General features: G+C 61.7%; 33 protein-coding genes and 1 pseudogene. 28 read left to right on the top strand and 6 right to left on the bottom strand.

Annotated elements, in window-relative coordinates:
- Positions 1-4,970 (bottom strand): annotated as a pseudogene (locus AO268_RS33845) (retention module-containing protein); the annotation flags it as partial.
- A 337-nt stretch (positions 4,971-5,307) separates the two neighbouring features.
- Here AO268_RS33845 and AO268_RS22145 point away from each other — a divergent pair.
- From AO268_RS22145 to AO268_RS22080, 14 genes are all read left to right on the top strand, one after another.
- Positions 5,308-6,669, top strand: a complete 1,362-nt coding sequence (locus AO268_RS22145) for a TolC family outer membrane protein (RefSeq protein WP_076961971.1) — start codon at positions 5,308-5,310, stop codon at positions 6,667-6,669.
- A 41-nt stretch (positions 6,670-6,710) separates the two neighbouring features.
- Positions 6,711-8,867 carry a type I secretion system permease/ATPase gene (locus AO268_RS22140; protein ID WP_076961972.1) on the top strand — a complete coding sequence of 719 codons (2,157 nt, stop codon included), beginning with the start codon at positions 6,711-6,713 and terminating at the stop codon, positions 8,865-8,867.
- Positions 8,857-10,218, top strand: coding sequence for an HlyD family type I secretion periplasmic adaptor subunit (locus AO268_RS22135; protein WP_076961973.1), 1,362 nt, complete (start codon positions 8,857-8,859; stop codon positions 10,216-10,218). Before AO268_RS22140 ends, AO268_RS22135 begins: the two co-directional genes overlap by 11 nt.
- A 224-nt stretch (positions 10,219-10,442) precedes the next feature.
- Positions 10,443-11,327, top strand: coding sequence for a TauD/TfdA dioxygenase family protein (locus tag AO268_RS22130; RefSeq protein WP_099169861.1), 885 nt, complete (start codon positions 10,443-10,445; stop codon positions 11,325-11,327).
- 14 nt (positions 11,328-11,341) lie between these two features.
- Complete coding sequence (locus AO268_RS22125; protein ID WP_099169860.1) at positions 11,342-12,367, top strand: ABC transporter substrate-binding protein; 1,026 nt, start codon at positions 11,342-11,344, stop codon at positions 12,365-12,367.
- Between the two features lies 1 nt (position 12,368).
- Complete coding sequence (locus AO268_RS22120) at positions 12,369-13,220, top strand: ABC transporter ATP-binding protein (RefSeq protein WP_099169859.1); 852 nt, start codon at positions 12,369-12,371, stop codon at positions 13,218-13,220.
- 12 nt (positions 13,221-13,232) lie between these two features.
- On the top strand, positions 13,233-14,081 hold the full coding sequence (locus AO268_RS22115) for an ABC transporter permease (RefSeq protein WP_099169858.1): 849 nt from the start codon (positions 13,233-13,235) through the stop codon (positions 14,079-14,081).
- Positions 14,082-14,135: 54 nt separating this feature from the next.
- Positions 14,136-15,056: a LysR family transcriptional regulator gene (locus AO268_RS22110; RefSeq protein ID WP_099169857.1), complete on the top strand. Its 921-nt coding sequence runs from the start codon at positions 14,136-14,138 to the stop codon at positions 15,054-15,056.
- Positions 15,057-15,288: 232 nt separating this feature from the next.
- Positions 15,289-16,824: an MFS transporter gene (locus AO268_RS22105; RefSeq protein WP_099169856.1), complete on the top strand. Its 1,536-nt coding sequence runs from the start codon at positions 15,289-15,291 to the stop codon at positions 16,822-16,824.
- Positions 16,825-16,849: 25 nt separating this feature from the next.
- Positions 16,850-17,908, top strand: coding sequence for an HlyD family secretion protein (locus AO268_RS22100; RefSeq protein WP_099169855.1), 1,059 nt, complete (start codon positions 16,850-16,852; stop codon positions 17,906-17,908).
- A complete protein-coding gene (locus AO268_RS22095) occupies positions 17,905-19,350 on the top strand; it encodes an efflux transporter outer membrane subunit (protein WP_099169854.1) in 1,446 nt (481 codons plus the stop codon). The genes AO268_RS22100 and AO268_RS22095 overlap by 4 nt, the downstream gene beginning before the upstream one ends.
- Positions 19,351-19,423: 73 nt before the next feature.
- Positions 19,424-19,933 carry a sigma-70 family RNA polymerase sigma factor gene (locus tag AO268_RS22090; protein ID WP_099169853.1) on the top strand — a complete coding sequence of 170 codons (510 nt, stop codon included), beginning with the start codon at positions 19,424-19,426 and terminating at the stop codon, positions 19,931-19,933.
- On the top strand, positions 19,930-20,886 hold the full coding sequence (locus tag AO268_RS22085; RefSeq protein ID WP_076961979.1) for a FecR domain-containing protein: 957 nt from the start codon (positions 19,930-19,932) through the stop codon (positions 20,884-20,886). The genes AO268_RS22090 and AO268_RS22085 overlap by 4 nt, the downstream gene beginning before the upstream one ends.
- Positions 20,887-21,113: 227 nt before the next feature.
- Positions 21,114-23,567: a TonB-dependent siderophore receptor gene (locus AO268_RS22080; RefSeq protein ID WP_099169852.1), complete on the top strand. Its 2,454-nt coding sequence runs from the start codon at positions 21,114-21,116 to the stop codon at positions 23,565-23,567.
- Between the two features lie 50 nt (positions 23,568-23,617).
- Here the strand turns inward: AO268_RS22080 and AO268_RS22075 are convergent, their stop codons facing one another.
- From AO268_RS22075 to AO268_RS22055, 5 genes are all read right to left on the bottom strand, one after another.
- Positions 23,618-24,289 (bottom strand): protein phosphatase 2C domain-containing protein, encoded by a 672-nt coding sequence (locus tag AO268_RS22075; protein ID WP_076961981.1) that lies wholly within the window; start codon positions 24,287-24,289, stop codon positions 23,618-23,620.
- Positions 24,286-24,972, bottom strand: a complete 687-nt coding sequence (locus AO268_RS22070) for a hypothetical protein (protein ID WP_076961982.1) — start codon at positions 24,970-24,972, stop codon at positions 24,286-24,288. The genes AO268_RS22075 and AO268_RS22070 overlap by 4 nt, the downstream gene beginning before the upstream one ends.
- Before the next feature lie 14 nt (positions 24,973-24,986).
- Positions 24,987-25,712, bottom strand: a complete 726-nt coding sequence (locus tag AO268_RS22065) for a hypothetical protein (RefSeq protein ID WP_076961983.1) — start codon at positions 25,710-25,712, stop codon at positions 24,987-24,989.
- Between the two features lie 70 nt (positions 25,713-25,782).
- The gene (locus AO268_RS22060; protein ID WP_099169851.1) at positions 25,783-26,496 is read right to left on the bottom strand and encodes a DUF3142 domain-containing protein; all 714 of its coding nucleotides are present in this window, start codon (positions 26,494-26,496) and stop codon (positions 25,783-25,785) included.
- The gene (locus tag AO268_RS22055) at positions 26,493-28,649 is read right to left on the bottom strand and encodes an outer membrane assembly lipoprotein YfiO (protein ID WP_099169850.1); all 2,157 of its coding nucleotides are present in this window, start codon (positions 28,647-28,649) and stop codon (positions 26,493-26,495) included. The genes AO268_RS22060 and AO268_RS22055 overlap by 4 nt, the downstream gene beginning before the upstream one ends.
- Positions 28,650-28,798: 149 nt before the next feature.
- On the opposite strand from AO268_RS22055, the gene AO268_RS22050 reads away from it, so the two are divergent.
- The 14 genes from AO268_RS22050 to AO268_RS21985 form a co-directional block, all read left to right on the top strand.
- Complete coding sequence (locus AO268_RS22050) at positions 28,799-29,041, top strand: DUF2789 domain-containing protein (RefSeq protein ID WP_099169849.1); 243 nt, start codon at positions 28,799-28,801, stop codon at positions 29,039-29,041.
- A gap of 290 nt (positions 29,042-29,331) precedes the next feature.
- Positions 29,332-29,763: a MarR family winged helix-turn-helix transcriptional regulator gene (locus AO268_RS22045; RefSeq protein WP_076961987.1), complete on the top strand. Its 432-nt coding sequence runs from the start codon at positions 29,332-29,334 to the stop codon at positions 29,761-29,763.
- Complete coding sequence (locus AO268_RS22040; protein ID WP_076961988.1) at positions 29,760-31,838, top strand: FUSC family protein; 2,079 nt, start codon at positions 29,760-29,762, stop codon at positions 31,836-31,838. Before AO268_RS22045 ends, AO268_RS22040 begins: the two co-directional genes overlap by 4 nt.
- A complete protein-coding gene (locus AO268_RS22035) occupies positions 31,835-32,044 on the top strand; it encodes a DUF1656 domain-containing protein (protein ID WP_057438946.1) in 210 nt (69 codons plus the stop codon). The genes AO268_RS22040 and AO268_RS22035 overlap by 4 nt, the downstream gene beginning before the upstream one ends.
- Complete coding sequence (locus tag AO268_RS22030) at positions 32,041-32,931, top strand: efflux RND transporter periplasmic adaptor subunit (RefSeq protein WP_099169848.1); 891 nt, start codon at positions 32,041-32,043, stop codon at positions 32,929-32,931. Before AO268_RS22035 ends, AO268_RS22030 begins: the two co-directional genes overlap by 4 nt.
- On the top strand, positions 32,928-34,370 hold the full coding sequence (locus AO268_RS22025) for an efflux transporter outer membrane subunit (protein ID WP_099169847.1): 1,443 nt from the start codon (positions 32,928-32,930) through the stop codon (positions 34,368-34,370). Before AO268_RS22030 ends, AO268_RS22025 begins: the two co-directional genes overlap by 4 nt.
- Before the next feature lie 81 nt (positions 34,371-34,451).
- Complete coding sequence (locus tag AO268_RS22020; protein WP_076961991.1) at positions 34,452-35,084, top strand: NADH:ubiquinone oxidoreductase subunit N; 633 nt, start codon at positions 34,452-34,454, stop codon at positions 35,082-35,084.
- A 151-nt stretch (positions 35,085-35,235) separates the two neighbouring features.
- Positions 35,236-36,732, top strand: a complete 1,497-nt coding sequence (locus AO268_RS22015) for a YdgA family protein (protein ID WP_099169846.1) — start codon at positions 35,236-35,238, stop codon at positions 36,730-36,732.
- Between the two features lie 237 nt (positions 36,733-36,969).
- On the top strand, positions 36,970-39,420 hold the full coding sequence (gene pgaA, locus AO268_RS22010) for a poly-beta-1,6 N-acetyl-D-glucosamine export porin PgaA (RefSeq protein WP_099169845.1): 2,451 nt from the start codon (positions 36,970-36,972) through the stop codon (positions 39,418-39,420).
- A 12-nt stretch (positions 39,421-39,432) separates the two neighbouring features.
- On the top strand, positions 39,433-41,433 hold the full coding sequence (gene pgaB / locus AO268_RS22005; RefSeq protein WP_076961994.1) for a poly-beta-1,6-N-acetyl-D-glucosamine N-deacetylase PgaB: 2,001 nt from the start codon (positions 39,433-39,435) through the stop codon (positions 41,431-41,433).
- 3 nt (positions 41,434-41,436) lie between these two features.
- Positions 41,437-42,783 (top strand): poly-beta-1,6-N-acetyl-D-glucosamine synthase, encoded by a 1,347-nt coding sequence (gene pgaC / locus AO268_RS22000; protein ID WP_076961995.1) that lies wholly within the window; start codon positions 41,437-41,439, stop codon positions 42,781-42,783.
- Positions 42,780-43,247 (top strand): poly-beta-1,6-N-acetyl-D-glucosamine biosynthesis protein PgaD, encoded by a 468-nt coding sequence (pgaD, locus tag AO268_RS21995; RefSeq protein ID WP_076961996.1) that lies wholly within the window; start codon positions 42,780-42,782, stop codon positions 43,245-43,247. Before pgaC ends, pgaD begins: the two co-directional genes overlap by 4 nt.
- Positions 43,248-43,426: 179 nt before the next feature.
- Positions 43,427-45,148, top strand: a complete 1,722-nt coding sequence (locus AO268_RS21990; protein ID WP_099169844.1) for a ShlB/FhaC/HecB family hemolysin secretion/activation protein — start codon at positions 43,427-43,429, stop codon at positions 45,146-45,148.
- 30 nt (positions 45,149-45,178) lie between these two features.
- On the top strand, positions 45,179-57,007 hold an 11,829-nt coding region (locus AO268_RS21985; RefSeq protein WP_099169843.1), incomplete at its 3' end, for a two-partner secretion domain-containing protein.

Below are 57,007 nucleotides of genomic sequence, written 5' to 3'. Positions count from 1 at the left end.
GTGATCTTGCCGCCTTCGTTGACGGCGCTTGGCGCGGTCAGGGTGACGGTGGTGGTGTTATCGGTGCCCGGTGTATCCGTCACAACGGTAGTGACTTTATCGGTACCTGGGACCAGGTTTTCAAAGTGCTCGCCGCCAGTTACTTCCTTGATGCCGGTAGTAACAGTCTGGTCGCCTTTGTACACNGCTACAACCGAAACAGTACCGCTCGATTGGTCCACACCGATGGTGATGACTTGTTTGTTATCCAGGGTGATAGTCAACGGGCCAGTGGTGTTCAGCACCGGTACGCCGTTCTTATCCACAAGCGTGGCGGTGTAGACAATTGCGCCGCCTTCGCCCACGGTTTTAGTGGCCGTCAGCACCACATCGACCTTGTCGATAGTGTCGTTGATGGTGGTAGTCGCACCATTGCCAGCCACCACGAGCTTCTCGAAGTTGCCGCCGGCGGTGTCGGTGATCTTGACGGTCTGGGTGCTCTTGTCGATGAACACGTCATCGCCTGGGGCGTCAACTGTCACGGTACCGACAGTTTCGCCGGCCTTGATGGTGATGGTTTGTTTGTTATCGAGGGTCAAGGTGACGTCGGTGTCAGCCTTGTTGCTCAAGGTGGCGGTGTAGGTGATCTTGCCGCCTTCGTTGACGGCGCTTGGCGCGGTCAGGGTGACGGGGGTGGTGTTATCGGTGCTCGGGGTATCCGTCACGACGGTGGGGACTTTATCGGTACCCGGAACCAGGTTTTCAAAGTGCTCGCCGCCGGTGACTTCCTTGATGCCGGTAGTAACAGTCTGGTCGCCTTTGTACACGTCATCCGGGGCCACAACCGAAACAGTGCCGCTCGATTGGTCTACACCGATGGTGATGACTTGTTTGTTATCCAGAGTGATCGTCAGCGGGCCGGTGGTGTTCAGCACCGGTGTGCCGTTTTTATCCACAAGCGTGGCGGTGTAGACGATCTGGCCGCCTTCGCCCACGGTTTTGGTTGCGGTCAGCACCACATCGACTTTGTCGATGGTGTCGTTGATCGTGGTAGTCGCACCATTGCCAGCCACCACGAGCTTCTCGAAGTTACCGCCGGCGGTGTCTGCGGTGTCGGTGATCTGGACAGTCTGGGTGCTCTTGTCGATGAATACGTCATCGCCTGGAGCGTCCACCGTCACGGTACCGACGGTTTCACCGGCCTTGATGGTGATGGTTTGCTTGTTATCGAGTGTCAGGGTGACGTCGGTATCCGCTTTATTAGAAAGTCACGGTACCGACGGTTTCACCGGCCTTGATGGTGATGGTTTGCTTGTTATCGAGTGTCAGGGTGACGTCGGTATCCGCTTTATTAGAAAGCGTAGCGGTGTAGGTGATTTTTCCACCCTCACTCACTTCAGACGGAGCCGTCAAAGTCACAGTCGTGGTGTTATCGGTACCTGGGGTATCAGTAACAGTCGTGGTGACCTTGTCAGTACCCGGAACCAGGTTTTCAAAGTGCTCGCCACCGGTAACTTCTTTAATACCGGTAGTAACGGTTTGATCGCCTTTGTACACATCATCCGGGGCCACAACCGAAACAGTGCCGCTCGATTGGTCCACACCGATGGTGATGACTCCGGTAGTAACGGTTTGATCGCCTTTGTACACATCATCCGGGGCCACAACCGAAACAGTGCCGCTCGATTGGTCCACACCGATGGTGATGACCTGCTTGTTATCCAGAGTGATAGTCAACGGGCCAGTGGTGTTCAGCACCGGTGTGCCGTTTTTATCCACAAGCGTGGCGGTGTAGACGATCTGGCCGCCTTCGCCCACGGTTTTTTTCAGCACCGGTGTGCCGTTTTTATCCACAAGCGTGGCGGTGTAGACGATCTGGCCGCCTTCGCCCACGGTTTTGGTCGCGGTCAGGACCACATCAACCTTGTCGATGGTGTCGTTGATCGTGGTAGTCGCGCCATTGCCAGCCACCACGAGCTTCTCGAAGTTACCGCCGGCGGTGTCGGTGATCTGGACGGTTTGGTGTCGTTGATCGTGGTAGTCGCGCCATTGCCAGCCACCACGAGCTTCTCGAAGTTACCGCCGGCGGTGTCGGTGATCTGGACGGTTTGCGAAGACTTGTCGATGAACACGTCATCGCCAGGGGCATCCACCGTCACGGTACCGACAGTTTCGCCAGCTTTGATGGTGATGGTTTGCTTGTTATCGAGCGTCAGGGTGACGTCGGTATCCGCTTTATTAGAAAGCGTAGCGGTGTAGGTGATCTTGCCGCCTTCACTCACTTCCGACGGAGCCGTCAAAGTCACAGTGGTGGTGTTATCGGTACCCGGTGTATCCGTCACAACGGTAGTGACTTTATCGGTACCCGGAACCAGGTTTTCAAAGTGCTCGCCGCCAGTTACTTCCTTGATGCCGGTAGTAACAGTCTGGTCGCCTTTGTACACGTCATCCGGCGCCACAACCGAAACAGTACCGCTCGACTGGTTCACGCCGATGGTGATGACCTGGTTGTTATCCAGCGTCACAGTCACAGGGCCGGTGGTGTTCAGCACCGGTGCGCCGTTTTTATCCACAAGCGTGGCGGTGTAGACAATCTCGCCGCCTTCACCCACGGTTTTGGTCGCCGTCAGAACCACATCAACCTTGTCGATGGTGTCGTTGATCTGCGTTGTCGCCCCACCCGGTGCGATATCCAGCTTCTCGAAACCACCGCCCACGAAGTCTGGATTGATCGTGACGTTGATCGGACCTGCGTCTTTGAAGACGTCGTCGCCCGGTGCCTTGGAGGTCACCTGGCCGGTTGTCTCGCCCTTGGCGATGGTGATGACGTCACCGTTGCTCAGGGTCAGGGTCAGGTCGCTGCCGGCCTTGTTGCTCAAGGTCGCGGTGTAGGTAATGGTCCCGCCTTCGTTGGCCTCGCCTGGCGCGGTCAGGGTGACGGTGGTGGTGTCGGTGGTGCCGGGGGTGTCGGTTACGGTGGTGTTGACCGGCGTAGTGCCTGGCACCAGGTTCTCGAAATGCGCGCCGCCGGTCACCTGGGTGATGGCGGTGGTGACGGTCTGGTTGCCTTCATACACATCGTTCGGCGCAACCGTGGTGGTGGTGCCGGCGGATTGGCCGACGCCGATAGTAATGGTCTGGCCATTGTCCAGCGTCACGGTCAGCGGATTGGTGGCATTGGTCACGGGGTTGCCAGCCTTGTCCACCAGCGACGCGGTGTAGACGATAGTACCGCCTTCGCCCACGGTGGTCGTCGCGGTCAGGACCACATCGACCTTGTCGAGCGTGTCGTTGACGGTGGTGGTTGCCCCATCGCCCGCCACTTCCAGTTTTTCGAAGTTGCCGCCGGTTGTCTCGGTGATCTTGACGGTTTGCGTGCTCTTATCGACAAACACGTCATCGCCCGGAGCATCGACCGTGACCGAACCAATGGTTTCGCCCGCCTTGATAATGATGGTCGAACCGTTATCCAGCTTCAGCGTAACGTCAGTCTCCGCCTTATTGGAGAGCGTGGCGGTGTAGGTGATCTGGCCGCCTTCGCTGACATCGCCCGGTGCGGTCAGCGTCACGGTGGTGGTGTCGACCGAGTCGGTGATGGTGGTGACGGCTGGCGCCGGGTTGGGCACCAGGTTTTCAAAATTGCCGCCGGTGGTCCCGGTGATGGTCGTGGTGACCGTGCTGCCGTTGACGTAGACGTCATTGGCCGGGGTGTCGACCACCACGGTGCCCACGGATTCGCCGGCCTTGATGGTGATCACCGAACCGTTGGACAGGGTGACCGTCAGCGGGGTTTGCGCCGGGTTGGTCAAGGTCGCGGTGTAGGTGATCTGGCCGCCCTCGGTCACCGTGTTGGTGGCGGTGAGGGTCAGGCCGGTGTCGTCGAGCGAGTCGGTAATCGTGGTGACGGCTGGCGTGGTGTCGGGCACCAGGTTTTCAAAGTTGCCCCCGGTTGCCCCGGTAATCGTGGTGCTGACCGTGCTGCCATTGTTGTAGACGTCGTTGGCCGGGGTTTCGACCACCACGGTGCCCGTGGACTTGCCCGGTTCGATAGTGATCACCGAGCCGTTGCTCAAGGTGATGGTGACCGGGGTCTGCGCCGGGTTGGTCAAGGTGGCGGTGTAGGTGATCGGACCGCCTTCGGTCACCGTTTCGCCTGCTGTCAGGGTTACCGTGGTGGTGTCGATGGTGTCGGTGATCTGGGTCACGGCCGGTGTTGGGTCGGTGGTCACGATCAGGTTGGCGCCGCCAGTGGTGCCGGTGATGGTGACGGTGATCTGGCCCGGGTCGATGTACGGGCTGTCGTTGGGCGCCAAGGGTACATTGACGGAGCCGGTCAACTGGCCGGCGGGGATGGTGATCACTGAACCGTTGGACAGGGTCACATTCAGGTCGCCGCTCGATGCCTGGGTCACGGTGGCGGTATAGGTCAGCACGCCACCGGCTTCGGTGATCGTCGGGGTTGCGCTCAGCGTCAGGGTGGCCGCCTGTTGGACCAGGCCTGCATTGGTGCCCAGCCCTCCGATGTCTTGGGTCAGGGGCGAAGTGGCAAAGCCCAGGCCGCCAGTCGGGAAGCCAATCTGCGGCGCAACGCTGCCCGCAGTCGCATCCAGCAGGACAAAGCTGTGACCGCCCCCCGCAGCGCCCGTACCGGGAGCATTTGCGCCGGCGGCGGTGGCTTCCAGGTCGGTTGTCGGGTCAGCGCCGGCCGCAATGGCTTGTTGCAGCTCGGCAACTGACGGCGCGGCCTGGGCGGTCGCTGCGGCCAGGTCGGTGCTGGAGTCCGGTGTCGCGGCGCTCCACTGGGTATCGCGGCCCAGGTCCAGAATGCGACCATCGGCCAGCTCCAGGCTGATGGCGCCCGACATACCGGTGTCGACTTGGTCGCCCGCGAACAGGCGGTCACCTTCAACGAGTACACGCCGCGCCCCTTCCGGAGAAATAACAAAAACCTGGCCAACAATGCTTTTGACGATGGCAACAACACTGCTCATGAAGATTTCTCCGGCGATCCGTTCGGGTGACTTCCATAGGCCTGGCCACTAGTTAGACGCCAGGTTGGAGGTGCTTTGAAATTTGACGATTGTTTCGTCAATATTTTGGCTTCTTTATTTCGCAATTAACTTTATGCCAAACTATTGACCTTCTTGGCGCCATCCTAAACAATCGCTCCACTAATGTCACATTGATATTTGCGCGGCGAACCGTCCTACATGTGTGAACCAGTTCCGCTTTTGAACTTTCCGACGTACGGTCATTACGGTTGCCATTTTCCGACACAGCGGCCTGATCTGCTGTGACTTGAGACAAGAAGTCCTGGGGAATTCCTAAATGCGTCTGCACCTGCTCAAGGCAATACCGTTCGTCCTCGCTACCAGCTTTGTACAAGCTCAAACCTTGCCGCAAGCAATGCAGCAAGCGTTGGATGTGCATCCGGAAATCCAGGCCGGGGTGAATAGCCGCCTGTCTGCCGACTACCAATTGAAGGCGGCCCAGGGCGGTTACCTGCCGCGGGTGGATGCTTTGGCGGGTTATGGCCGTGAAGGCACTGATAATTCCACGACCCGTGCCAACAATGCTTCCCGTGGCAGCTCCAAGGATTGGGATACTCTGAGCCGTGGTGAGTCTAGCCTGCGTTTGCAGCAAATGATTTTTGACGGTTTTGCCACCTCCAACGAAGTCGGGCGTCAACAAGCCACCGTCAATTCCCGTGCCTACTCGTTGCTCGGCACTTCCGAGCGCACGGCATTGACCGTCGCCCAGGTTTACCTGGATGTGCTGACCCGTCGCGAGTTTGTACGCCTGGCCGAAGACAATCTGCGTAACCACGAGCGTATCTACGACCAGATCAAGCTGCGCGCCCAGCGTGGCGTGGGCAGCGGCGCTGACCTGGACCAGGCCGAAGCCCGTCTGGCCCAGGCCCGCAACAACCTGATTACCGAGCAGACCAACCTGGCCGACGCCCAGACCAATTACTTCAGCGCCGTTGGCCAGATGCCCGACCAACTGGAGCGTCCGGGTGGCCTTGCCATGCTGCCCGCCGACCTGAACGAAGCGCGCCGCCAGATGCTCGACAACAGCCCGATCCTGCGTTCGGCCGAGTCCGATATCGTCGCCGCCGAAAAGCAGTATGAAGCCGCCAAATCTGCCTTCTACCCACGTTTCGATGCCGAACTGGGCACGAATGCCGACAATAATATCAGTGGTCAGCCTTCCCACAGCAACGGTTGGGAAGCCATGGTCCGCATGCGTTTCAACCTGTTCGCCGGTGGCAGCAACAAGGCCGATCTGGAGTCCAAGTCCTATCAGTCCAATCAGGCCTTGGATATCCGCAACAATGCTCTGCGCGTGCTGAACGAAGAGCTGGGCCTGGCCTGGAACGCCTTGAACAACGCCAACGCCCAGGTGCCGATCGCTCAGCAATACGTCGATCACAGCACCAGTGTGCGCACGGCCTATCAGAAGCAATTCACCCTGGGCGAGCGGACCCTGCTCGACTTGCTCGACAGTGAAAACGAGTTGTTCACCGCTTCGCGTCGTCTGGAAGATATAAAAAACGTTCAGTTATTTACTCAGTACCGAATCAAGGCGACCATGGGCGAGTTGCTCAAGAGCCAGGGAGTGGTCGCACCGATGGCCTCCGTCGTACAGAACGACGTGAAGCCGAAAGTTCAACTGCCGGGGATGAATTGAGCTATTCCTTATAGACCTATCCGTTAGTTGAGAGAGCCCGCGTGGAATCAGAAGTTAGTCGAGTCCATCTCAGTCATGATCCACGCACATTGCACGACGACCCGTTACTCGACGGGTTGTTGGCGCTCTGCGCCCTGCACCAGAAGCCCGCCAGTGCGGCGATGCTGACCACCGGTCTGCCATTGCCATCGCAGCAACTGACTGCCGATTTGCTGGCCCGGGCCGCCGCCCGCGCCGGTTTGCAAGGGCGTCTGCTGCAACGCAAGCTCGATTCGATTCCCGCGATTGCCATGCCGGCGCTGCTGTTGCTCAAGGACGGCCGCAGTGCCGTGCTGCTTGGCTGGCAGGGTGAAGACGAGGCCCAGGTGCTGCTCAGCGAAAGCGATGGCGGTGAAACCATCGTCAAGCGTGAAGCCTTGGCCGATGACTACATCGGTAAAGTGTTCTTCGCCCAGCCCCAGCACAAATTCGATGTCAGCCACGGCACCCTGATCCCCCGGGCCCGCTCGTGGTTTCGCGACACCCTCAAGCGTTCGCGCTGGCTCTACGCCGATGCCATCGCCGCCAGTTTCCTGATCAACCTGATTGCCATGGCCGCGCCGTTGTTCGTGATGAACGTCTACGACCGCGTGGTGCCGAACCAGGCCATCGCCACCTTGTGGGTGCTGGCCACCGGTATTTTCATCGCCTATGTCTTCGACCTGGTCCTCAAGAGCCTGCGCAGCCTGTGCCTGGACCTGGCCGGCAAGAAAACCGACCTGATCATCTCGGCCACGTTGTTCGAGCGGATTGTCGGCATGTCGATGAAGTACCGCCCGGCGCGGGTTGGCAGCTTCGCCCAGAACATCCACGAGTTTCAGAGCCTGCGCGACTTCCTCGCGTCCCTGACCCTCACCAGCCTGATCGACTTGCCGTTCACCCTGCTGATCTTCCTGGTGATCGCCATCCTCGGCGGGCACCTGGTGTGGATCCCCATGCTGGCCTTCCCGATTGCCCTGGGCATCGGCTACCTGCTGCAAAAGCCACTGGTCGCCACCATGGAACGCACCATGGCCCTGGCCTCCGAGCGCCAGTCGAGCCTGATCGAAACCCTGGCCGGGCTGGACGCAGTCAAGGTCAACAACGCCGAAAGCGAGCGCCAGTACCAGTGGGAACAGACCATTGGCACCCTCAGCCGCCTTGAGCTGCGGGTGAAAATGCTCTCTGGGCTGTCGATGAACATCACCCTGCTGATCCAGCAACTGGCGGGTGTGATCATGATTGTCTTCGGCGTCTACCAGATCATCGCCGGCAACCTCAGCATGGGCGGCCTGATTGCCTGCTACATGCTCAGTGGCCGCGCCCTCAGCCCCCTGGCGTCGCTGTCGGGCCTGATGACCCGCTACCAGCAGGCCAAAGTCACCATGGTCTCCACCGACCAGATGATGGAGCTGCCCCAGGAGCGCAACTTTGAAGAGCGCCCCTTGAGCCGCCGCACCCTGCAAGGCGCCATCGAGTGCCGGGGCCTGAACTTCACCTACCCCAACCAGCAGAACATGGCGCTCAAGAACATCAACCTGGTGATCAAGCCCGGCGAGAAGATCGGCATCATCGGGCGCAGCGGCTCGGGTAAAAGCTCCCTGGCCAAACTGATCGTGGGCCTCTACCAACCCGACTCCGGCGCCTTGCTGGTAGACGGTGTAGACATTCGCCAGATCGACGTCAGCGAACTGCGCCACAACGTCGGCTACGTGCCCCAGGATATCCAACTGCTGGCCGGCACCCTGCGCGACAACCTGGTCTCCGGCGCCCGCTACGTTGAAGATGAAGTGGTGCTGCAAGCCGCCGAACTGGCGGGTGTCCACGAATTTGCCCGTCTGCACCCGCAAGGCTACGAGCTGCAAGTGGGCGAGCGTGGCCAGAACCTCTCTGGCGGCCAGCGACAAAACGTCGCCCTGGCGCGTGCCCTGCTGCTCAACCCGCCGATCCTGCTGCTGGACGAACCAACCAGCGCCATGGACAACACCGGTGAGGAGCGCCTTAAACAGCGTCTGCAATCCGTTGTGGCCAACAAGACCGTGGTGCTGGTGACGCACCGTGCGTCGTTGCTGTCCCTGGTGGACCGTTTGTTGGTCATCGACCGTGGGCAGATCCTCGCGGATGGCCCGAAAGCCATCGTGATGGAAGCGTTGAAGAAGGGGCAGATCAGTGTTGCGTAAATTCAAGGACGCGGTCCGTCGTTACTTTATTGGTTCCGATTCACTGGATGGCCAGCCACTGCCCGAGGTCAAGAAGGCCCTGATCGAAGATGCCCCGCGCGTGGTGCGGCTGACCATCTGGGGGATCATCGGGTTTTTCCTGTGCATGTTGCTGTGGGCCGGCTTTGCCCAGGTCGACGAAGTGACGCGTGGGGACGGCAAGGCCATTCCATCCTCCAAGCTGCAGAAGATCCAGAACCTGGAAGGCGGCATCGTCGCCGAGTTGTACGTCAAGGAAGGGCAGATCGTCGAAGCCGGCGCGCCGCTGATTCGCCTGGACGACACGCGTTTTGTCTCCAACGCCGGGGAAACCGAGGCCCAGCGCCTGTCCCTGCTGCTGCGCATCGAACGCTTGAACGCCCAGGTCGAAGACCGGCCATTGAACATCCCTGAAGACGTGCGGGCCGCGGCGCCCACCCAGGCCATCAACGAGCAGTCGCTGTACGAAAGCCGGCGCCAGCAGTTCAAGGACGAAATCGGCGGCTTGCAAGAGCAACTGACCCAGCGCCAGCAGGAGATGCGCGAATACACCTCCAAGCAGGGCCAGTACCGTAGCCAGCTGTCGTTGCAGCGCCAGGAAATCAACATGTCCGAGCCCCTGGTCGCCCAGGGTGCGGTGTCGCCAGTGGAAGTGCTGCGCCTCAAGCGTGCAGAAATGGAAACCCGTGGCCAACTGGACGCCACCACCCTGGCCATCCCCCGCGCCGACTCGGCGATCAAGGAAGTGCAGCGCAAGATCGACGAAACCCGCGGTAAATACCGCAGCGAAGCCCTGACCGAACTCAACGAAGCCCGCACCGACTTGAACAAGGCCCAGGCCACCGGCAAAGCCCTCGAAGACCGAGTGAGCCGGACCCTGGTCACCTCGCCGGTGCGTGGGATCGTCAAGCAACTGCTGGTCAACACCATTGGCGGGGTCATCCAGCCGGGCAGCGACATGGTGGAAATCGTACCGTTGGACGACACCCTGCTGGTGGAAGCCAAGATCCGCCCGCAAGACATTGCCTTCCTGCACCCGGGGCAAGAGGCCGTGGTCAAGTTCACCGCCTATGACTACACCATCTACGGCGGCCTCAAGGCCAAGCTGGAGCGTATCGGTGCCGACACCATCACCGATGAAGACAAGAAAACCACCTACTACATGATCACCCTGCGCACCGATCGTAGCCACCTGGGCACTGATGAGAAGCCGCTGATCATCATCCCTGGCATGGTCGCCTCGGTCGATATCATCACCGGCAAGAAAACCATCCTCAGCTACCTGCTCAAGCCCATTATCAAGGCCCGGGCGGAGTCGTTGCAGGAGCGTTGATCTCGATTGCCCGGCCTGGCCTCATCGCAGGCAAGCCAGCTCCCACATTGGATCGGTGTACACGGTCAAAATGTGGGAGCGGGCTTGCCCGCGAAGGGGCCCTCAACCCCACCCCATTCCCCATCCCCTACCGCAAAAAGGCCATATAGTTATTCTCTAACGGTATTTAAATTCAAATTCTTATATCTATAAAGTCACTCTCCTGACTGCCAGGGAGTGATCTCATGTCCACCGCCACAGCCGCCTTGCCCACCGCCCAAACCTTCGACATCCGCCCATTTCCCGGCAGCGTAGGCGCCGAGATCATCGGCCTGGACCTGTCGCGCCCGGTCAACGACCAGGACTTCGCCCGCATCCACCGTGCGCACTTGGACCACCATGTGGTGGTGTTCCGCGACCAGCGCATCACCCCCGAGCAACAGATCGCCTTCAGCCGCCGTTTCGGCGTGTTGCAGATCCATGTGCTCAAACAGTTCCTGCTGGCCAACCACCCGGAAATCCTCATCGTCTCCAACATCATCGAGAACGGCCAATCCATCGGCCTGGGCGATGCGGGCAAGTTCTGGCACTCGGACCTGTCCTACAAGGACCTGCCGAGCCTGGGCTCGATGCTCCATGCCCAGGAACTGCCGGCCGAAGGCGGTGACACCCTGTTTGCCGACATGCACAAAGCCTGGGACCAGTTGCCCGGGCACCTGCGCCGCGCCGTGGCAGGCCGCAGCGCTGCGCATTCCTACACCGCGCGCTACAGCGAAACCAAATTCGAAGGCAACTGGCGCCCAACCCTGACCCCCGAACAACTGGCCCAGGTCGCCGAGGTGGTGCACCCGGTGGTGCGCACCCACCCGGAAAACGGCCGCAAGGCACTGTTCGTCAGTGAAGGTTTCACCACCCGTATCGTCGGCCTGCCCGAAGACGAAAGCCGCGACCTGCTGGCCCAGCTCTTCGCCCACAGCATCCACCCGCACAACATCTACCGCCATAGCTGGCAGCCCCACGACCTGGTGTTCTGGGACAACCGCTCGCTGATCCACCTGGCCGCCGGTTGCCCCAGCCACCTGCGCCGCAAGCTGTTTCGCACCACCATCCAGGGCGACGCCCCCTTCTGATTAGGAGCATGACCATGTCCAGCAAAACCCCCTTTGCACGATTGGCCGCGACCGTGGGCCTTGGCGTCAGCCTGTTGGCCGGCAGTCTGGTTGCTCCGACTGTCGCCCAGGCCGAAGGCGAGATCCGCATTGCCGAGCAGTTCGGCATCGTTTACCTGCTGCTCAACGTGGTGCGCGACCAGAACCTGATCGAGAAATACGGCAAGCAGCAAGGTATCGACATCAAGGTCGACTGGACCCAGTTGTCCGGCGGCGCGGCGGTCAATGACGCGCTGCTCTCCGGCTCCATCGACATTGCCGGCGCCGGTGTCGGCCCGCTGCTGACCATCTGGGACCGCACCCACGGCAAGCAGAACGTCAAGGCCGTGGCCTCCCTGGGCAACTTCCCGTACTACCTGGTCAGCAACAACCCCAAGGTCAAGACCATCGCCGACTTCACCGAAAAAGACCGCATCGCCGTGCCGGCCGTGGGGGTTTCCGTGCAGTCGCGGTTTTTGCAATACGCGGCGGCCAAGCAATGGGGCGACAAGGAATTCAATCGCCTGGATAAATACACCATCGCCATTCCGCACCCGGACGCCACGGCCGCCTTGATTGCCGGCGGCACCGAGCTGACTGGGCACTTCTCCAACCCGCCGTTCCAGGATCAGGCCCTGGCCAACCCGAACGTACATGTGGTGCTCAACACCTATGACCTGCTGGGGCCGAACTCGCCGACCGTGTTGTTCGCCACCGAGAAGTTTCGCAACGACAACCCGAAAACCTACAAGGCCTTCATCGATGCCCTGACCGAGGCCGCGCAGTTTGCGCAGAACGACAAGGGCGCCGCTGCCGACACCTACATCCGGGTGACCAAGGCCAAGATCGACCGTGCCGCGCTGCTGAAAACCATCGACAACCCGCAATTTGAATTCAGCGTCACCCCGAAAAACACCTACCCGCTGGCCGAGTTCCTCTACCGCGTGGGCGCGATCAAGCACAAACCCGAGTCGTGGCAGGATTACTTCTTCCAGGATGCCCAGCCGCTGCAAGGGAGCTGAAATGAACGCGCCCTTGCAAGGCCACACGGCCAGCAGTCTGAGTACCGCCCAAGCCTTGCTCGCGGTGGATCACGTCAGCCTGGAATACCGCACCCCCGAACGGGTGGTGCGGGCCACTCACCAGGTCAGTTTCGAGGTCGACCCGGCCGACCGCTTTGTGCTGCTGGGGCCTTCGGGCTGCGGCAAATCCACGTTGCTCAAGGCGGTGGCCGGCTTTATCAAACCCTGCGAAGGCGAGATCCGCCTGTTGGGGCAAAAGGTCGAGCAACCGGGCCCGGATCGCATCGTGGTGTTCCAGGAGTTCGACCAACTGCCGCCCTGGAAAACCGTGAAGCAGAACGTGATGTTCCCGTTGCTGGCGTCCAGGACCCTCAAGCGCCGCGAAGCTGAGGAGCGGGCGTTGTACTACCTCGACAAGGTCGGCTTGAGCGCCTTTGCCGACGCCTATCCGCACACCCTGTCCGGTGGCATGAAGGCGCGGGTGGCGATTGCCCGGGCGCTGGCCATGCAGCCGAAAATCCTGCTGATGGACGAGCCCTTCGCCGCCCTCGATGCCCTGACCCGGCGCAAGATGCAGGAGGAGTTGCTGCTGCTGTGGGAAGAGGTGCGCTTCACCCTGCTGTTTGTCACCCACTCCATCGAAGAAGCCCTGGTGGTGGGCAATCGCATCCTGTTGCTGTCGCCCCATCCAGGGCGGGTGCGCGCCGAAATCCACAGCCATCAATACGACCTGCACAGCCTCGGTGGTGTGGCGTTCCAGGCGTCGGCGCGGCGTATTCATCGCCTGTTGTTCGATGAGTCGCCCGAGGCAGAAACCGAACTGGATTTCGCCGATATCCGCATCGCTTACTGAAGGACTGTGCCCATGCGCCAGGAATATGAAATCACCCTGCAACCACTGCCCGGCGTGGCCGTGGAGCGCGCCTTACCCCTGCGCCAACGCCTGTGGCAACAAGGCTGGCTGCGCAAGGGCCTGATCCTGATCGTGCTGGCGATCCTCTGGGAAGCGACGGCGCGCTATCAGAACAACGACCTGCTGCTGCCCAGCTTCTTACAGACCTTCCACGCCTTCTACGATGGCATTGCCAGTGGCGAGTTGCTGGGCAAAGTCAGCATCTCGCTGGTGGTGCTGCTCAAGGGCTACCTGATCGGCATTGTCCTGGCCTTTGCCCTGACTACCCTGGCGGTCTCGACCCAGATGGGCCGTGACCTGCTGAGCACCCTGACCTCGATGTTCAACCCGCTGCCGGCGATTGCCCTGCTGCCCCTGGCCTTGCTGTGGTTTGGCCTGGGGCAGAACAGCCTGATTTTTGTGCTGGTGCACTCGGTGCTCTGGGCCTTGGCGCTCAACACGTACTCGGGGTTTATGGGGGTGTCGGAAACCCTGCGCATGGCCGGGCGCAACTACGGCCTCAAGGGCATGCGCTTTGTGCTGTTTATCCTGATCCCGGCGGCGCTGCCGTCGATTCTCGCCGGCCTGAAGATCGGCTGGGCCTTTGCCTGGCGCACGCTGATCGCCGCCGAACTGGTATTCGGCGCCACCAGCGGCAAGGGTGGCCTGGGCTGGTACATCTTCCAGAACCGCAACGAGCTGTACACCGACAAGGTATTCGCCGGGCTGGCAGTGGTGATCCTGATCGGCCTACTCGTGGAAAACCTGGTGTTCGACACCCTGGAGCGCGTCACCGTGAAGCGCTGGGGCATGCAGCGCTAAAAAGCCTGCTACGATTGCGTGCGCTGTACTCCAAACCCATCACGAGTGCTTGGCATGCAATTACCGGATATGAACCTGCTGGTGGCCCTCGACGCCTTGCTCGACGAGGGCAGTGTGGTGGGCGCCGCGCGGCGGATGAACCTCAGCCCGGCGGCGATGAGCCGCACCCTGACGCGCATTCGCGAAGCGGTGGGCGATCCGATCCTGGTGCGCGCCGGTCGCGGCCTGGTGCCGACGCCCAAGGCCCTGGAGTTGCAGGGCCAGGTGCGCAATGTGGTGGAGCAGGCGGCGTTGTTGTTCCGCTCGGCGGACGAGGTTGACCTGAGCACCTTGCGCCGGCGGTTCAGCGTGCGCGCCAATGACTTTTTTGTCGGCGTGTATGGCGGTCGTTTGTTCGATGCCATGGAACGGGTGGCACCCCACTGCGAGCTGCGTTTTGTCCCGGAAGGCGACAGTGACGACGAAGCCTTGCGCGAAGGGCGCCTGGACCTGCGCGTCGGCAATACCATGCCGATCACCCCGGAAGTGAAAGTGCAGAACCTGTTCTCCACCACCTTCGTCGGCCTGGCCCGCGAAGGCCACCCGCTGTTTGACGAAGAAATCACCGCCGCGCGCTTTGCCAGCTATTCCCATATCAGCATCTCGCGGCGCGGTATCGCCCGTGGGCCGATCGACACCGCCCTCAATGCCCAGGGCCTGGAACGCCGGGTGGCGATGATCGCGCCGGGGTTTCACGGTGCGATGTTCATGTTGCCCGACTCCGACCTGATCCTGCCGGTGTCCAAGGAAGCGCTGTACAGCGCCAATCGCCTGAAACTGCCACTGCGCGCATTTACCCTGCCGATTTCCCTGCCGACCCTGGTCCTGACCCAGGCCTGGCACCCGCGCTTCGACAAAGACCCGGCGCACCGATGGCTGCGCGAAACCATGCGCGAAAGCTGCGCGGCCACCTGGCGCGAAGCCCAGCCCACCTGACGACTCCCATCCAACTGTGTGGAGCTAGCCTGGCTTGTGTGGGAGCTGGCTTGCCTGCGATAGCGGTGTATCAGTGACAGATGCCTTAGCTGACACACCGCTATCGCAGGCAAGCCAGCTCCCACATTCAATCATTGCGTCTAGCGCAGTTATAACCTTCCGATAAGTTAGTTTTCGTCATGTCTAAGCCTTATTAAACTGCTCGGGTATTCTATTGCCGAGTTGTACTTTCATGACCTCCCTCGCTGCCCCCGCGCCTTTGGCCGCCGCCAAACCCGCCGCCGTCAGCCCCCCTGTGTTCGGCCCACGGATCATTATCGGCCTGGTCGGCGTGCTGCTGGCGGTGCTGGTCTCGGGCCTGAACGAAATGGTGACCAAGGTTGCCCTCGCCGATATCCGCGGTGCGCTGTACATCGGGTTTGACGAAGGCACCTGGCTGGTCGCCGCCTACACCGCCACCTCCGTCTCGGCCATGGCCTTTGCGCCGTGGTGTTCGGTGACGTTTTCGCTGCGCCGCTTCACCCTGTGGGCCATCGGCCTGTTCACCTTGCTGGGGGTGCTGTGCCCGCTGGCACCGAACTACGAAAGCCTGCTGCTGCTGCGCACCCTGCAAGGCCTGGCCGGTGGCGCTCTACCGCCGATGCTGATGACCGTGGCCCTGCGTTTTCTGCCGGCCCACGTCAAACTCTACGGCTTGGCCGGCTACGCCCTGACCGCCACCTTCGGCCCCAGCCTCGGTACGCCGCTGGCGGCACTCTGGACCGAATACGTCGGCTGGCAGTGGGCGTTCTGGCAGATCGTCGCGCCGTGCCTGCTGGCCATGGCCGCCGTGGCCTACGGCTTGCCCCAGGACCCGCTGCGCCTGGAGCGCCTCAAGCAGTTCAACTGGCGCGGCCTGCTGCTGGGCTTCCCGGCGATCTGCATGCTGGTGATTGGCATCTTGCAGGGCAACCGCCTGGACTGGTTCGAGTCGCCGCTGATCAGCACGCTGCTGGTGGGCGGGGCGCTGTTGCTGGTGCTGTTCATGCTCAATGAATGGTCGCACCCGCTGCCGTTCTTCAAGTTGCAGATGCTCGGCCTGCGCAACCTGTCGTTCGCCTTGCTCGTACTGGCCGGGGTGTTGGTGGTATTGCAGGCGGTGATTATCCTGCCCTCCAGCTACCTGGCGCAGGTGCAGGGCTACCGGCCGCTGCAAACCGCGCCGGTGATGCTGATCATGGCGCTGCCGCAGTTGCTCGCGCTGCCTCTGGTGGCCGCCCTGTGCAACTTGCGCTGGGTGGATTGCCGCTGGGTGCTGGGGATTGGCCTGGGCATGCTGACCCTGTCCTGCCTTGGCGGTGCGCAACTGACCTCGGCGTGGATCCGGGATGAGTTCTACGTGCTGCAACTGCTGCAAATCTTCGGCCAGCCGATGGCGGTGTTGCCGCTGTTGATGCTGTCTACCGGCAGCATCGTGCCCACCGACGGGCCGTTTGCCTCGGCCTGGTTCAACACGGTCAAGGGCCTGGCGGCGGTGGTCGCCACCGGGGTGATCGACGTGCTGACCACCCACCGCCTGCATTTTCACTCGAGCATGCTGGTGGACGCCCTGGGCAACTCGCCCCTGGCCGACAGCACGGCCCCGGGCCTGGCCCATCGTCTGCACCAGCAGGCCGTGGTGCTGACGTCTTCGGATCTCTATTACGTCATGGCCGCTGTCGCGGTGGCGTTGATCCTCCTGATTTTCTGGATGCCGACGCGGATTTTCCCGCCGCGTGCACCCGCTTGATTGCTGACACCGATAAAGGATTTTTATGAAACGCAAAGACCAGATTGCCGTGACTGTTATCAGCGTATTCGCCGTGGGCGTGCTGGTTTACCTGTTGGCCCCGGGCATGTTTGGCAGCAAGCGCCAGACCACCAACGATGCCTTCGTTGCTGCCGACTACACCCTGGTGGCGCCTCGGGTCGCCGGTTTTATCAAAGAGGTGTTGGTGGAGGACAACCAGCAGGTCAAGGCCGGACAGTTGCTGGCGCTGATCGATGACCGCGACTTGCGCGCCGCCGCCCAGGCCGCCGATGCCGAAACCCTGATGGCCCAGGCCCAGCTGAAAAACGCAGTGGCCACCCTTGAGCGGCAAAGCTCGGTGATCGCCCAGGCCCAAGCCACGGTGGCCGCCGACCGCGCCGAAGTGGCCTTTGCCGAACACGAATTGAACCGCTACAACCACCTCGCCGGGGTCGGCGCCGGCACGGTGCAGAACGCCCAGCAAGCCAGGACCCGCATCGACCAGGCCACCGCGCGCCTGGCCAACGCCACGGCGGTGTTAGCCGCCGAACGCAAGCAGGTGGAAATCCTCAGCGCCCAGCGCGATGCCGCCGAAGGTGGCTTGAAACGCGCCCAGGCGGCGCTGGAAATGGCCAGCTATCAACTGTCGTACACGCGCATTGTCGCGCCGGTGGACGGCATGGTCGGCGAGCGGGCGGTGCGGGTCGGTGCCTTTGTCACCCCGGGCAGCAAGATCCTCGCCGTGGTGCCGCTGGCCGACGCGTATGTGGTGGCCAATTTCCAGGAAAACCAACTGTCCCATATGCATGCCGGGCAAGCGGTTGAAGTGCGGGTCGACAGCCTCGACGGTGAAGTGCTCAACGGCCACTTGGAAAGCCTGGCGCCGGCCACGGGGGTGACCTTTGCTTCGGTCAAACCGGACAACGCCACCGGCAACTTCACCAAGGTGGTGCAGCGCATTCCGGTGAAAATCATCCTGGAGCCGGGCCAGGCGCAGGTGCATCGCCTGCGGGTCGGGATGTCGGTGGAGGCCAGCGTCAACACCCAGCCCCGTGCGCAGCAGCGTGAGGTGGCGCAGCAATGAGAAAAGTTGCACTGCTTACCCTTAGCCTGCTCAGCCTGGGTGCCTGCACCGTCGGCCCGGATTTCAAACGGCCCGACGCCCAGCCGGTGGCGCACTGGGCCGAGCCCCAGGGCCGCCAGGCCGCCAGCCGCGCGGTCAGCGACCCATTGCAAGAACAGTGGTGGGACGTGTTCCACGACCCGCAACTGTCGGCGCTGGTGCGCCGGGCACTGAGTGACAACCTCGACTTGAAACTGGCCAGCAGCCGCCTGCAACAAAGCCGCGCGGTGCGCCAGGTGACGACCGCCGAGCGCTCTCCACAGCTCAGTGCCGACGGCAACTACGGGCGCAAACGCAATAGCGCCAACGGTCTGAGCGATCCCTCCGGCAATAACGGCCGTTCGGCCTTCAACCTGTGGGACGCCGGTTTCGCCGCCTCTTGGGAGCTGGACTTCTGGGGCCGGGTACGGCGCGAAACCGAAGCCGCCGACGCCACCCTGCAAGTGGCTGAGAACGACCGCCGCAGTGTGCTGCTGTCGGTGTTGGCCGAGACCGCCCAGGACTACATCCAGCTACGCGGCGTGCAAAGCACCCGTGCGGTCACCGAGCAAAACCTCGACGTCGCACGGCGTAGCCTGAAGCTCTCGCAACTGCGTTTGGCCGATGGCGTGGCCACCCACCTGGATGTCGCCGAAGCCGCCGCGCAAGTGGCCACCATCGAAGCGCGCCTGCCGGATTTGCAGCAGCGCCAGGAGCAACTGATCAACGCCCTGAGCCTGTTGATGGGCCAGGCGCCGCAAGCCTTGCATGCGCAACTGTCGCCGGACGCCGCGCTGCCCCAGACCCAGCGCCAGGTTGCGATTGGCCTGCCGTCGCAACTGGCACAGCGCCGCCCGGATATCCGCCAGGCCGAGGCGCGCCTGCATGCGGCGACCGCGAGCATCGGCGTGGCCAAGGGCGACTTCTACCCACGGATCACTCTGTCGGGCAGCCTCGGCTCCCAGGCCATGCAACTGTCGGATCTGGGCTCCTGGGGCTCACGCACCTTTGCTTTCGGCCCGTCGCTGAGCCTGCCGCTGTTCAACGGCGGCCGCTTGCAGGGCATGCTTGACCTGCGCGAAGCCCAGCAGCAGGAAGCGGCCCTGGCTTACCAGCAGACCGTGCTGCGTGCCTGGCATGAAATCGATGACCAGTTGACCCGCTACAACGCCAGCCAACTGCGCCGTGACAGCCTGACCGAAGCGGTGCGCCAGAACCAGATTGCCCTGGACACTGCCCAGCACCAGTACGTCGAAGGGGTGGTGGATTTCGTCAACGTGCTCACGGTGCAGAGCGCCTTGCTGGCGACCCAGGAGCAATGGGTGGAAAGCTCCACCGGCGTGTCCCTGGCCATGGTCGGCCTGTATAAGGCGCTGGGCGGAGGCTGGGAGTCGGTGTATCCGTTGCAGACCGCCGGGCGGTAACGGATAAAGTTTTTTGCCAGTCGCGATACAAGCTGTAATGATAATTGCTCTCAATAGTGTATCCGGGCAATTCATGGACTCCGCGACTGACGGCCAGCAACAGCTTCATCTCCTGTACCGCGACCATCATGGCTGGCTGCAAGGCTGGCTGCGCAAGCGCCTGGGCGACCGCGAGCACGCCGCCGACGTGGCGCAGGACACCTTCCTGCGCCTGCTGGTGTCGGGGCGTTTTCCCGGGGCCCAGGAAAGCCGCAGCTACCTGACGCAGATCGCCCGCAACCTGGTGATCGACCAATGGCGCCGCCTGCGCATCGAGCGCGCCTACCTGGAGAGCATCGCCCATCTGCCGGAACCGGAGTCGCCGTGCCTGGAAACCCGCGCGCTGATTCTCGAAACCCTGATGCAGATCGACGCCATGCTCGACCGTATGCCCGAGAAGGTGCGGCGAGCGTTCCTGTTGTCGCAGTTCGAGGGCCTGACCTATGCGCAGATCGCCGAGCGCCTGGGGGTGACGATCAGTTCGGTACAGAAGTACATGACCCGCGCGATCATCGCCTGCTACCAGGTGGCCTACGAAGAATGAGAACCCGCCATGACGCGCCGATTGCCCAGGCCGTGGTCGAACAGGCCAGCGAGTGGCTGATGCTGCAATGGGGTGGCGAATTCGACGGGGCCCAGCGCCAGGCTTTCGCCCATTGGCAGGCGGCCGACCCGGAGCATCGTCGCGCCTGGCAGCGTTTGCAGCAGTTGCAGCAGACCTTGGGCGGCGTACCCGCCGACAGCGCCCGCGCAGTGTTGCGCGACGCGCCGGACCCCCAGCGTCGGGCGGCGTTGAAACTGCTTGGGCTGTTGCTGGTGGCCGGTGGCAGCGGCTACCTGGTGCAGGGCAGCCAGCCGTGGCAGGCGGCGTTTGCCGAGCAGCGCACCGCCACCGGCGAAATTCGCCACCTGACCTTGAGCGACGGCACCCAGCTGGACCTCAACAGCGACAGTGCCATCGACCTGCGCTTCAGTACCACACAGCGGCGTATCCGCCTGATCCGCGGTGAGATCCTGCTGACCAGCGGCCACGATCCGTCGCGCCCGCTGATCGTCGAAACCGCTGCGGGTGATATCCAGGCCCTGGGCACCCGCTTTGCCGTACGCGAACTGCACGACGGCAGCCGCGTCGATCTGTATGAAGGGCGCGTGCAGGTGCGCCCGGCGCAGGGGGTGCCGGTGCTGATGAAAGCGGGCGAGAGCCTGTGGTTCAGCGCAACGCAGGCCTCGGCAGTGACCGCGCTGGATGCCAACGCCAGCAGTTGGACCCAGCACCGCCTGATTGCCGAGCGCCAGCCGCTGGGGCGGTTTGTGGCTGAACTGAGCCGCTATCGGCCAGGGTTGTTGCGCTGTGACGAGACCGTGTCCGGGCTGTTGCTGACCGGCGTGTTTCCGCTCAATGACACCGACGCGATCCTCGCCGCCCTTGAGCGTTCATTGCCGGTGCGGGTGCAGGCGGTGACCCGTTACTGGGTCACCATCAAACCCAGGGTTTGACTCGATCAACTGTAGGAGCTGGCTTGCCTGCGATAGCGGTGTATCAGTGACAGATGGGCCAACTGACCCACCGCTATCGCAGGCAAGCCAGCTCCCACATTGATGGTGTTTTAGTTTGGAAAATCTGTGGCCACCGTTTTTTTTGATTTTCTTTTGTCGGTTTTCCAATCCCGTCCGGGATACCTCTTGAAAGCCAATCAAGAAGCGTTCTCACGGGGAGTCCTGCAATGCCGCACCACCCAATCCAACCCCTGGCCCGCGCCCTGCGCCGTGGCCTGTTTGCCTGTGTGCTGGCGACTGTGCCGCTCGTCCCGAGCCTGGTGCAGGCCCAGGAGAGCGCCGGCGCAGCCTTGCGCCAATACAACATCCCTGCCGGCAGCCTGGACCAGGCGTTGAACCGCTTCGCCAGCGCCTCGGGGATTTTGCTCTCGGTGGATGCGTCACTGACTGCCGGCAAACGCAGCCCTGGCTTGCAGGGCCGCTATGCCACCGGCCCGGGCTTGGAGCATTTGTTGGCCGGCAGCGGCCTGGTGGCGATGCAGGCCGGGAACGGCTGGTCGGTGCAGGCCCTTGCAGGGGACGGTTCGGTGCAGTTGGGTGCAACTCAGATCAGCGCCCAGCAGACTCCGGAAAACGCCTGGGGCCCGGTCGATGGCATCGTCGCCACCCGCAGCGCCACGGGCAGCAAGACCGATGCGGCACTGGTGGAAATCCCTCAGACCATCAACGTGATCACCGCCGCCGAAATCAAGGCGCGTGGCGCGCAAAGCGTGACCCAGGCGCTGCTCTACACCCCTGGCATGAGTGCCGGGGGCTTCTCCGACCGGGTAAAGCTGTTCGACGAGCCGACCTCCCGTGGCTTCTCGCCCACCCCCTTGTACCTCGACGGCTTGCACCTGCCTTATGGCGGCGGCAGTACCGGCGGTGCGTTGCAGATCGAGCCCTATTCCCTGGAGCGCATCGAAGTGCTCAAGGGCCCGGCATCGGTGCTGTACGGCCACAACCAGCCGGGCGGCATCGTCAATATGGTCAGCAAGCGCCCCAGCGAGACCCCGGTGCGCCAGGTGGTGCTCGAAGCCGGCACCTACGAGCACAAAAGCGCGGCCATCGACCTCAGCGGCCCGCTGGATGATCAAGGGCAATTCTTCTATCGCCTCACCGGGCGCCTCAAGGACGAGCAGGGCGAGATCGACTACTTCGAGAACCGCCGCCAATTCATTGCGCCCAGCCTGACCTGGCGGCCCAACGACGACACCAGCCTGACCCTGTTTGCCCAGTACCAGAAAGACAAGGGCGTGCCCGAGGCCCAGGGCCTGCCGGCGTCCGGCACGGTCTGGCGCAACCCCAACGGCAAGATCGACCGTGATGTGTTTATCGGCGAGCCAGGCGTCAACCAGTACAACCGCGAACAATTTGCCTTCGGCTACGAGTTGTCCCATCGCCTGAACGACACCTGGACCCTCAAGCAAAACGCGCGCTATGCCGAAGTGGACGATCGCTATGTGGCGCCGTTGCACGGCTACCGTTTTGTCGCCAACCCGACCACTGGCGCCATGGATCAACGTTACCTGCAACGTTTCGGCGTGGACTGGAGGCAGAACAACAAAGTGATTGGCGTGGATAACATCGCCCAGGCCGAATTCACCACCGGCGAGTTCTCCCACACCCTGATCGTGGGCCTGGATTACTACCACTCCAACTCCAGGTTCCTCGGCCTCTATGACCGCAACCCGCCGATCATCGATCTGTTCAACCCGGTGTATGGCCAGCCACTGAACTTCGGCCAGCCCTACCGCTGGGACAACACCATCACCCAAACCGGCCTGTACGTGCAGGACCAGATCAAGTGGGACCAATGGGCGCTGGTGCTCGGCGGGCGCTATGACTGGGCCAATGTGGTCAACAAGGCGCCGCTGAGCGACGACCGCACCAGCAGCAAGGACCAGGCCTTCACCGGCCGTGCGGGCCTGGTGTACCTGTTCGATAACGGCCTGGCGCCGTTTATCAGCTACTCGGAATCCTTCCTGCCGCTGTCCGGCACCGATGCCAACCAAAAGCCCTTCGACCCGTCCACCGGCAACCAGTACGAAGTCGGCGTGAAGTACCAGCCGCCGGGCCAGGAAAGTTTTGTGCAGGTCTCGGTCTATCAACTGGACCAGGAAAATATCCTGACGGCCATTCCGCTCACCAACTTCAGCAGTCAGAGCGGCGCCATGCGTTCGCGCGGCGTCGAGTTTGAAGCCAAGGCAGTGTTGAACGATGCCTGGGATGTGGTCGCTTCGGCGGCGCGCAACGACATCAAGTACACCAAGGACAACGAAGGTCGCGAAGGCCGCCACCCGGCCGGTATCTCACCCCTGACGGCAGCGCTGTGGGTCAACTACAGCGTGATCGGCGACACCCCGTTGGCCGGCCTCGGCGCCGGCCTGGGTGCCCGCTACTCGCGCAGCAGTATGGGTGACTACGTTGCCGGCGCGTTCACGGTGCCGTCCTACACCGTCTACGATGCCAGCCTGAGCTACGACCTGGGCGCCTCGCCCCTCAAGCTCAAAGGCGTGAAGCTGGCGATGAACGTGCAGAACCTTGCCAATAAAACCTACGTGTCGCAGTGCACCAGCGACCTGGATTGCTACTACGGCGAAGGGCGTACGGTGGTGTCGAGCCTGACTTACGACTGGTAAGGCACTGTCATGGTAGGGGCCGGCAAGCTGGCGATAGCGACGTGTCGCCCCTAAGGCATTAGCAACATAAAGGTGCAATCGTCCTCACCTGGGCAGCCTTCAAGACTGGACTCTTCTATCGCCTTGAACTGGTCTTCGATGGAGAGTTCGGCCCAAAAACCGTCGGTGGCCAAAATCCATCTTGTGTCAGGTACAACGTCCAGGGATTGAACCTGTGGTTCATGTGGTCTGCGATGGCTCATGCAATTGAGCAGCGTTTTGCGGGCCGGGTTGTTGGCGATGGCGGTGTGGCTCAAGTTGCCCTTCCAATTGGGGCCGCAGTGGGGAGCGGTCAGCCATTTCAGGTTTTTTTCTTTATCGAGCAATCCCAGGCAGCAGTCCCCTGCATGTATTGAAAGAGCAGTATCGCCAAGCACCAGTAACGCGAGGTAACTGGCTGATGCAAAGGGGTAGTCAGGGCAGAATGTTGAACGTATTGCGCTGAGCGAGGACAGCGTCAACTCAAGAGCTGTGTCGAGGCAAGAAATGCTTGCTGGCCTTGCGTTGGAAAAAGACTTCAGCAGGCCGCCAGTCAGAGCGGTTGCCAGCTTTTCACTGCCGGGCCTGGAGGTGCCGTCTGCTATCACGTAGAGGTATATGCCGCTGTTGTCCGCAGAGCCTGTGACATCGCGGTTTTCTGTTCTTCCGGTTCCTTGTCGGGTGACGCTCGAATGTAGGATCAAGCGTGTATCCCATGGGCAATCAGCGTATTGATGCGCTCGTGAATCAGCGACTCGCGCTCGGCGTTTTGGGCAGTGCTCTGGATGACATCATGGAAGGCTGTGAGGCTCTGCAATGCGCCAAGTTGTTCGCTGACGAAATGTCGTAATGCAGCAGGCGCCTGTTTTGTTTCCTCAAGCAGTTCTTCCCGGCCATCCAGTAGGGCAACGATGTCTTCAATATCGTTGGACATCAGCACATCGCCATGACCCCGGCCCTGATAAGCCTGCAGCTTCGCCGCAAGAAACCAGGGTGCCGCAAACACCTTGATCCAAGTGCCATTTGGCAGTTGGTGATTGATGGCATTCGCCAGGCCTCCCACGAACCAGGCATTGGAAAAGCCCAGTACCTTTTCGTCAGTCGGCATGAAGTCGACCTTCAGGGCGCCTAACCGCAGGCGACAGGTGACAGTGTCCTGGCCGGTGTTCTTGAAGCCTTTGGATTTGAGTTGTTCTTCCAGTCGATACCACTGGGCAGTACTGCTCAGATGAATGACCAGATCCACATCGTCGGTGCCGCGAATCGATTCTTGGGTGTATTGATCGGTGATCAGCAGGACGGTTGTGCATCCCCCGACAAAGGCCACCTGGTCCCTCAGTTCTTCGCCCAGGGCTTGGGCGACCTCTTCGAGCATCAGCAGCATCATTGCTTTGGTTGAGTTCAAAGGATCCACTCCCGCAGCATGGCGTCTGCGACCTTGGTTTCTCGCGGGCCTCCAATACGAATGGCGTCTACGAGAGCCAGAAAATGATAAAGCAGTTCGTCTTTTTTCACGGCTCCAGGAACGGTTTTGTACAAGGGGGCGATTGCCTGACCCTTGTTCTTTCCATAAGCGTCTGGCCACACAGGAATGAGGTCGCCGCCAGTCAGGACTTTGCCGGCCATAATCGGCGCGGCAAATGCTGTGGGGATACCTCGCACGATCGCGCCTGGTTTGGCAGGGAACACATAGCGCACCCCATATTTCACGAAATCCAGAAGCGCTTGGGCCCTGACAATCGGTAGACCGCTCAGGCGGTCGGTATGAATAAGGCCGATGTCACGGCAGCGATTCAGCGAATTGGATACCTCACTTTTACTTAATGCCAGTGAAGCCGCGAGTGCTCGGACGGAGTAACTCTCCATATTCGGTGGGGTCGCGTCCTCCTCAATATCTTCCCATCCCTCCCAGCGCTGGCCCTGTGAGAGGTCGACTTTCTCGATATTTCCCGTCATGCGCAGGTCAAGGAAGCGATCCAGATAATCCTGGGAATCAATCGGCACCCGATCCATGGCCTCGTCATGGTCAAGGGAGACAGTGAAATTGCGTTTTTTGACCCGCTCCCCTCTGGTTTGGAGGTTCAGGCTGATCAACTTGAAGAGGATTACGATATCTTGACTTTTCATTTGCAACCGGCCTGATCCGTCCACTGTCCATGGACTGTGGACAATGTATTGCACGGACGTTGCAATGGTGTCAAGGTCTTGGCGGATTCTGCAAAAACACCACATACCCCCCAAACCACTCACTCCCCTGCAAATACTCGGGCTCCTGCCATTCCCCGCCCTGGATCAGGCCGATCTTGAACGGCATTCCCAGCCGGTTCATCCGGGGCAGGTACGCCGCGTAATCGGGGATGCTGTGGCGGCCCTGATAGGTCTGCACCACCACTTCATCCACTACGCCCTTGAGCTGGGCGATGGCGGCCGGGTCGGCGTTGCTGCTCCAGTCCATCAGGCCGGTGATGCTCAGGCGCAAACCCTTTGGCAGGCGCTGGCGCAGGTCTTTGAGGAAGGCGGCGTATTCGTGCAGGTATTGGGTGCGGGCGTCGAAGTCGATCTGGATGCCCACCACCGGGTTGCCCGCTGCGCGCCAGCGTTGCACCTGCCCGAGCAGTTTCGTGTAGACCGGCTCTGGCCAGCGCAAGGTGTGGGCGCGATAGACGACCCACACCTCGCCCTGGCGGATGCGCGGCACGCTCATGCCCTGGGCGATGAACTGCACGCCGCGTTCGGGCTGGCGGCGGGTGGAGTTGATCTGGCCCTGGAGGATATACAGGGTCTTGGCCTGCTTGAGCACCGGCTGTGGCGCGACGCCGCTCCACAGCCAGAAAGCGTCATAGTCGTGGGCGTCGACGGTGGCGAAGGCCGGGCTCGCCAACAGCAGCAAGCCTAGCCACAAGTGTTTCACCAGTAGTACTGCAGCGACTTGCCCCACTGGGTGTCGGCAAACCCGGTTTTCAACTGGCGGAACCAGCCCTTGCGCACCGCCTTGTCGACATCTTCGCCACCGCAGCTGTTATAGCCCGAAGGCGCATAGCAGTTGATCGCCCGGAACAGTGCGTAGGCCTTGTCGTCACGGGGCGCCTTGGGGTTGGCGATCACCTGTTGGTAACCATCGAGCCGCGAGAAGGTTTCGCCTTTGAAGCCCGATGCGGTGCTGCCCAGGCTACCGGCCGAGCGCGCTTCTTCCAGGGGCATGCCGTCCAGGCCGTTGCGTAGGATGAACTCACCCAGGCAGTTGAGGCCGTGCGGGTTTTTTGCGTCGTCCTGCAAGGTGCTGGCGGTTTGCGCGATGGTTGGGCAGGTGTAGCCGGAGGCGGCCTTGTCGCCGCTCCAGCGGAACAACGTCAGCGCCTGGCCACCGTCGTACACATAGCCCAGGCTGGTGCCGAGCTTGTCAGCCGCCGGGGAGGCCGGAAGTTGTTGCAAGTCCTCGGCAAAGGTTGCGAACTGGCCACGCAGCAGGTCTTTGTAGAGCAAGACAAATTGCGCGGTACTGCGCTCCAGCGGGTCGCTGGCCTGGCTGATCTGCTGGCGCAGCAACTCGGGGCCGGCCACGCTGCGCAACAGGCTATAGCGCACTTGCGGGGTCTGGATCGGTGAGTCGGCGGCGAACACCTTGGCCACTTGACCGCTGCGTTCGTAGTTCATCGCCAGCGCCAGTTCCAGTTGGTCGCGTTGCAGGGGCTGCTTGGCCAGGGGCAGCAGTTGCAGCCACAGCGCCTGGGCAGCATTCCAGTCCTGCTTGGCTTCCAGGGCCAGGCCGCGCAGGGTCTGTTGGCTGAAGGTGAAGTAATCCAGGCTCGAGGGTACGTCTTGCGGCAGACGCTTTAAGGCCTGGTCGGGTTGGTGCTCGACATACAGGGCGAACGCCGCCTGTAGGTAGTCGTACAGCGCCGGTTCATTGGCAAACGCGGCCTTTTGCCCGTCGAGAATGGCGCGGGTCAGCTTGGGCGGGTTGTTGGCGCGCATCCACATCAGGTCGTTGATCACCAGCAGCAACGGGTTGCGGATGGTCTCGGCGTAGTGGGTCAGCAGTTTGTTGTCGGTTTCTTCCACCAGTTCATCGATGGAGCCGTTGCGCTCGGCATCGCTGGCCTCGGTCAGTTGCCAGGCGTAGTCGTCCGCCAGGCGGGTTGCATCGCCGGCCAACCAGTGCACCCGGCGCAGCAGGCCGCGCGCGGAAGCGGCATATTCACCCTGTGGATAAGTTTTCAGGTAGCTGAGGAAGCTGTGCTCGGCTTCTTCCAGGGCAGACTTATCCACAGCCTCGCGCTGGGGCATGCCGTATTCATCGAAGGCGTTTTCCTGGGCATGGTTGAGCGACGCGCGGGCGATCATGTACACCGCCGTTTCCTTCAGCCACGGCAACGCGGTGACGGTAACGGCGGCAAACCCGCGCTCGGCATAGACAAAGCGCCCGCTGTAAAAGTCAGAGGCGGCGAGCAGGTAAGTGGTCAGCTCGCGGCCCTGGGTGGAAGCGATCAACTGCGGCTCCAGCAACACTTCGCCCTGCCAGTCGCAGGTGCCGAGCAACTTCAGGCGTGCATTGGCCAGCAGCACCCGCTCATTCGCCGGCACATCGGCCTTGATCACTTGGCGCACAAAGTCGGTGGCACTCTGCACATTGTTGCTGCGGCAGCGACTGCCTTCGCCCCACAAAAACTGGTCGCCCGCCGCCGCCGTGGCCTCGCGCTGGATGCCCAGCGAGGCCAGCAGCTGCGCAAGTTCCGCGCCTTGTTCCTCGCGTGTCGGCCCCTCGGGCGGGTGGGGCACCAGGCGATACACCGGGAACGGCACCGGGCCAAAGCCCTGGGCCAGGTCGTCTTCACCCAGTGCATTGGGGGTCAGGGGCGCATGCTTTTTTGCCGCGAGCAACAGGCGCAGGTTGGTCCGGCTGTCATTGCCGGGGCTCAGGAACGGCATGTTGCTGCAGGCGGTCAGCGAATCCCGGGACACGCGCCAGTCGGGGTAGCACGAGTCGTCGCCACTGGCCTGGGCCTGCAGGGAAACGCCGGCACACAGTGCCAGGGTCAGGGATGACAGAAGACCGATGCGCATGAATTGTCCTTATTCCGGGAGTCCGTGAATGCCGCTGGGCTAAAGATGGGGATGATAGCGTGAACATTGCAAAATGTTGCACGGGTGGCCGCCAATCTGTGGGTTTTATCGGTCTAGACTGTGGGCAATCACTTATTTTTGGAGTTGCCATGCAATCGCCTGTTCACCGCCTGCCGTCCTTGTTCAAACAGCTCGGGTTGCCCGATGACGCCACCAGCATCGAGCGTTTTATTGCGGTGCATTCACCGCTCAAGCCGGAGTTGAAACTTGAAGATGCGTTTTTCTGGACGGAGAGCCAGAAGGCGTTTTTGCGCGAAGAAATTCTGGAGGATGCGGATTGGGCGGAAGTGGTGGATGAGTTGAATGTGCTGCTGCGCAGCGGCCGTGCTTAAGTGAACTCATTGTTCAAGATAGCGGCAATTGAATGTGGGAGCTGTCGAGCCCCAGCGAGGCTGCGATAGCGGTGGATCAGCCAACATCAATGCAAGCAGTACCGCCGCCATCGCAGCCTCGCTGGGGCTCGACAGCTCCCACAGGGTGGGCGCTTTATTTGGGCGGTCCCACCGCCTATCTGTGAATTTGTATCAAAACTTGACGAGATTCCATTCCTCCACCATATTGATAGTTAGCAAACTAACTGTATGCGAATGATCCCGTGCCTCAAACCCTCGAAACCCTACATATGAGTCTCAGCAGCAGCATGGTGGCGGGCGCCCGTAACTGGCGCAGAATCTGCCAGGCCACGCTGGTGAGCTACGGTATTTCCGAAGCCTGTGCCGTGCCTTTATTGATGATCGGCCGTCTCGGCGACGGTGTGCATCAGGTCAAGGTGGCCCAGGCCTCGGGGATGGAAAGCCCGTCCCTGGTACGCCTGCTCGACCAACTGTGCAGCGCAGGGCTGGTGTGCCGTGCCGAAGACCAGCACGACCGCCGCGCCAAGGCCTTGAGCCTGACCGAGCGTGGCCGGGCGTTGGTGCAGGCGGTGGAAGTGCAATTGGTACGCCTGCGTCATGAAGTGCTGGCGGACCTGACGCCTGCCGATCTGGCCGTGGCGTTGCGTGTGCTGCGCGCGTTTGAAGACGCCAGCCTGCCGCCCGTGGTCGTGGCTTCTTGAACGGATTTTTTACCGGCGTGCCGCCGGCCCGGGACTGGTTCTACGGCGTGCGCACCTTTGCCGCCTCGATGATCGCCTTGTATATCGCCATGCTCATGCAAATGCCACGTCCGTATTGGGCGATGGCCACGGTGTATATCGTGTCCAGCCCGTTTGTCGGGCCCACCAGCTCCAAAGCCTTGTACCGTGCCGCTGGCACCCTGCTGGGGGCGATGGCGGCGGTGTTTTTCGTGCCGCTGTTTGTGCAGACGCCGTTCCTGCTGGTGGTGGTGATTGCGTTGTGGACCGGCATCTTGCTGTTCCTGTCCCTGCATTTGCGCACCGCCAACAGTTACGCCCTGATGCTGGCGGGCTACACCTTGCCGCTGATCGCCTTGCCGGTGGTGGATAACCCCCTGGCGGTGTGGGATGTGGCCGAGGCGCGCACCGAAGAAATCTTCCTCGGCATCGCCGTGGCAGCAGTGGTCGGCGCGATGTTCTGGCCACGGCGCCTGGCACCGGTGTTCGATGACTCGGTGCGCAAATGGTTTGCCGACGCGACGGTCTACAGCCAGCGCTTCCTCAAGCGCAACGTGCAGCCCGAGGAAGTCAGCAGCCTGCGCGGCGGCATGGTGGCGACCTTCAACACCCTGGAATTGATGATCGGCCAACTGCCCCACGAAGGCGCACGGCCGCAAACGGTGCGCAACACCAAGGAGCTGCGCGGGCGCATGATCCATCTGCTGCCGGTGGTGGATGCCCTGGATGACGCGCTGTATGCCCTGGAACGCCGCACCCCGGAGCTGGTCGGCAAGTTCGCGCCGCTGCTGGCGGCCACCACCGAGTGGCTGCAAAGCACCACCCGTGAGGCGCCGGTGGAGCGCTGGCGCGCCCTGCGAGACCAGCTCGAAGCCCTGCAACCCGCCGCCGAGGCCCTGGACGACCGTCATCAGCTGCTGTTTTCCAACGCGCTGTATCGCCTCGGCGAGTGGATCGACCTGTGGCAAGACTGCCGCAGCCTGCAAGCCGCCATCCACAGTGAAAACCAGGCGCCGTGGCGCGCGGTCTACCGCCATTGGCGCCTGGGCCGGCTGACGCCATTCCTTGACCGTGGCCTGATGCTCTACTCGGCGTTCTCCACGGTCAGCGCGATTATCGTTGCCTCGGTATTGTGGATTCTGCTGGGCTGGACCGACGGTGGCAGCGCGGTGATCCTCGCGGCCGTGGCGTGCAGTTTCTTCGCCTCGATGGACGACCCGGCGCCGCAGATCTACCGGTTCTTTTTCTGGACCGCGATGTCGGTGCTGTTCGCCAGCCTCTACCTGTTTTTGATCCTGCCCAACCTGCATGATTTCCCGATGCTGGTGCTGGCCTTCGCCGTGCCCTTTATCTGGGTCGGCACCCTGACGGTACAACCGCGCTTCTACCTGGGCATGCTGCTGACCATCGTCAACACATCGTCCTTTATCAGCATCCAGGGCGCCTACGACGCGGACTTTTTAAGCTTCGCCAACGCCAACCTCGCCGGCCCCGTAGGCCTGTTGTTTGCCTTTGTCTGGACCCTGATCGCCCGGCCCTTTGGCGCCGAACTGGCAGCCAAGCGCCTGACCCGTTTCAGCTGGCGCGATATCGTCGGCCTTACGCAACCGGCCACCCTCGCCGAGCACCGACGGCTGGGGGTGCAGATACTCGATCGGCTGATGCAGCACCTGCCGCGCCTGGCCATGACCGGCCAGGACACCGGCATCGCCCTGCGCGAGGTGCGCGTGGCGCTGAACCTGCTCGACCTGCTGGCCTACGCCCCCCGCATCCTGGGCGTGCCACGGGTGTTGCTCGACCAGGTGGTGGCCGAGGTCGGCGTGTATTTCGAGGCGTGCCTGAAGGCCGGCGAGCGCCTGCCGGCCCCCGGCGCTCTGCTGATGACCCTGGACCGCACCCGCCGCGCCCTCAATGGCCAGGGCCTGCAAGGCGAGGGCGAAACCCGCCTGCATCTGTTGCATGCCCTCAGTGGTTTGCGCCTGGCGCTGTTGCCCGGCGTGGAGTTTGTCAGCACCGGCGAGATGGACGCGCCGTTACCCGATGGAGCGCCTCTATGATCGGTGACCTGGATATCAGCGGGGTGTTCCTGCCCACGCTGCTGGTGCTGATGGGCATTACGTATGGCTTTTACCTGGTGGTGCACGGGCTGTTGACCCGCGTCCACTTCTACCGCCTGGTCTGGCACCGGGCATTATTCAATGTGGCCCTCTACGCGCTGTTGCTGGGCGCGGTGGACTCACTCAGTCGATACCTGATGACATGAAAAAACCTTTTTTGACGATCGGCCGTGTGGTCCTGACGCTACTGGTAGTGACCTTTGCCTGCGTCGTGGTCTGGCGCATGGTGATGTACTACATGTTCGCGCCCTGGACCCGCGACGGGCATATCCGCGCCGACATCGTGCAGATCGCCCCGGACGTGTCCGGGCTGATCCAGCAAGTGGACGTGCGCGACAACCAGTTGGTGACCCGGGGCCAGGTGCTGTTCTCGGTGGACCAGGACCGCTTCAAGCTTGCCCTGCGCCAGGCCCAGGCCGCCGTGGCCGACCGCCAGGAAACCCTGGCCCAGGCCCAGCGCGAAGCCAGGCGCAACCGTGGCCTGGGCAACCTGGTGGCCAGCGAGCAACTGGAAGAAAGCCAGTCCCGCGTGGCCCGCGCCCAGTCGGCCCTGGCCGAAGCGCAGGTAACGGTGGACAGCGCCCAGCTCAACCTCGACCGCTCGGTGATCCGCAGCCCGGTGGACGGCTACGTCAACGACCGTGCGCCCCGGGCCCAGGAGTTCGTGACCGCCGGGCGCCCGGTGTTGTCGGTGGTGGACAGCAACTCCTTCCATATCGATGGCTATTTTGAAGAGACCAAACTGGACGGCATCCATGTCGGCCAAAGCGTGGATATCCGCGTGATCGGCGACAACGCGCGCTTGCGCGGGCATGTGCAGAGCATCGTCGCCGGCATTGAAGACCGCGACCGCACCAGCGGTGCCAACCTGCTGCCCAACGTCAACCCGGCGTTCAGCTGGGTGCGCCTGGCTCAACGGATCCCGGTGCGTATTGCCTTTGACGATGTGCCGGCGGATTTCCGCATGATTGCCGGGCGTACCGCCACCGTCTCGATCATCGATGACCAGCCCCGGCCCGGAGACCAGCCATGAAGCGACTGCTGGCGAGCGCCGGGCTGGGGCTGCTGCTGTCCGCCTGCCAGGTGGTGGGCCCGGACTACCACGTGCCGGACGAGGCGGCAGTCCAGCGTGGCGACCTGCAAGGCCAACTGGCCGGGCAGGGCAATCACGTCGTTTCGGCCCCGGTGCCCGCCGATTGGTGGAAGTTGTACCAGGACCCGCGCCTGGATGAACTGGTGCGCCAGGCCATGGCTTCCAACACCGATTTGCGCGTGGCGGCGGCCAATCTGCAACGGGCGCGCTTCCAGGTGCAGGAGGCGCAATCAGCGGGCGGCTGGAGCGGCGGGGTCAAGCTTGGCGCCCAGCGTTTGCAGGAGTCCGGCGAGGCTTTCTTGCAGGCGGACAAGGTGCCGGTGGCCAATGTCGGTGATATCGGCCTCACCACCTCCTATCAGTTCGACCTGTTCGGCACCCTGCAGCGCGGTATCGAAGGCGCCCAGGCCAATGCCGACGCGACCCAGGCCGCCGTGGATATCGCGCGCATCACCCTGGTGGCGGACGTGGTGCGCTCCTACACCCAGGTGTGTGCGGCCAACGAAGAGCTGCACATCGCCCGCCAGTCCCTCGACCTGCAAGCGCAAAGCACGCGCCTGACCCAGCGCCTGCGCGATGCCGGGCGTGGCGATGAAACCCAGGTCACCCGCTCGCAAACCCAATTCAAGTCTTTGCGCGCCGAACTGCCGCGCTTTGAGGCGGCGCGCCAGGCCGGGTTGTTCCGCCTGTCGATGCTGCTGGCCAAGCCCCTGGACCAATTGCCCACCGGCACCGGCGATTGCGCCGAACTGCCGCATATCGCCCAGTTGCTGCCGGTGGGCGATGGCGCCACCCTGCTCAAGCGCCGCCCCGATGTGCGCCAGGCCGAACGCCAGCTGGCCGGCGCAACGGCGGGCATTGGCGTGGCCACTGGCGAGCTGTACCCCGATATCAGCATCGGCGCCTCCATCGGCACCGTGGGCATTATCGACAACCTCGGCAAACCGGCCACCAACCGCTGGGGCTTCGGCCCGCTGTTGAGCTGGACGGTGCCGTCCAACGGCTCGCGTGCGCGCATCCATGAAGCCGAAGCCGCAACCCAGGGCGCCCTGGCGCATTTCGACGGGGTGGTGCTCAACGCCATCCGCGAGACCCAGACGGGCCTGGCGCAATACACCGCGCAATTGCAGCGCCGCGATGCCCTGGCCGAGGCCGAGCAGTCGGCGCAACAGGCCGCCGACCAGACGCACCGCTTCTTCCAGGCCGGCCGCGAGTCGTTTCTCGCCGACCTGCAAGCCACGCGCACCTACACCGATATGCGCGCGCAACTGGCCCAGGCCAATACCCAGGTAGCCATGAGTCAGATCGACCTGTTCCTGGCCCTGGGCGGTGGCTGGGAAAGCGGACGAACGCAAGGCACAGAACCCGGCAAACCCTGAGGCGATTGCTATGCTTTGATCAGTCGGGCTTGCGTGATGGCCCGCTGATCACTGCCTGCGTTGCTCATGGGGATTCCAATAATGAAAAACCCTTATGCTCCCGCGTTCTGGTGCGTGCTCTTCGCACTGGTGTTGTTATCGGCGACTTACTTTTACGGCGTCATGCTGGCCCATCAACTGGATAAGGCCATGGTGTTCCTCGACAGCGCCTGCGCGCTGATCGCCGCATTGTCTGTCGGCATGGTGGCCTGGGCGTCCTACCAGGGCCAGCGCACCCAGAAAAAAATCCTCGAACAAGGCAAGACGCGGGTGGCGATCTGGGACACCAAGGTTGCCCTGCGCCGGGTTGAAACCGTGTTCGACCGCTATTTCTGGGGCAGCTACTGGCAGCCGGGGCGCACGTTCCAGGAAGTCATGGGCGAGTTGACCGGCACCCCCCTGGAAAAAAGCCTCGAAGCCTTGAAGCAACAATGCGTGGTACTCGACCGGCAAGTGGCCGAAGGGCGGCATTGGCTGAACAACGCCCGGGAGCTGTCCGACGTCGCCACGGCCATGGCCCGCGAGCGTTACCAACTGGACTTCTACGACCCCAAGGCCGATACCCCGGGCAATGCGGTGATTCACCGCGAGTTTGAAGTGCTGGTGTACACCTGGACCGCACGACTGAAGAGTTTTGATCATCAACTTGATGAGATCGAGATGGAATATTCCTGACCCCCCACCGCGCCTTGTCGGTGCCGGGCCTTGCGACAAGCCCCCTCGCCAGTGCTAACCTTGCCCCGGTTTCGGCGGGCTTGAGCCGACGCCCCACTTCGGGGCTCAGGGAAGACAGCCCACTTCGCACAGGATTGGATCAGGACACTTCATGAATAAATCAGCCGTTGTACTCTTGGGTTTTGTTGCCGCCGTCGGCGTGGTCAGTGCCGGTGGCGCCTGGTACACCGGCACTCAGCTGGAAGGGGTGTTGAAAACCTCGATTGAAGACGTCAACAAGGAAATGGAACGTTCCATGGCCGGCATCGATGGCCAAGTGACCTTGGAAATGGTCTCGCTGGATCGCGGCTGGTTCAGCAGCACCGGTCACTTCCGCCTCAAGGCCCAGGGCGCGGTGTTCGGCGAAGAGCACAAAGACAGTGAACTGCTGTTTGTCGACCGTATCGAACACGGCCCGCTGCCAGTCTCGCGCCTGGTCACCCTGAAGTGGTGGCCGGTATTGGCCACCAGCCACCTGGCGCTGGAGAAGAACCCGACCACCGAAAAATGGTTCGCCGCCACCCAAGACGTTTCGCCGATCAAGGGCGTGGCCAACATCGCCTTCAACCGTTCGGTGAGCGGCAACCTGGAACTGCTGCCCCTGGAGTTCAAGGACGCCACCACCAGCGTTAATTTTTCGGGCCTGAAACTTGATTACTTCAACACCGCCAAGGGTGAAGAGATCAAGGTCAACGGCTACATGGATGCTCTCAAGGTCGCCCTGGTCGACCCGGATGGCGCACCGTTCCAGGCGCACCTCAACGGCCTGACCGTGGCCAGCAACCTGTCCAAGAGCAGTTTCGGCTTCTACGTCGGCCAGAACACCATCGAGCTGAGCAACACCCAGTTCACCTTCGGCCCGCAACAAGCGGTGCTGACCGTCAAAGGCTTCGAGCAGAAAGACAGCAGCGAGACCCGGGACAACAACCTCAGCGGCCGTGTCGACTACAAAATCGCCGAGATCGGTTACCAGGGCAAACCCGTGGGTTCGGCGGCCATGGCCGTGAGCATGAAGAACATCGACGTGCCGGCGACCATGGTGCTGACCAAGCTGTATCAAGACAAAATGCAACCGGTGCAGGCCGCTCAAGCGGCCGGCCAACCGATCCCCGAGCTGCAACTGAGCGAAGCCGAACAAGTGCTGGCCCAGGCCAATGTGGAGCAGCTGTTGGCCGCCAAACCACAAGTGGCCCTGGAAAACCTGTCCCTCAAGACCGCCAATGGCGAAAGCCGCTTCAACCTGGTGGTGGACCTGACCAAGCCGTCCACCATGGAGTTGCCGCCGGTTGAACTGGGTAAGCAGATGATCACCCTGCTGGATGCCAACCTGACCCTGTCCAAGCCAATGATCGCTGACGTGGCCGGCCTGCAAGCGCAGATCGGTGGCGTGACCGACCCGAAAGCCATCGAGCAGCAATCGCAGATGGCCAGCGAGATGCTCAGCAACATGGCCGTGGGCACGCAACTGGCGACCCTGGAAGGCAATGACATCCTGGCCAAGCTGCACTACGCCAACAATGAAGTGACCTTCAATGGCCAGAAAATGACCGTCGAGCAGTTTATCGGCGGCGTACTCGGCAAGCTGGGGGCAGTCAGCGGCGCGCAGTAAGGCTCTGTAGGCCAACACCGAACCAAAATGTGGGAGCTCCCACCCAAGCCCCACATTTGATCTTCACTGGCTTGTAGGACGATTCTGAACAATTGTACTGATTTGTCCTATTCCTTACCCCGCTCAGGGATATTACATCCCAGGAAAGCTTGGCCGGGTCATCAGACACCGGCGGCCTGATGCGTGTTGTACAGGCGAACCTATCGCTACAGCTTTCCGAGTAAGGAAGCTGACGACATGCTGCGTAATTTCTGCCCCTCCGGCCCTGGCCGACTGCGTCTACTGATCGGTGCCGCCTTGTTGCTGCCGACCCTGGCCGTGGCCGATCCTGCCTACGACTCCCTGATTCGCCAGGCCCGTACCGGTCACTACACCCCGGCGCTCAACCTGCTGCGCCAATTGCCTGCCGAGCGCCAGACCTCTGGCCAGGTCAGCGATCACCTGCTGATTGCCAGCTGGGCACGCCAGGATGACGAAGTACTCAAGGTTTATGAAACTCAGGGACGCCAACGCCAACTGACCCCCCAAGCGCTGACCGTCGTGGCCCGCACCTACCGCAATCAACAGCGCTGGGCGCCCGCCGAGGCTGTGTATCGCCAGGCCTTGCTGCGCGAACCGAACAACCCGGACCTGCAACTGGGCCTGGCCCTGACCCTGGCCGATGGCGGCAAAACCGCCGAAGCCGTACAGCGTGCCCGCACCCTGGTGACGGCCAAGCCCGAGGATGTCGAGCGGCGCATGACCCTGGGCTATGCATTGGCCCGGGCCGGGGAACCGTTTGCTTCACTGTTCGAGTTCGACCAGGCGTTTATCCGCGCCGGCAACCGGCCCGAGGTGGTGCGCGAATACATCATTGCCCTGCAACGTGCCCGTATGCCTGAGCCGGCCCTGCGCCTGAGCGCCCGCCACCCGGGCCTGCTGGACCCGGTGATCCAGCGCCGCCTGGAAGGCGACCTGGCTGCCGAGCGCGTGCGCCTGGCTGAATTCCCGACGCGCAGTGAAAGCGAACGCTTTGTGATCGCCGACCGTGCCCTCAAGGATTACGACCAACTGCTCGCCACCTGGGGCCCGGACGCCAGTGCCCATGACGATGTGGTGCGCTGGCGCATCGACCGCCTGGGCGCGCTCAAGGCCCGTGCGCGCACCGCCGAGCTGATCCACGACTACGAAGCCCTGGACGCCCAGGGCGTGCAACTGCCCAACTACGCCCTGCGCTGGGTGGCGGCGGCCTATCTCGACCAACGTTTGCCCGAGAAGGCCGCGCCGCTGTATCGCCAGGCGGTGGCCGCGCCGGATGCCGACCCCAGCAACCAGGTTGTAGACGGCACTGCCCTTTACTACTCCTTGCTGGAAAACGACCAGACCAGCGAAGCCCGTGCCTTCGCAAACCACCTGGCGAGCACGCAAAACCCTCGGGTTGAGCTCAAGGGGCTGACCCTCGGGAACCCCAATAACGCCTGGCTGGACGCCCAGCAACTGGCAGCCCAGGCCGCGACCTACGGCGCCGATCTGCCGACCAGTGAAAAAAACCTGGAGACCCTGGTGCGCACCTCGCCCGGCAATGTCGGCATGCGTGTGGCCCAGGCGGATATGTTCCGCGCCCGCGCCTGGCCCCGGCGTGCCGAGAGGGCCCTCAAGGACGCCGAAAACCAGACCCCGCGCCACATTGACCTGGAAGTCTCCCAAGGCTACAACGCCCTGGAGTTGCAGGAGTGGCGCCAGCTCGATGTGCTGGCCGATGACGTAGTCGTCCGCGCCCCGGATAATCGCCAGGTCCAACGCCTTGAGCGCCTGCGCAAGGTGCATGAGATGGCCGAGCTGCGCATCGAAGCCGAGACCGGCAAAAGTAATGGCGGCGGGGCGGTTGCCGGTAGCCGCGACTGGGGGATCGAAACCCTGCTCTACAGCCCGCCCATCGATGAAGACTGGCGGATATTCGGCGGTATCGGCTACGCCACCGCCGACTTTGAGGAAGGCACGGGCCACCACCGTTGGCAGCGCCTGGGTGTGGAGCGGCGTACCCGCGACATGACCCTGGAGGCCGAAGTCTCCAACCACTCCTACGGCAAAGGCACCAAGCAAGGCGCGCGGCTGGCGATTGCCCGTGACATCAACGACCACTGGCAGTACGGCGGCAGCCTTGACTACCTGGCCGCCAGCACGCCGTTGCGCGCACTCAATGCCAACGTCACCGCCAACGGCGGCAGCGGTTTTATCCGCTGGCGCGCCAATGAAAGCCGTGAGTGGAGACTGGCGCTGAGCCCGTCCCACTTCAGCGACGGCAACGACCGTGTCGAAGCGTTGCTCACCGGGCGCGAGGGCGTCTACCGCTCGCCGGATGTGCAAGTGGACCTTGGCCTGGAAGTCGGCACCAGCCGCAACAGCAAGGAAGAAGCCGCGTATTTCAACCCACGCTCAGACTTCAGCGTGCTGCCCACGGTGAGCGTCAACCATGTGCTCTATCACCGCTACGAAACCCAGTGGAGTCAGCAGTTCCAGGCCGGTGCTGGCAGCTACAGCCAGCGCGATTACTCCACCGGCGCAATCGGTTTGCTCAGTTATGGCCAGCGTTATCGCTGGAACGACGTACTGGAAACCGGCGCCAACCTGAGCTGGATCAGCCGACCTTATGACGGTGAGCGCGAAAGCGATGTGCGCCTGCTCGTCGACCTCACTTACCGTTTCTAGAAGAGTCCGATCATGACCCTTGTTTCCCGTTGCCTGCTGGCCCTGGGTTTTTTGCTGAGCAGTGCCTGTGCCCAGTCACCCGCGCCTTTCACGCCACCTGCCGAACGACTCAAACCGGTCAACGAAGCGCCGTGGCCGAAAAACCATTTCCTGGGCATTGCCTACCACGATGTCAACGACCGCGACCCCGACCAAAGAGTGGTGGCGGTGCGTACCGAACGCCTGATCGAACAGTTGTCCTGGCTGCGCGAGAACGGCTACCAGGCGGTCAGCGTCGACCAGGTCCTCGCCGCCCGCGCAGGCGGGCCACAGCTGCCGCCCAAAGCCATCATGCTCAGCTTCGACGACGGCTATTCGAGCTTCTACACCCGTGTGATGCCGATTTTGCGGGCCTACCAGTGGCCGGCTGTGCTGGCGCCGGTGGGCAGTTGGGTCGATACGCCGTTGAACCAGCCGGTGGATTTTGCCGGCGTGCCGCGTAACCGCGCGGAATTTTTGACCTGGCAACAAGTGCGCGAAGTGGCGCAATCGGGCCTGGTGGAGATCGCCGCCCACACCGACGCCAGCCACAAGGGCGTGCTGGCCAACCCCCAGGGCAACCTGCAACCGGCCGCCGCCACCCGGCGCTATGACCCGGCCACCCACCGTTATGAGTCCGAAGCGCAGTTCCAGGCGCGGATGCGTGCCGACGTGGTGGCGATTTCCAACAAGATCCGCGCGGTCACCGGCAAGGCGCCGCGTGTGTGGGTATGGCCGTATGGCGCGGCGGATGGCACCTCCCTGGCGGTGGTGGGTGAGCAGGGTTACCAGATGGCCCTGACCCTGGAGGACGGCCTCGACAACCTCGGCAACTTGATGAGCAGCCCGCGCTTTCTGGTGGACAACGACCCGTACGCCGAAGACTTCGCCAACAGCATGGTCTCGGCACAGGTCAAAGCGCCGATGCGCGTGCTGCATGTGGACCTCGATCATGTCTACGACCCGGACAAGGCCCAAGAGGCGCGCAACCTCGACGCGCTGGTCCAGCGGGTGCTGGACATGGGGGTCGACACGGTGTTCCTCCAGGCATTCGCCGACCCCAAGGGCGATGGCCTGGTGCGTTCGCTGTACTTCCCCAACCGCCATCTGCCGATGCGCGCCGACCTGTTCAACCGTGTCAGCTGGCAGCTGCATACCCGTGGCGGCCTGGTCAAAGTCTACGCCTGGATGCCCGTGCTCAGCTTTGCCCTGGATGCCAAGCTGCCCCGCGTCACCCGTTGGGACCCGGCCACCGGCAAGGTGGCCGTCGACCCGAAACAGTACCAGCGCCTGTCGCCGTTCGATCCAAAGGTGCGCAAAATCATCGGTGAAATTTACGAAGACCTGGCCCGTACCAGTGCTATCCACGGCGTGTTGTTCCACGACGACGCGGTGCTCTCGGACTTTGAAGACGCCAGCCCCCAGGCCCTGCAAACCTACGCGGCCAACGGCCTGCCAGGCAATATCCAGGCGCTGCGCGCCGACCCTGAGGTGATGCAGCGCTGGACCCGTTTCAAGAGCCGCTACCTGATCGATTTCACCCATGAACTGACCGCCAAGGTCCGTGCCCAGCGCGGCCCGGAAGTGCTCACCGCGCGCAATATCTTCGCCGAACCGATGCTCAACCCGGCCAGCGAAGCCTGGTTTGCGCAGAACCTCGACGACTTCCTCCAGCACTACGACTGGACCGCGCCCATGGCGATGCCGTTGATGGAAGGCCAGTCGCTGAAAAACTCCAACGCCTGGCTGGAAAAACTCGTGGCCACGGTCAAGGCCCGGCCCGGCGCGATGCAGCGCACGGTCTTCGAGCTACAGGCCAAGGATTGGCGCACCCCGGCCGCCCCGGATCTTTCCGGCGCGCAAATGGCCGAGTGGATGGGCGTGCTCAAGCGCCAGGGCGCCAGCAGTTTTGGCTACTACCCCGACAACTTCCTGGAGAATTCGCCGGATCTGAACACCGTGCGTCCGGCCCTTTCCAACAAATGGAATCCTTGACTCATGTTCGACAGAATCCTTGCTCTTCTCGTGTTGGCATTGGTGTTGGGTGTGCCCCTGGGCCTGATCTTCCTGGTCACCGGGCAGTTCCTGATGGAGTTCGTGTTTTTCTACCCGTTGTTCATGTCCGGGCTGTGGATCGCCGGCGGCCTGTACTTCTGGCTGCACTGGGAGCGCCACTGGCCCTGGGCCGATGACACCCCGGCGCCGGCGCTCAAGGGCGAGCCGCTGATCTCGATCCTGATCCCTTGCTACAACGAAGGCGACAACGCCGCCGAGACCATCGGCGCAGCATTGGCCCAGCGTTATCGCAACCTGGAAGTGATCGCGATCAATGACGGCTCCAGCGACAACACGGCCGAGGTGCTCGATGCCCTGGCGCTGCAAGAGCCGCGCCTGCGTGTGCTGCACCTGGCGCAAAACCAGGGCAAGGCCGTGGCCTTGCGCATGGGCGCGGTGGCGGCGCGCAGTGAATACCTGGTGTGCATCGACGGCGATGCCTTGCTCGACCGCAATGCCGCGGCCTACCTGGTGGCGCCGATGCTCGACAACCCACGGCTCGGTGCGGTCACCGGCAACCCGCGCATCCGTACACGCTCGACCTTGATCGGCCGGGTGCAGGTGGGCGAGTTCTCTTCGATCATCGGCTTGATCAAGCGTACCCAGCGGGTTTTCGGGCGGATCTTCACCGTGTCTGGCGTGGTGGTGGCGTTTCGGCGGGCGGCCCTGGACCGGGTCGACTACTGGAGCACCGACATGATCACCGAAGACATCGACGTGAGCTGGAAGCTGCAACTGGACCACTGGAGCATCTTCTACGAGCCGCGCGCGCTGTGCTGGATCCTTATGCCAGAAACCCTCGGCGGCCTGTGGAAACAGCGCCTGCGCTGGGCCCAGGGCGGCGCCGAAGTGCTGTTCAAGAATATTCGCGGGATCTGGCAGTGGCGCCACCGCTACCTGTGGCCGTTGCTGTTCGAGTACTGCCTGTCCACCGGCTGGGCCTTCACCTTCATGCTGTCGGTGATCTTCTGGGGCGTGGGCAAAGTCGTGCCGTTGCCCGAGGCGATCGCCGTCGGCTCGCTGATGCCGCCGGCCTTCACCGGCTTGCTGCTGGCGGTGGTGTGCCTGCTGCAATTTGCCGTGAGCATCATGATTGACCGGCGCTACGAGCGCGGCCTGTGGAAAACCCTGTTCTGGACCGTCTGGTACCCGCTGGTGTTCTGGCTGGTGAGCCTGTTCACCACCCTGGTCAGCTTCCCCAAAGTCCTGTTCCGCCAACATCAAAAACGCGCGCGCTGGGTCAGCCCGGATCGCGGCATCAAGGCACCTGCCAAGGAAGTCAAGCCATGAACCTGATCCGTACCCCCCAGCGGCCTGTGATGCAGGCCATTGATATTTTCCTGACCCTGCTGGCCTGGGCCGGGCTGGTGATTTTGCTGGTACGCGGCCTGGTGCCGATGCTCGACAGCCAGGGCGGCCCGCGCATCGAGGCGCCGATCTTTGCTGCGCTGAACACTTTGCAGATCTACCTGTGGATCGCCCTGTTCAATGCGCTGCTGCTGATTGTCTGGGCGCGTTACCAGCAGCGGCGCGGCAAGCGCTTCGCCCAGCGCCGGGCGGCGGGCAAGGCCTTGAGTGACCATGGCTTGAGCGAGAGCTTCCGCCTGGCGGCGGGCGAGCTTGAACAACTGCGCCGGCCGGGGGTGTTGGTGATTCATAACGATCAGGAGGGCGGCGTGCAGGCGGTGACGGCTCATCTGTCCCGTGAGGAGCGGCGGCCAGAGTTGAAGCTTGTGGTGGGGCAGGACAGCTAGCCGTGTAGGTAATTTGGTCTTTTTTTGTAGGATATTTCCTAGGTTTATTTAGGTGATGTCCTCTTTAGTTTGCTCGGGCGATCCAGTGACAATCGCGGCGCTAACCCGCCGTTAAACATCCTGGATCGTCGCACATTCATTGTGGGCCTCCCTGGCCCTTTGTTTTCGATGGATTGAATATGCCTTTATTAGTGCTACGGACTCGGCTGCGGTTGAGCCTCTGTCTTTTGCTTTGCCTGGTGTCGAGCGGTGCCCTGGCGGCGACGCTGCCAGGTGATCAGGACCTGATCCGCGAGCGGCAAAATCGTCTGCTGGAAGAGCAGCAGCGGCGCCTTGAAGAGCTCAAGAACCTGCCCGGCAAGGAAGTCAAACCCACAACGCCCGCCGCCCCGGTGGACAGTCGTTGCTTCCCGATCAAGACCATCGAGCTCAAAGGCGCTGATAGCTTGTCTGCCGCTGAGCGCGAGCGTTTGATCAAACCTTATATCGACCAGTGCCTGGGCGTCTCCCAGCTCAATCAACTGCTCAAGGCCGTCACCGACCACTACATCGACAAGGGTACGGTCACCAGCCGTGCCTACTTGCCGCAGCAGGAGTTGTCCAAAGGGCATCTGCAAGTGCTGGTGGTCGAAGGCAAGCTCGAAGGCCTGAAAGGCGCCGATAACAGCCAACTCTCGGACCGTGAGTTGGCCATGGCTTTTCCCGGCAAAAACGGCGACTTGCTCAACCTGCGGGAAATCGAGCAGGCCATCGATCAGCTCAACCGCTTGCCGTCCAACCGGGCCCAAATGGAACTGGCCCCCGGCGATGCTGTTGGCGGCAGTTCGGTACTGGTGAAAAACACCCCGCAAAAGCCCTGGCGCGCCAGCCTGTCGCGCAATAACGACGGGCAGAAAAGCTCCGGTGAACAGCAGTGGGGCGCCGGCCTTGAGTGGGACAGCCCCCTGGGCCTGGCGGACCAGCTGATTTTGCGTGGTGGCCATGATGCAATCAGCGACCACCAGAAAACCTCGAAAAACGCCATGCTCTATTACAACGTGCCGTGGGGCTGGTGGAACTTCAGCTACAGCTACAACCAGAGCGATAGCCGCTCGCTGATCCAGGGCGACAGTTTTGACTTCAAGCAGACCGGCGACAGCCAAAACCACCAACTGCGCGCCGAGCGCGTGGTGCACCGCGATGCACTGAGCAAGACCTCGCTCAGCGTTGGCCTGGCCCACCTGCGTACCAACAACTACATCGACGGCAGCCGCCTGGATGTCAGCAGCCATCGCCTCAGCGAAATGCAATGGGGCATCAACCACGGCCGGCGGGTCGGCAGTGCCTTCGTCAACATGGACCTGGGCATGCAGAACGGCATCGGCCTGCTCGATGCCCAGGCCCAGGACGAACGCGGCGACTTTGGCAGTCGCCAACCCAACTCGCGCTACCGCAAATACACCGCCACCGTCAGCTACCTGCAACCCTTCATGCTGTGGGGCGAGTCGTTCAGTTTTACCAGCCTGGCCACCGGCCAACGCAGCGAAGACATGCTGTTCAGCCCGCAGCGCATGAGCCTCGGTGGCTCGTCTTCGGTGCGCGGCTTCAAGGACCAGCAGCTCAACGGTGACAGCGGCGGCTACTGGCGCAACGACCTGCGCTGGTCACGCCCGGTGCTGGTGGATTGGTTGCGCCCGGCCTTCGGCGAATACGGCGTGAGCCTGGGCTACGACCAGGGTGTGATCCGCAACGACCGCTACAACGGCACCACCCACGGCCGGGTGTCCAGCAACTCGGTGGAGCTGTTCGCCCGTGGCAAACATGTCAGCACCAGTGTGACCTTTGCCCACTCTTTGGAACGCCCGGCGGTGATGAGCGAGCGCGAAGCGCCGATCTACTTCCGAATGGATTTCTACCTGTAATTCAACGCCTCGCTGCATTGAGAATTTGATATGGATGTTCGCCAGCTTGCTTTCCTCGCCCGCCAACCGTCCGCTGCCGTAAAACGCCGTGACACCTTCTGTGGCGTGCCCAAAAGCGGCCTGGCGCTGATCCTGGCCAACGCGCTGTTCTGGCAGCCGCTGCTGGCCCAGGCCGAGGGCATTGTGGTCAGTGGCCCGGGCACGACGGTGGGCGCGGCGGGTAATGGCGTACCGGTGGTCAACATTGCCACGCCCAATGGCAGCGGCCTGTCCCATAACCAATTCAAGGACTACAACGTCGGTGCCAACGGCCTGATCCTCAACAACGCCACAGGCCGCACGCAAGAAACCCAACTGGGCGGCATCATCCTCGGCAACCCCAACCTCAAGGGCGGCGCCGCCAATATCATCCTCAACGAAGTCAACGGCGGCAGCCCCAGCCAGTTGCGCGGCTACACCGAAGTGGCGGGCCAGTCGGCCAAGGTCATCGTCGCCAACCCCTATGGCGTGACCTGCAACGGCTGCGGCTTTATCAACACCCCCAACGTGACCCTGACCACCGGCAAACCGATCCTCGATAACGGCCGCCTGGACCGCTACCAGGTCGATGGCGGCGCGGTGACCATCGACGGCCAGGGCTTGAATGCCGACAACGTTGACCGCTTTGAGATCATCACCCGCTCGGCCAAGATCAATGCGCAGATCAATGCGCGTAATTTGACCGTGATTGCCGGGCGTAATGACGTCAATGCACAGACGTTGAATGCCACGGCGCGTGCTGATGATGGCAGTGCCAAGCCGGAGTTGGCGATTGACTCGTCGGCGTTGGGTGGGATGTATGCGGGGGCGATCAAGCTGGTGGGCACCGAGGCTGGTGTCGGGGTGAAACTGGATGGCAGCTTGATTGCCAGTGGCGGTGATATCCAACTGGATGCCAATGGCCAGTTGAAGATGGCGCAGGCCAAAACCGAAAACGGCGCGATCAACATCAAGGCCGCCGGTGTACAGACCCAAGGCGCGGTGCATGCCGCCACCACACTGGCTGTGCAAAGCTCCGGTGACCTGCACAACCAGAACAACCTGAGCGCCCGTGACCGCATTACGTTGACCAGCGGCGGGCAGTTGACTAACAGCGGGATTATCGAGGCTGGGGTCAATCTGGATCTGAGCCGCAATACCAACGGTGATCTCAAGCTCAGCGCGCAAACCATCAACAACAGCGGCAGCAGCCTGGTCGCCAGCCGTAACCTGGACGTCAGTGCAGCACAAACCCTGAACAACCAGGGTGGCACTCTCAGCGCCAAACAGCTCGCTACTATTAATGCGGGCACTCTGGACAACCAGAACAAAGGCCGTGTGTTGAGCGCGGGCAGCCTCGACCTCAAAGCCGATCAAGTGCTGAACACCACCGGCCTGGTCACCAGCAACGGGCCTTTGACCGCGACGGTCGGCCAACTGAGCAATCGTAGCGGCGAGGTGTCCAGCCTGGGCGCGGCCACGCTGAACATAGCCTCGCTGGATAACGTCGCGGGCCTGGTTACCGCCAATAGGGGCCTGCGCATCACTGCCAGCGGTGCCATCAATAACCAGGGCGGCAAACTAACCAGCCTGGAAACCCTTAACCTCACCGCAGGCGCCGTGGATAACAGTGCGTCGGGTCAAATCACCGGCAACCAAGCGCTGACCGCCAGCGTCGCCAGCCTGAACAACAACGCGGGTCAACTCACCAGCGTCACATCGCTGACTCTGGATGTGAACAAGGGTCAGTTGAATAACCAGAGCGGCTTAATTCGTGGTCCAGCCCTGGTCTTGAACAACCTCGCTGATGTTGGCAACCAGAGCGGTGAAATTTCCAGCGCCCAGGGTTTCACCTTCACGGCGAAGAGCCTGGACAACTTCGGCGGTAAACTACTCAGCGAGCAGGCCTTGAACCTGCGCCTGGATCAGGCGCTGACCAACGTCAAAGGGCTGGTCTCGGCCAACGGTCTTGATGTCCGTGCGTCCAGTGTGAACAACAGCACGGGTACGCTGACCAGTGATGCCAGCCTGTCGCTGAACCTGGACGGTACCTTGGCCAACCACCTGGGCGAAGTGTCCAGCGCCGAGGCCACGCAAGTGCATGCTGCCGGCCTGGATAACAGCGGCGGCAAGGTCACGGGTAATACCGCGTTGAACGTCGATGTACGTGGCGCATTGAATAACCGTCAGGGTGTGCTTGGTAGCGGCCAAACGGCATCGATCAAAGCCGCCAGCCTGGATAACCGCGACACCGGCAAAGTGCTCAGTGACGGTAGCCTCACCACGCGTATCGCAGGGCTGCTGGATAACCAGAACAACGGCCTGCTTTCTGCCAAAAGCGCGATGGATGTGCAGGCGGGCAGCCTCGATAACCGTGGGGGCAAGGTCAGTGCCGACAAAGACATGCAACTGAATGTCGGTCAGTTGGATAACCAGGCAAAGGGCCTGATCAGTGGGCAGGCAGCGATCCATTACCTGGGCACGACCCTGCGTAACCAAGACGGTTTGCTCAGTGGTGTAGGGCCGGTACGCATCGACGCGACGACCGTGGAAAACGCCAGCGGGCGTATCTCCAGCCAAGGCGATCTAACGGCCAACGTCACCCATTTCAATCAGCAAAAAGGTGAGCTGGTTGCACAAGGCAATTTGCGCCTGACTGGCAGCACGCTCAACAACAGCAGCGGCAAGCTGCTGGCCGGCACCGACCTGGGCCTCAAGGTGGCGCAGGTCATCAATCAGAGTGCAGGTTTGCTGTTCGGCAACGCCAGGGTAACACTGCAAGGTCGGAGCCTGGACAACAGCGGCGGTACGGTGTCTGGCCAGCAAGGCCAGCGTCTGACGTTGAGTGGTGATCTGAATAACACCGGCGGCCTGCTCACCAGCGAAGGCACCATTACCGCCACGATTGCCGGGATGAACAACACGTCGGGCAAGGTATCGAGTGCCGATGCCATGGTGCTGAGCGCCACGGGCGCACTGACTAACCAAAATGGTGCAGTGACCGCTGGCCAAGGTTTGATCCTTGACAGTGCGAGCCTGGACAACCGTACCGGCACAATCAGTGCCAAGGGCACTGCGGGAGTTACCACCGGGGCTTTTGACAATACCCAGGCCGGTAGCCTGATCAGCAATGACACCCTCGATCTCAAAGCCGCTCAAGTGAGCAATGGTACGCGTAGCCGCATCGCCAGCGATAACGCACTGACCGCCGTTGTCAGTGGTTTCGACCAACGGGGTGGGCAGATCTTCAGCAAGACCTCACTGAGCCTGGACCTCAATAACGGTCAACTGAACAACCAGCAAGGCCTGATCAATGCGCCGCTGCTGATGTTGAAAAACCTCAACGGGGTCAACAATCAGAGCGGCGAAATTTCCAGCGCCCAGGCGTTCAGCCTGGCCAGCAAAAACCTGGATAACAGCAACGGTAAACTCATCAGCAATCAAGCGCTGACCCTGCGTATCGAGCAGGCCCTAAGCAACATCAAAGGCCTGGTTTCCGCAGCTGCGCTGCAGGTCCATAGCGCTAGTCTGGACAACAGCGGCGGTCTGCTCAGCAGCCGAGGTGAGTTGGGTCTCACGGTTGATGGTGCTTTCAAGAACCAAGGCGGTTCGGCGATCGGCGACGGCAACGTGCGACTCGCGGCTGCCAGCCTGGATAACAACGATGGGCAGGTTTCCAGCAAAGCTGACCTCACGGCAAACATCGCAGCGGTCAGCAACCAAAACGGCGCCCTGATCGCCCAAGGTGCGCTCGCCCTTGTAGGTCAGACGCTGGACAACCAGAAAAATGGTTTTGTGGGCGCCAACCAACGTGCTGATATCAACGTGGGTGCTGTGGATAACCGTGGCGGTGAAATTTCCAGCAAAGCCGCAGTACAGATCACCGGTCAGCGGCTGGATAATAGTGACGATGGCCTGGTGTTCGCCGCAACTGCCCTGCAACTGAACGTCGACAACGTACTCAACCGAAACAAGGGCCAACTCAGCGGCCAGAGCGGTGTGAGCCTGGCAGGCGCCCGTCTGGACAACAGTGGCGGCAGCCTTGTCAGCCAGAAAGACCTTGGCCTTGAACTCAGTGGCGAGCTGAATAACAACCAAGGCCGGATGAGCAGTGAAGGCCTCCTGACCGTCAACGCGGCCAGCCTGAACAACCGTCAAGGTAGCGTATCCAGTGCCGGCTCGTTGAAGGTCACCGCTACGGGAGCCATGGATAACCAAGGCGGGGAACTGGTCACCGATGCAGGCTTGACCCTGAACAGCGGCAGTCTGGACAACAGCCAGAAAGGCACTCTCAGTAGTACTTCAGCCCTGAGCATCACCACCGGCACGTTCGACAACAGCCACGCCGGCAACGTCAGCACCAGCGACACCCTGGAAATCAGTGCAGGGCAATTGACCAACCAGGACGCTGGCCGCTTGACCAGCAATAAGGCCCTGACCGCTAAGGTGAGCGGCCTGGATCAGCAGGGCGGAAAGCTGTTCAGCAATACGTCTGTCGCACTGGACCTGAACCATGGCCAGTTGAACAACCAGGGCGGCTTGATCAACGGCCCGTTGTTGATGCTGAAAAACCTCAAGAACGTGGACAACCGTGGCGGTGAAATCTCCAGTGCCCAGGCGTTCACCCTGGCTGCGCAGAGCCTGGATAACACTAGCGGCAAACTGCTCAGCAACCAGGCCCTGACCCTGCGCATCACCCAGGCGCTGAGTAACGTTAAAGGCCTGATCGCCGCCCAGTCCATCGACGGCCGCGCCGCCAGCCTGGACAACAGCGGCGGCACCCTCACCAGTCGTGGCGACACGTTGTTTAGTGTCGACGGCCAACTCAGCAATCAGAACCAGGGGGTGATCAATGCTGCTAACGTTCTGACCCTCAACAGCACCAGCCTGAACAACCAGGGCGGCTCTGTACTGGGCAAGTCCATTGCCATCGATCTTGGTAGTGCCACCGGCGACTTGAACAACACGTCCGGCCTGATCACCACCGACGGCCCACTGACCATCAAGCACCTGCGGGACCTGAGCAACCAGGGCGGCGAAATTTCTACCGCGCAGGACCTCAACCTCAGTGGTCGCTCGTTGGATAACAGCGCCGGCAAATTGATCAGCAACAACCTGCTGACCCTGAGCGGCAGCAAGCTGCTCAACCAGGGCGGCCTGATGTCCGGCTGGCAGGGTGTCAGTGTCAGTGGCGTCGACCTGGACAACCGCAACCAAGGCACCGTTTCCAGCCGTTATGGCAACGTCGATGCCACCCTGAGCAACAGCCTGCTCAACAGCGGTGCCGGTGCGCTGGTCAGCCAAAAAGCCTTGAACGTCACCGCAGCCAGCCTCGACAACAGCGACAAAGGCATCCTTTCCAGTGCTGGCGGGCAAACCGTCACCGTCGCCGGTCTGCTCAACAACGCCCAAGGTGGGCTGATCGACAGCGGCGCCGCCCTTGACCTGCAAGTGCAAACGCTCAACAACGCAGGCGGCACGGTCAATGCGCAACAGGCCCTGGGCCTGACCGGCATCACCCTCGACAACAGCGCCGGTGCCCTGATCGGCAACGGCACCGTGACCCTCGACCTGCTTGGCGACCTGACCAACACCAACGGCAAACTCGCCAGTGCTGGTGCGCTGCTGCTCAAACGCGGCAGTCAGGTCAACAATCAGGGCGGTCAACTGGTGAGCCAAAGCCTGCTGACCCTATTCGCGGACAGCCTGGACAACCGCAACCGTGGCACCGTCGCCGCCAACGGTACAGTGACCGTCACCACCACGGGCGTCGTGCAAAACAACAGTGACGGCCTGATCTACAGCCAGAACGCCGACCTGCAACTCAAGGCCGCCAGCCTCGACAACGCCAAAGGCTCGGTCCAGAGCCAGACCGCCCTAAACCTCTCGATCAGCGGCGCCCTCGATAACCAGAGCGGCAAAGTCATCGCCCAGACCGGCGATGTGGACATCACCGCCGCGACCATCGACAACCGTGGCGGTACCCTCGCCAGCCTCAAGGGCGCCCTGCAAGCCAAGGCGCTTGGCGGCTGGTTGCGCAACGACTTTGACCTGAACAACAACCGCCAGGCCGGCACCATCCAGGCACAAAGCCTGAACCTGAGCAGCGCCAGCCTCAACAACAACGGTGGGCGCATTGCCGCGCAAACCGGCGACACCATCGTCACCACTGGCGCCTTCGACAACCGCGACGGCGGCCTGTATGGCAAGGGCACGGTCAAGGTCACCGGCAGCAGCTTCGACAACAGCGGCGAGGTACGCGGTCAGGTTGCGGGCGGGCAGGTTGACCTCAACCTCAGCGGTGCGCTGAACAACCAGAAGGGCGTTATTGAAAGCGACAGCACCCTGAGCGTCAGCGCGGGCAGTGTGGATAACCAGAAAGGCCAGTTGCGGGCGCTGGGGACGAGTGGCAAGACTGAGTTTCAGATTGGCGGGGTGTTTGATAATCGTGATGGTGCGCTGGAAACGGCCAACAGCGACCTGACGTTGAGCGCCGGTAAGTTTCAGAACACGGGTGGTAGTGTACTCCACGTCGGTACCGGCACATTCGACATCAGCATGGCCAACCTGACCGGTGCCGGTGGCAATCTGGTCACCCGTGGTGGCTTGACCCTCACTGCTGACGAATGGACCAACAGCAGCGTGATCCAGGCTGGGCGATTGACTGTTAACGTCAAGACGCTCAACCAAACGGCAGGGGGGCAGTTACTGGCGTCCGATAGCTTGATTGGTGATGGTGGTAACTGGAGTAACGATGGGCTGATTGCCAGCGAAGGCAGCCTGGATCTGACCCTGAAGGAGGCCCTGAATAATACCGGGCGCATCAGCAGCGCGGGCAAGCTTAACCTCGGTGCCGCGCAAGTGAACCTGAGCAGCACCTCGAGCATCGCTGGCGGTGGCAATACCTCGCTCAGTATCACAGGGGTCCTAAATAACCATGGGCGCCTTACCTCTGCCTCAGACCTCATCCTGGATGCAGGTACCCTCAATAACTACGGCACCCTGGGTAGCGGCCAGAAACTCACCGCCACCACCGATGCGCTGCTTAACGACCATGCGTTGATCTTCAGCGGCAGTGACATGAGCCTGCGGGTTGATTCGCTGAACAACAGCTACGCCGATATCTACAGCCTGGGTAACCTGAGCATTGACGGCGACGGTAATGGTGGTCTGGCCGGTAGCGTCATTAACAGCTCTTCCAGCATCCAGAGTGACGGTAGTTTGAGCCTGGCTGCCAGTACGATCAAAAATATCCGTGCAGTTTTAACGACCAACAAAGCAGGGCTTTACACCGCCAAAATCTATGAAATCGCCTGCATCAAGGGCGTCAATGCGGGTGACTGCTCCGGCAAACGTAATTATGTATTTGAAGTGCTCCAGCGCGACAAAATGGAAGTCACGGCAGACAGTGCCATGTCCAACATTACTGCCGGGGGGAGTCTGAAGCTCACGGGCGGGGATCTATTCAATGAAAGCAGCACGATAGCGACGGGAGGTGCTCTCACGGCCTCCCTGGATAACCTTTTCAACACAGGTATTGAAACCGGCGATACCGAAACGGTTCGCACATACCGTACTAATCGGTACAACAGCGACCTTGGGCTGAATGCTCAGGCTGCTGGTTTCAACAACCTTTACTGGTTTGAAAGCAGTAACTATAACGCTGACAATTTAGAGGGTCTGACGGACGCCATGGCAGGGTTCATCGGCCGGATGGATGTTCCCTTCCCTAACCTTACCCGTGTGACGCAATTGGCTTCGGGTGATCAGCGTTACGCCGCAGTGATACAAGCCGGCGGGGCGGTCAACGTAACGACAGGCAACAAGATTGACAGCAGCGTGGTTCGCCCGGGGTACACCTATGTGGGGAGCGGCGCTCGCACTGACACCAAGGCCCCCGGGGCGGGTTCTGATTTCTCGACCCGTATTACCCTGAATCAACAGTTACCACCGGACCTGGCCCAACAACAGGTCAACCCCCTGTTGTTACCCGGTTTCAGCTTGCCCACAGGTCAGAATGGTTTGTTTCGCCTGAGTGGCCAGGTTGCCGCAATGCCGACCAATCAGGGGCCACGAAACTGGACTATGGGCAGTGCAGTTGTCGGTATCGCCCAGCGTGAACAAGCCGTACCTGTCAGTGAAAGCAGAACTGTCCTGGCGGGTAATGCAGTACAAACGGCAATGACTGCGCTTGCTCCAGTACAAGCCGCGGGCCTGACACGCCATGTCGTAGACGACGCCGCGCCTCTCACCACATCCCCGGTTGTAGAACCTGCTACGGACGATGTGCTGCCTACCCGGTCAGTGGCCTACGGTGTTAAATCGGCGACAGCGGTCGAGGCGCTGGGCACGTCGGCGGGTTCGGTGACCGTCAATCGCGTCCTGGGGCTGCCGGACAGCAGTTATGTGTCCAATCCCCGAAAGTATTTGATCGAAACCAATCCAGCGCTGACCGACCTCAAGCAGTTTATGAGCTCGGACTACCTGTTATCCAAGCTTGGCTACAACCCGGATGACAGTTGGAAGCGCTTAGGTGATGGCCTCTACGAAGACCGATTGATTCAGCGAGCCATTATTGCCCGCACCGGCCAACGTTTCCTCGATGGTCAGACCAGCGATGCCGGTCAGTACAAATACCTGATGGACAACGCCATTGCCAGCAAGCAACAACTGAACCTGGCCGTGGGGGTCAGCCTTACCGCTGAGCAAGTTGCGGCATTGACCCACAACATTGTCTGGTTGGAAAACGCCACGGTTAATGGCGAGCAAGTGTTGGTACCCGTGTTGTACCTGGCTCACGCCAACAATCGTTTGGCACCAAACGGTGCGCTGATTGCCGGTAATGATCTGAACCTGATCGCTGGCAAAGAGCTGAACAACGTTGGCACCTTGCGTGCCATCAACAACCTTTCAGCTACTGCTGGCACAGACTTGGTCAATAGCGGCCTGATCGAGGCCGGCAACCGCCTGGATCTTTTGGCTAACAATAATCTGATCAACAAGGCTGGCGGAATCATCTCTGGACGCGATGTAAGCCTTAAGGCCGTCAACGGTAATGTGATCAATGAGCGGACGGTCACCAGCCATCAGAGCAGTAGCGGCACTCGTACTGAACGTAGCGATTTTGTAGATAACGCTGCACGCATCGAAGCCGTCAACAACCTGAGCATGCAGGCCGGGCGTGACATCAACAGCGTTGGTGGGGTACTGCGTAGCGGTGCAGACACCACCATCAAGGCGGGTCGCGACGTCAACCTAATCGCTGCAGAGCAACGTGATGCCAGTGCGGTGACCAATACCACGCGCAGCAATAGCGTCACTCAATATGGCAACGTTATCGAGGCCGGTCGCGATTTCCGTGTCCAGGCCGGGCGTGATATCAGCGCTATTGCCAGTCAGATCGACGCTAAGCGCGACGTTGCCATGGCCGCCACTGGTGACCTGACTTTGGCCTCTGGAGCCAATGAGCAGCACGCGACGGTCAACAGCAAAAAAGTCAAGAGCCAGGAAGACCACGTTCAGCAGGTCTCCACCACGCTGAAGGCCGGTGGAGACGTGGCGCTGAGCGCCGGGCAGGATTTGGCACTGATCGCCAGCCGGGTCACTGCGGGTGATGAAGCCTATCTCGTGTCTGGGAAAAACCTTGAACTCAAGTCCGCTGAGGACCAGGACTACAGCTTCTACAGCAAGACCAAGAAGAGTTCATCGGGTAAAAAATTCCGCCTGGATGAAACCGACAGCACCACCAACATTGGCAGCCTGGTGACCTCAGGTGGCAACAGCACGCTGGTTGCCGGGGAAAACCTGCTACTGGCCGGTAGCGGGGTGAATGCCGAGAAAGGCACGGCGAAGTTGGTCGCGGGCGAGGATGTGCAGATCCTTGCGGTGAGCGATTCCGACAGCGCCCGCCATGAGCGCAAGCAGAGCAAAAGCAGTTGGGGCGGCTTCAAGTCGAGCAAGGTCCAGGACAAGGTCGCCGAGACACGTACCACCGCAGTGGGCAGCATGGTTTCCGGCGAAGCGGTCAGTGTTGCGGGCGGGCAAGACGTAACAGTTACCGGCTCGGCGCTGGTCAGCACCGCTGACCTGACGGTACAGGCCGGACGCGACCTGACCATCGATGCGGCGCAAAACACCTTCTCGCGCACTGAGATGTACAAGGAAAAAAGCCGCGACCTGACCGGGGTGTTGACCGGCAACAAGTTGGGCCTGGACGACATCACGGGTAATCAACATCTGTCGATCAGCAGTCAGAAGCGCAACGGGACGGCACAGGAAACCACCCTGACCGGTAGCACTGTCGGCTCCAGCGCCGGCAACGTCTCGCTGACGGGCGGGCGCACGTTGAGTGTGGTAGCCAGTGATTTGGTCAGCACTAAAGATATGGCACTGGGTGGCTCTGATGTGACCATTGCCGCAGGCACGCAGACGGCCAGTCAAACCACCCAGGAAAGCTCCAAGAGCCTGGCTGTGGGGCGGGTTATCGGTGGAACGGTTGTTGATACTGCCAGAAGCATTCGCGACGGGATCGAAGCCGCCAAGGATGCCGATGATCCACGTCTCAAAGCCGTGAAGCTGGCCCAGGTGGCCTTGAACGCCTACAACCTGGGTGGCCAGGCAGTAGATGCCAACGGTCAGGCATCCGGCTTCAAGGACAAGCAAGGCAGTACCGCCAGCAACGGCTCGCTGATCAAGATTGGCACCGAACTGAGCAATACTCGCAGCAAAAGTACCAGCGAGTATGGGAGTGAGACGGCACGGCAGAGCACGCTCAACGCAGGTCAAGCCCTGTCGATTGTGGCCACTGGTAAAGCCGCCGAAACCCAAGGTGATATCCATGTCATTGGCAGCGAACTGAAGGCAGCCAATACCACGCTGGTCGCCAAAAACGACATCATCCTCGAAAGTGCGCAAAACACTACCGAGCGTAAAAACGACAGTAAAAACGACAAAACCAGCATCGGTGCCAGCTTTAATATTGGTGAGCAAAACGGCTTCACCCTGGACCTTGGCGCACAAATCGCCAAAAACATGGGCTCTGGCAGCTCCGTTACGCAGGTCAACAGCACGCTGGAGACTGGCGCGCTGGTTCTGAACAGCGGCCAGGACACCACGCTCGCCGGCGCCCAGGTGCGAGCGGACAGCATCAAGGCGGATATCGGCGGTGACCTCAACATCGCTTCGCGCCAGGACATCGACACGCAGAAGAGTAAGCAAAGCAGCGCTGGCGCAGGGGCGAGTATCTGCGTGCCGCCGTTCTGCTATGGCACGACGGTAGCGGCGTCCGGCAGCGTGGCTGCCGGGGACATGAACAGCGACTACAAGGCGGTTACCGACCAGACCGGGCTGTATGCGGGCCAAGGTGGTTATGACATCAACGTGGGTAAAACCACCACGTTGCAAGGCGCGGTGATTGCCAGTGAAGCCAGCGCCGACAAGAACCACCTCGACACCGATCGCCTGCTGACCAGCGATATCAAGAACACCAGCAAGATCAAAAGTACCTCGGCGAGCGCGGGCATCTCGGGCAGCAGCAGCGGGCTTGTGATGGGCCCGCCGATGGGTGCGGTACTGAGTGAGTCTGACAGCAGCAAAACCCGAGCGGCGGTCAGCGAAGGTACGATTGTGGTGCGCAACCCTGAGGGCGCCAGCGACCTGGTGGGCCTCAACCGCGACACACAAAACGCCAACAAGCACCTGGACAAGCCGGATGAAAAGGCCATGCGCGAACGCATGGACCTGATCAACAGCTCTGCCGAACTGGCGCGCACCATTGGCAGCACCATCGCCAAGGCGAAAATCGACGAGTCCGAAGACCCCAACAGCGACACCGGCAAAGCG

The organism is Pseudomonas sp. ICMP 8385 (genome assembly GCF_002699915.1).
GTDB lineage: Bacteria > Pseudomonadota > Gammaproteobacteria > Pseudomonadales > Pseudomonadaceae > Aquipseudomonas > Aquipseudomonas gessardii.
Note: the sequence above shows the minus strand (reverse complement) of the source record. Positions and strands in the feature narration are given on the sequence as shown.

Coding starts and splice junctions, on each gene's coding strand:
- AO268_RS22145 (WP_076961971.1), top strand. CDS start 5,308: ATGCGTCTGCACCTGCTCAAGGCAATACCGTTCGTCCTCGCTACCAGC.
- AO268_RS22130 (WP_099169861.1), top strand. CDS start 10,443: ATGTCCACCGCCACAGCCGCCTTGCCCACCGCCCAAACCTTCGACATC.
- AO268_RS22125 (WP_099169860.1), top strand. CDS start 11,342: ATGTCCAGCAAAACCCCCTTTGCACGATTGGCCGCGACCGTGGGCCTT.
- AO268_RS22120 (WP_099169859.1), top strand. CDS start 12,369: ATGAACGCGCCCTTGCAAGGCCACACGGCCAGCAGTCTGAGTACCGCC.
- AO268_RS22115 (WP_099169858.1), top strand. CDS start 13,233: ATGCGCCAGGAATATGAAATCACCCTGCAACCACTGCCCGGCGTGGCC.
- AO268_RS22110 (WP_099169857.1), top strand. CDS start 14,136: ATGCAATTACCGGATATGAACCTGCTGGTGGCCCTCGACGCCTTGCTC.
- AO268_RS22105 (WP_099169856.1), top strand. CDS start 15,289: ATGACCTCCCTCGCTGCCCCCGCGCCTTTGGCCGCCGCCAAACCCGCC.
- AO268_RS22100 (WP_099169855.1), top strand. CDS start 16,850: ATGAAACGCAAAGACCAGATTGCCGTGACTGTTATCAGCGTATTCGCC.
- AO268_RS22095 (WP_099169854.1), top strand. CDS start 17,905: ATGAGAAAAGTTGCACTGCTTACCCTTAGCCTGCTCAGCCTGGGTGCC.
- AO268_RS22090 (WP_099169853.1), top strand. CDS start 19,424: ATGGACTCCGCGACTGACGGCCAGCAACAGCTTCATCTCCTGTACCGC.
- AO268_RS22085 (WP_076961979.1), top strand. CDS start 19,930: ATGAGAACCCGCCATGACGCGCCGATTGCCCAGGCCGTGGTCGAACAG.
- AO268_RS22080 (WP_099169852.1), top strand. CDS start 21,114: ATGCCGCACCACCCAATCCAACCCCTGGCCCGCGCCCTGCGCCGTGGC.
- AO268_RS22070 (WP_076961982.1), bottom strand. CDS start 24,972: ATGATGCTGCTGATGCTCGAAGAGGTCGCCCAAGCCCTGGGCGAAGAA.
- AO268_RS22065 (WP_076961983.1), bottom strand. CDS start 25,712: ATGAAAAGTCAAGATATCGTAATCCTCTTCAAGTTGATCAGCCTGAAC.
- AO268_RS22055 (WP_099169850.1), bottom strand. CDS start 28,649: ATGCGCATCGGTCTTCTGTCATCCCTGACCCTGGCACTGTGTGCCGGC.
- AO268_RS22050 (WP_099169849.1), top strand. CDS start 28,799: ATGCAATCGCCTGTTCACCGCCTGCCGTCCTTGTTCAAACAGCTCGGG.
- AO268_RS22045 (WP_076961987.1), top strand. CDS start 29,332: ATGAGTCTCAGCAGCAGCATGGTGGCGGGCGCCCGTAACTGGCGCAGA.
- AO268_RS22035 (WP_057438946.1), top strand. CDS start 31,835: ATGATCGGTGACCTGGATATCAGCGGGGTGTTCCTGCCCACGCTGCTG.
- AO268_RS22030 (WP_099169848.1), top strand. CDS start 32,041: ATGAAAAAACCTTTTTTGACGATCGGCCGTGTGGTCCTGACGCTACTG.
- AO268_RS22025 (WP_099169847.1), top strand. CDS start 32,928: ATGAAGCGACTGCTGGCGAGCGCCGGGCTGGGGCTGCTGCTGTCCGCC.
- AO268_RS22020 (WP_076961991.1), top strand. CDS start 34,452: ATGAAAAACCCTTATGCTCCCGCGTTCTGGTGCGTGCTCTTCGCACTG.
- AO268_RS22015 (WP_099169846.1), top strand. CDS start 35,236: ATGAATAAATCAGCCGTTGTACTCTTGGGTTTTGTTGCCGCCGTCGGC.
- pgaA (WP_099169845.1), top strand. CDS start 36,970: ATGCTGCGTAATTTCTGCCCCTCCGGCCCTGGCCGACTGCGTCTACTG.
- pgaB (WP_076961994.1), top strand. CDS start 39,433: ATGACCCTTGTTTCCCGTTGCCTGCTGGCCCTGGGTTTTTTGCTGAGC.
- pgaC (WP_076961995.1), top strand. CDS start 41,437: ATGTTCGACAGAATCCTTGCTCTTCTCGTGTTGGCATTGGTGTTGGGT.
- pgaD (WP_076961996.1), top strand. CDS start 42,780: ATGAACCTGATCCGTACCCCCCAGCGGCCTGTGATGCAGGCCATTGAT.
- AO268_RS21990 (WP_099169844.1), top strand. CDS start 43,427: ATGCCTTTATTAGTGCTACGGACTCGGCTGCGGTTGAGCCTCTGTCTT.